Source organism: Paraburkholderia sp. RL17-373-BIF-A (assembly GCF_046030175.1).
Taxonomy (GTDB): domain Bacteria; phylum Pseudomonadota; class Gammaproteobacteria; order Burkholderiales; family Burkholderiaceae; genus Paraburkholderia.
In genome coordinates this window covers 1-57,671 of record NZ_JARESO010000036.1, presented here as the reverse complement: position 1 = coordinate 57,671, position 57,671 = coordinate 1, and the positions used below count along the sequence as shown (strand labels likewise).

The following is a 57,671-nucleotide window of genomic DNA, read 5'->3' as shown; positions in this document are numbered from 1 at the left end:
GCGCATCACGCTCGATCGTCTTCAATTCGGCGACGTTGCCGACATACAGAATGTCGCCGAGATCGCGGAATTGCTTGGTGACCCACAGGCCGACGTCGGTGCTGCCGGCCAGCAGCCGTGCGTGCGGATGTTCGGCGCGCAGCTTCGCGAAAGTATCGAGCGAAATCGGCGCATAAAAGGCGGGCGAGCCGAACGTGGCGCCGCGCGTGTCGGGCGCACGGTATTCGAAGGTGTCGCGCCGTTGCAGCTCGCGCAATTGATCCACCACGGCCCGACGGTCGAGCGTCACGCGCGGGTATTGCGGATAGTCGAACATCTTCTGCGAGGCGTCGACGATCGGCCGGTAGCCGGTGCAACGGCACAGATTGCCGGAGAGCGCGGCGTTGATTTCATCACGGGTGGGCAGACCGGCGGCGGCCGGCTGGTTTTCGTACAGCGCCCACATCGACATCACGAAGCCGGGCGTGCAGAAGCCGCATTGCGAACCGTGGCAGTCGACCATGGCCTGTTGCACGGGATGCAGCGCGCCGTCGGCGGCGCGCAGGTCTTCGACCGTGAAGAGCGCCTTGCCGTCCAGCGTCGGCAGGAACTGGATGCAGGCGTTGACCGCTTTCAGCGCGAGGTCGCCGTGCGCATCCAGTTCGCCGATGACGACCGTGCAGGCGCCGCAGTCGCCTTCCGCGCAGCCTTCCTTGGTGCCGGTGCAATGCAGATCCTCGCGCAGGTGCTGCAGCACGGTGCGCGACGCAGGGACGCCCGCGACCTCACGGACGGACCCCTGGTGATAAAAGCGGATGGTTTGCGTTGTCATGGCGAATCCGAAAGACAGTGCGGACCGGGCGCGCGTTACGCATGGGGTCGCGCCAAAGCCGGCCTCGCGCACGTAGATCGCCATCCAATTCCGAAGATAGCATTACCTTGTCCCAAAAATATTTCCCATGTCGCATGAAGCTTATTCGGAAGCGGTCATGAGATAAGTACGATTCGCGCTAAGGCGGGAAGTTGCGTGAGACGGGACGGAAGGCGGAAAGCCAGGCGGGGTGGGGTGTTGCGGGGGAAACGGGCGGTCATTGCACCGCTAAACACGGTTGTTGCGGGCAAAAAAACGCCGAATTTCGGGCCGCCTTGTTTGGCGGCACGCAATCCGGCGTTATCTCTTGCGGCAAGGCAGGGCAAAAAACCGCTAATCAGGCGATCCGGCGACGATTGCCGACCAGCGTCAGCGCCAACGGGATGAAAGCGATCACGAATGCGACCAGCGACCATTGCGGCAGCGTCAGACCCAGGATCGGCGGATAGGCCGTTTCGCACAGCCCGGCGACCTTGAACACGCCCGGCAGCCAATGCGCGGGCGGCAAGCTGTCGACCAGCGGCTGCAGCGCGTCGAAGCCGCAGCTAAAGCCCGGATTCGCCTGAACATACACATGGCGCGCGGCCGTCACGATACCGGCCAGCGCCGACAAGGCCGCCATCACTTCCAGCAGACGCACGCCGCGCCAGCTGTTAAAACGCGCGCCGAGGAACGCGAAGATCGCAATCAGCAGGAAGAAATACCGCTGGATGATGCACAACGGGCACGGGTCTTCGTGCAGAAAATACTGCAGATACAGCGCGCCGCCCACGAGGGCAACGCAGATCAGGCCAAGCAGAACCAGCAGGGAGCGCTCGCGGCGCAGCATTGCAGTGTCGTTATTCATGGATCGTGTGGCTGTCTCGAAACGGAAAGGGCGGGTGCCCGCGATTCTAGCGCGAACCCCCGCCCCCCAGCTTATCCTGCTTTTACGACGTATTTCCTGATCAGCGAATCGCCTTGAGCACCGCTTCGGCGCCGCGGCCGATGGCCAGCAGGGCGTCGTCGGCGTGCGGCGCGCCGGCCAGCATCAGGCCGACCGGTGCGTCGCCGCGCAGATGGCACGGCAGCGACAGCGCGCACGTATCGAGGAAGTTGAACACGCTCGGGTTGCGCAGAATCAACGCGTTGGTGCGGCCAAAGGCGTCATCGTCGTCGACCAGCTCGGCGACGCGCGGCGGCACCACCGGCACCGTCGGCGCCACGACCGCGTCGAAACGCTGCCACAGCGTGCGGGCGGCCTCGGCGAGCATCGCCTCGCGTTCGGCGAGCAGGTCCAGATAGTCGGCGGCGCTGGCCGGCTGGCCCTTCAGAATGCGCACCAGCACGCGCGGATCGTATAGGTCGCGATGCTTTTCCAGCAACGGACGATGCCACGCATACGCTTCGATCGGCGAAAACCCGAAGCGGTTGATCTCGGGCAAACGGTCGAGCGGCGCGAAACGAACTTCGCTGACGATCGCGCCGGCCGCTTCCAGATGCTTGAGCGCCGTGTCGATCGCCGCAGCGACCGCCGGCTCGACGCCGTCCGTGACGAAATTGGTCAGCACGCCGAGGCGCACGCCTTCGAGCGGACGGGCGGTCGGAATGCGCGGTTCGAGCCCGGCCAGCATGCGGTCGACCAGTGCGCAGCACGCCACGGAAACGCCGATCGGCCCGAACGAATCGAGGGTCGACGAAAGCGGCACGCCGCCCTGTTTGGGAATCCGGTCGGCGGTCGGCTTGAAGCCAGTCAGGCCGCACAGCGCCGCTGGAATGCGAATCGAGCCGCCGGTGTCGGTGCCGAGCGCGATGGCCGCCATGCCGTCCGCGACGGAAGCCGCCGCGCCCGACGACGAACCGCCCGAAATCCGCTCGTCGCCCTTCACGCCGCGCTGGTACGGCGACAGCGGGTTGCCGTAGTGCGGGTTCAGGCCAAGTCCGGAAAACGCGAACTCGCTCATATTGGTCCGGCCGACGATCACGGCGCCCGCGCGCTTCAAACGCGCGACCGCGACGGCGTCCGTCTTGGCGGCGGGGGCGTCGGCGAGCACCGCGGAACCGGCGCGGGTCGGCTGGCCTTCGATATCGAACAGGTCTTTGACCGACACCGGAATCCCGGCGAGCGGCGAAAGCACGGTGCCGGCGGCGCGCAGACGGTCGTGCGCGTCGGCGGCGGCGCGGGCGCTGTCGGCATCGACGTGCATGAAGACGGCGGCGCCCTGGCCGGCCGGATCGGCGATCCGTTCGAGCGCAGTCTCGACGAGCGCGCGGCTCGTGGTGCGTCCGGTGGCGAGGTCGGCGGCAAGTTGGGCTAGCGGCGGAAAGGGCGTGAATTCAGTGGCCATGATGTCGGTAGAAATCCGGTTGAACCGGGCAAAGCCGGTCATTGGGCTAAATGCGTGAGCTTGAATGCGGTGGCTTGAATGCGGTCGATCACATGCGATTGAAGAGTGTCGCGCGGAATGCTTCGATATGCTTTTGCACCGATTGCCGCGCGCCTTCGGCATCGCGTTCGCGCAGCAGGCCAAACAGTTCGAGATGTTCCTCGTGCACGTCTTCCAGATGATGCGGCTCGGACAGCGAAATGAACCAGAAGCGCAGCGAGCGCTCGTGTAGCCCGCGCAGGATGTCGGCCAGCACCGGGTTGCGCGAGGCGGCTGAGATCGCCAGATGAAACTCGCGGTCGATATCCATCATGCCTTCGATATCGTGCGCGGCGACGCACACGGCCGAGCGGTCCAGCAGCGCCTGCATCGCGTCGTAGTCGTGCTGTTGCGCGTGGCGCGCGGCCAGCTCGACGCAGTAGCTTTCGTTCACGAGGCGCACGTCGATGATCGCCAGCACGTCGTCGAGCGAGACCGGACGGACCATGATGCCCTTGCGCGGCATGATGGTCAGCATGCCTTCGTGCACCAGCCGATGCAGCGCTTGATGCACCGGCGTCCTGCCGATGCCGGTCAGCGCCATCAGTTCCGCTTCGTTGAGCACCTCGCTCGGCCGCAGGCGCATGGTGATGATCTCGCGCTTGACGAACGCATAGGCCTGCTCGGCGAGACTCGCGGCAGCGGTCGCGCGGGCGGGCGTGGAAGGGCGGGCAGTCTGCAAAAGCGTCATGTGAAGTGGAAGCGGGCGATGTCGTCCGCATTGTAGAGCAAGGTTTTGCGTGTACGACGCGGGTAGATCAGGCGCGGCTCGGCGAAACCGTCGCCGCATGCTGCACCTTCACACGCGGCATCATCAGCGTGACCAGCCCGCCGACGATCAGCGCCCCCGCGATCAGCACGAGCCCGAACGTCACGCTATGCGTCGCGTCCTTGACGATGCCGAGCACATACGGGCTCACATAGCCCGCAAGGTTCGCGATCGAATTGATCACGGCAATCCCGGCGACCGCGGCCGAGCCTTGCAGGAAGGTCGTCGACATCGACCAGAAGATGCCGAAGCCCGCCAGAATGCCGATATACGCGATCGACAAGCCCGTGACCGCGAGCGGAATCGAGTTGGTCACCGAGGCGCTGCCGAGCAGGCCCGCCGCGCCGATGAAGCAGCACACGGCGTAGTGCCAGCGCCGCTCGCCGGTGATGTCCGACGAGCGCCCGATCAGGATCATGCCGATGCCCGCCGCCAGATACGGAATTGCGGTGACGAAGCCATTGGTGACGAGGTTCGTCACGCCCAGATCCTTGACGATCTGCGGCAGCCAGAACGAAAAGCCCGCATTGCCCGTGACGAGACAGAAATAGATCAGCGTGAGCAGCCAGAAGCGGCCCGAACGCAACGCCACCGAGAGGCTATGCTCCGCGCCGGCCGCCGCGGCAGCGGTGTTTTCCCGCACGAGACGGCCGAGAATCACGCGCTTTTCGTCGTCGCTGAGCCAGGCGGCTTCGGCGGGCGTGTTACGCAGCACGGCGAGCGCCCAGAAGCCGGCAAGAATGGACGGAATGCCTTCGATCAGGAACATCCACTGCCAGCCGCGCAAACCGTGCGCTTCATGCAGCGCCGACATCAGAAAGCCCGACAACGGCGCGCCGATGATGCCCGCCACCGGAATCGCCGCCATGAATACGGCGACCATGCGCGCGCGTCGGTCCGACGGAAACCAGAAGGTCAGATAGAGCACCACGCCCGGCACCAGACCGGCTTCGGCGACGCCAAGGAAAAAGCGCAGCACGTAGAACATCGTTTCCGAGCGCACGAACATCATCAGACACGACAGCAGGCCCCACAGCATCGTGATGCGGGCGATCGTGGCGCGCGCGCCGAACTTCTTCAGCAGCAGATTGCTCGGCACTTCGAACACGAAGTAGCCGAAGAAAAAGATCCCCGCGCCGAGTCCGTACGCCGCGTTCGACAGGCCGAGGTCGCCGGTGAACTGCAGCTTCGCGTAACCGATGTTGACGCGGTCCAGATACGACAGCACGTAGACGAGAAACAGGAACGGCATGATGCGCCACGTGATCTTGCGCAGGGCGGCGGCTTCGAGCCACGCGTCGGAAGACGCGTCGGCGGCGGATAGCGAAGGGGAATTCATGGGTGCCTCATTCGACAATAGGTAGCGCGCGCACGCGATAGGCGTGGCGCAGCGTGCGGTTCAGGACGGGATCGTGCAATTCGAGTTCGAGCGCGTCGCCGTCGGCCATGCCGACGATGCCACCCTGTACCGCCAGCGTGCCGCAGAACATCGCCGCGCCTTGCGCGAGCGGCGCGCGCGTGAGCAGATCGGCGGCCGGCAGCAGCGATGCCACGCTGCCTTGCTGATAGACGCGCCGCTCGCCGTTTGTCACTGCGTAAGCGCGCAATTCCAGTTGGTCCCAGTGACCGGACACATCGTCGAAACGCCAGGCGTCGCGCGACACCGGCTTGGGGCAGATCTGTTTGGAGACGGTGACGCCATAGGCCTCGACTTCGCGGTCGGTGTGATCCGAACCGACGCTGACGAGCAGGCCCGCTTTCGAATGCACCAGCACGCATTCGGCTTCGCCGCTCGACTTCACGCCGACCACGTCGATCTGTTCGGCCTGCGTCAGTAATTCCGCGCCGAGGCGGTAGAAGCACGGCGTGGTGGACGGCCGCTTCACGCCGAGTTCAGCCAGTTCGGCGATGTGATGCTCGATCGCGGCCTGATCGCGGCCGGCCCAGCCGGCAATAGTCAGACGATTCACCTCGGCGATCTCGGCGCGACTGCCGCCGGAACGGTCTACAACATTGAAGGACACCTGCTGCATTGCTCGACTCCAAAGGAAATATTCTGCAAATATTATTGTGATATTTCACAGGAGTCCAGCGTGTCAAAAACATTCTTCTGCGTGGCGGATGGGATGTGCGGCTCGGCGGCAGTCCGATGCCGTACGGACGTTGGCGCGCGGCGGCTTGTCGTGCTGGTTTGTTAAACTGCGTTTTTCAACATTACTTTTTGTAAGGAACGCATCCATGCACCATGGCATCGGCTTCATTCAGGACCTGGCGGTCGTGATGGCGCTCGCCGGCGTCGTCACCGTGCTGTTCCATCGCCTGAAACAGCCGGTGGTGCTCGGCTACATCGCGGCCGGCGTGATCATCGGGCCGTACACGCCGCCGTTTCAGCTGATCCACGACGAGCAGACCATTCAGACGCTCGGCGAACTCGGCGTGGTGTTCCTGATGTTTTCGCTCGGCCTCGAATTCAGCCTGCGCAAACTCTTCAAGGTCGGCGCGACGGCGATCGTCGCAGCACTCTCCGAGATCGTGCTGATGCTGTGGATCGGTTACGAGATCGGCAGCGCGTTCGGCTGGAGTTCGATGGATTCGCTGTTCCTCGGCGCGATCCTCGCCATCTCGTCGACCACCATCATTGTCAAGGCGCTCTCCGAACTGGGCCTGAAACGCGAGAGCTTCGCGCAACTGGTGTTCGGTATTCTGATAGTCGAGGACATTCTTGCCATCGCGATGCTGGTGCTGCTGTCAGGCATCGCGCAGACGGGGCAGTTGAGCGCGGGCGTCGCCATGGTCACGCTCGGCAAGCTGCTGCTGTTCATGACGGTGTCGCTGGTGGTCGGCATTCTGGTCGTGCCGCGCGCCTTGAACTACGTCGCGCGCGCGAAGAGCGACGAGATGCTGCTTGTCTCGGTGCTCGGGTTCTGCTTCGGCTTTTGTCTGCTGGTCGTGAAGCTCGACTACAGCATCGCGCTCGGCGCGTTCCTGATCGGCGCGATCATGGCCGAATCACGCCATCTGCATCGCATCGAGCATCTGATCGCGCCGCTGCGCGACGCGTTTTCCGCGATCTTTTTCGTGACGATCGGCTTGATGCTGAATCCGGCCGTGCTGGTCGACTACGCGTGGCCGATCGCGGTGATCACGGTCGCGGTGATCGTCGGCAAGATTGTGTCGTGCGGGCTCGGCACTTTTCTCGCCGGCAAGGACGGACGCACGGCGATGCGCGTCGGCATGACCGTCTCGCAGATCGGCGAGTTCTCGTTCATCATCGCGTCGCTCGGTTTGACGCTGAAGGTGACAAGCGCGTTTCTGTATCCGATCGCGGTGGCGGTGTCCGCGTTGACCACGCTGTTCACGCCGTATCTGATCCGCGCGGCCGACCCGCTGACCCAGCGCCTCGGTCACGCCATGCCGCGCACGCTCGCTAACGTGTTCGGCATGTATGGACAATGGCTGCGTAGCTTGAGCACGGGAAGCGGTGAACCCACTTTGTTCAGCATGACGCGGCGGATCATTCTGCAGATCGCCGTCAATCTGGCGCTCGTCGCCGCGATTTTTCTGACCGTGTCGTATAGCGCGCCTTATACCAGCGCGTGGCTCGCGCACTGGTTGAGTTCCGAGCCGATGCAGCGCGTGGTGTTATGGAGCGTCGCGCTGGTCGTGTCGATGCCGTTTCTGGTGGCGGTGTATCGCAAGACCAAGTCACTCGCCTTGCTGCTCGCCGAAGTCAGCGTGCAACCGGCAACGGCGGGGCGCTTCACGAGCGCGATCCGCTACGCGATCTCCGATCTGGTGCCGGTGGTCTCGATGGTCGGCGTGTTTCTGCTGGTTGCGGCGCTTTCCGGCGGCATTCTGCCGCCGACCGGCCTGCTTGCCGCGGTGCTGGTCTGCGCCGCGTTGCTGCTGGCGCTGGTCTGGCGCTGGTGCGTGAAAATCCACGCGGCGATGCAGATCGCCTTGCGCGAGACATTTGAAGAGCAGCCGGATCCTTAAGTCAGACTTGCCGCGCGGTTCTCCAGGTTGGGTTCCTCATAGCCCCGCAACAATGTGAGCAATTGTGTGCAGGTTTGCGGCGCTTGCCTCGCTAGCGGATAATCAGGGCATATTCATTCGTTCGCGTGAAGGCGCCTGTCTGACTGTCATGAGCGAAAACAAACCTGAAAATGCCGGCAAGCCCGGCAATCCAACGCCGCCGTCGCCCGCGCCGTCCGGAACGCCCGGCGTGTCGACACCCGGCTCCGCGCCGGCCGATCCGGCAGCCTCGCTACCCCTCTCGCACGAAGATGCCATCCAGTCTCCAATCAAGGACAAGGTAACGCCGCCGGGTGCTCCAGCCGCTCCTACGCCCGCTGCGTCCACCGCGACGCCGGCCGCCGAGGCGGCTGCCGTGCGATCGTCGACGGACGATCCCGACAGCGCGTCGGCCGTCACGCCCACCGATCCGCAAACGGCGCGGCAACGCGATGCGGCCGAAGCACGCAGCGCGGCTGCGGCATCCACCGCGAAGCAGGAGGCGGCGGTTCATGAACATGAAGCGCGGCGTGCCGGTGTCCATGCGATGAGACCGCCGCCGACGGTCGGGAGCAGCGAACCTGTCGACGGCGAGCTGGTCAGCTCCGTTGAAGACGCTACCGTGGTCGAAGAGGTCTCGGCCTCGTCCGAACGTCGGGCTGGCTCGCCGCCGCCCGGTTTCGGCGCGGCGCCTGACTTCACCGCGTCCAACCCGCCGCCGCCCAATGCATTGCCGCCGTCGCCGCCACGCTATCTGAAGCACAATGATTCGGCGTGGACCGTGTTCGGCCGGATCGTCGCGGCGCGCGCGCGTCAGTTGTTCGATCGTGCCGGCCAGCGGATTACGCAGCGTACGCTGCGCATCGGCGTGTCGGCGCGCATCTTCCATCCGGAGCCGGGCGCGAAGGGTCTGCGGGGCAAGACGCTGCAGTATCTCGAGGAATCGATCGCGCACTGGGTGATGTCGCGCGACGTGCTGGTGTTCATGATCCCGACGGTCGGTCATCAGGGCATGCTGCATCCGAGCAATATCCGTTTGCGCGATTATGCGAAGCATCTCGACGGGCTGCTGCTGCAAGGCGGCGCCGACGTCTCGCCGCAGTCTTACGCGGAACAGGCAACCAGCCACGAGTGGCCCGGCGACCGCGTGCGCGACATGTACGAACTCGAACTGCTGCATGAGTTCGTCGAATCGGGCAAGCCGGTGCTCGGCGTGTGCCGTGGCTGTCAACTGATCAACGTGGCGTTCGGCGGGACCTTGTATCAGGACATCGCCACCGATGTGCCGACCGCGGGTACGCACGTCAATGAAAACTACGATCAGCATCGGCACGGGATTCACTTTCCGGACGGTTCGACGCTCGCCAACATGTTCCCGGGCCGGCGCGATGCGATCGTCAACTCGATCCACCATCAGGCGGTCAAAACGCTCGGCCGCGATCTCAATATCGAAGCGGTGTCGGCGTCAGATGGCATCATCGAAGCCGTGCGCTACCGGCGCGCGCCGTTCGTGATGGGCGTGCAATGGCATCCGGAGTTTCATCGCGCGGGCGGTCCGGAGTTGCTCGACTGCACGCCGTTGCTCGATACGTTCCTGCGCGTGGCGCGCGAGACGCGGTTTTGAGGTTGCCGGGCTGGTGAGTTGGAGTTGGATGGCCGAATGTTTGGTTTGTTAGAGGCGCGCCGCTGCGGTTTGCAGCGGTGCGCCTTTTGTGTTTTTCTCTTGCTGTTTTTGATGGCTGGCTACTCGCTCGCCGTTTGTATCAGTCTACTGATTCGCGCGGTATTTCTAATTTTCGGAGTCGCGGACATCTCGTCGATATCGAGATAGATAGTCAGGAATGCGAGGTTTTTCTTGACTCGAGTGCGCGTATCTCAGTATCAGTCACTCTATCTCCATATTGCGAATTCGCTTACGGCTGAATTCGTACAACCCTAGCGTAAATTCAGATTCGTCCGCACGAGACGGAACGTCGCATTTTCGTCTTATCCGAACTCGTTTATTTCGCGATTGATGGGCCGACTTGATCAAATCATTCGCTGGCGATTTATCTCGATTTAAAGTCCGTCTGTGTGGCATTTGAATGCTTCGCTTAAAGGCGAATCCGCGCGATAATCTGCGGCTGTTTTGAATTCGCATGGAGCGTGCACGTATGAAGTACCCCTTATTAGTACGGCGCGCCATGCTGCTCGCGACCTCGTGTGCGCTGTTGCAGCAGGGCGGTTTCGTGCTGGCCGCGCAAGGCGACGAGGCCGCGCCGATGGTCGGCACACGGCCGGCCATCAACACCCTCACGCCGCAGCCCGTGGCAGATGCGCTGCGCAACGCGGCATCAGCCACGTCGGCCGCGCCGGCCACGGCCGGCGATGCGCAAGGTAACGTCGCCGAACTGATGCAGATGATTCACGACGCGAAGCTGAGCGAACTACGCACCACGTATAACGGCAGCTACGGCGCCAGTCTGTTTTTCTATCCGCGGGAAATGACGTATTACGTAGCGTTATTTCAGAACAAGCATTTCTGGCGGGTGATCAAGTCCGAGGACGCGGCGCGCGCGGAAGCGATCTATGCGGGCTTTGCCCAGCAGACCGCGCAACTCGCGGATGTCGAGATTCGCCGCACGCAGCTGCAGGCGCAGAAGGCATACATCGAAGACGTCATTGCCATGTCCGAAGATCGCGCGAAACGCTTGCAAGCCGATCTCGACGTGGCGCGCACCCAGCAGGCCAAGGTCAACGACTATCAGCGTCAAACGCAAGGCGAAGCGGCCGCGCTGCACGCGGACAAGGAAAGGGCGCAGGCGCAGTTGCGCCAGGTGCAGGGCGAAGTGATGCAATTGCAGCGGCAAACCGAAATGGGATTGCCGATTCAGAAGTAAATGCATCAACGCAAAAAAGCCCGGCCATTCGTGAATTCGTGAATGTCCGGGTTTTTTTTGAATTACGCCACCTGTGCGATCGTGTCGTGCCTATTTTGTGAATTGATCCGGAACGTCGGTCACGCGTCGCTGTGAAAGATGGTTCATCCATTCGGTCCCGCTGGTGCCGGACGCATGGATTGACGAGCCGGTGCGCGGCATCGGCGCCGTATCGCGGACGTGTGTCGCAGCGGACATCGTTACCCCCGCGTATTCGTCGACACCGAGCCGAGCCGGAGCGAGAGGTGAATAGGCTCCGGCAGCCGACGGCTTCGGCGACACGTTTGCCGCGACTTTCGGGAGCGCGCCGCGTGCGATGTCATCAGCAATTGCCGCTGCGTGCGACGTTTGGTCTGCGGCGGCGAACCGCGCGGTGCGCGGGGGGATTGCGCCGTGTTGCCTGCCGCTCTTCTCGCGAACGAGCTTACGGCGATGTGAGACGGCTTTGTCAGCGAAGCCATGCGCCGGAGCCAAGCGCAATGCGGGCGCTGAACTCGACGTAGGTATCGGCACCGTCGCCGCCGCAGGATTGGACGCGGCCGCGAACCGAGGAGCCGCGCTCGGGAGTGCCGGCATTGATGCAGCGACTGCCGCAGACGTGCCTGCCGCAGCGCTATCGACCGCGCGAGCGGTAACTGCCGCCGGTGGCTGAAATTTCGCCGGCTGCGAGTCGCGTTTGTCCTGCACCTTGCCCGCGAAATCCACAAGAGTGGCCGTGTCACGATGCATCAGATGATCGAACCCGATCCATCCCAGCATCGCAGCGCCGCCGAGCACGCATGCGCCACCCGCCAACGCACTCCAATGATGGCCGGGTCCGCGCGCCGCCGTCGCATACGCATGCAGCGGAAACGGCGGGACGGCCGCAGCGCACGCAGCCATTTGCGCGGCGGCGTCGAATGGCTTTTCAAGCACCGGAGCCGGCGCCGCAGTTGCGCGCCGCTCGTCCGACGGCGACCATCGGCAAAGCGAGCGAATGGCCTGATCGCTCATGCAGAACGTGCGCAGCATGGCGGCGTAGAGTGCCTTGAGTTCCGCCCGCAAACTGTAGCCAGGCGGAAGCAGTGCCCAGTCCCGGCCGAAGGACGCCGGCACATGACCGAGCGGACGCGAGCGCGGCATGGCCAGGTAGCCTTGGATCGGGGTGAAAGGAATGGTGGACATCGGTCTTTTCCAGCGCCTCTTAAAGGGGCCGCCGATCGGCGGTCCCGGGATCTGCGGGACTCGGGCCTCGGTGCGATGCGCGTTGGAATACCAGACATGCACGCCGTACGTCGACGCCGAACCGCAGCATTGCGCTCTGGACGAGCACACGGACGCATGGGCGTGTCACTGTGAAGCCGTAGGGGTGCGAAGGATGATACTTCGATGCGGCAGACTTACTGACTGGAAATTTCCGAAGAAATCCGCCGATTCGTCCGCGTTTAAGTTAAACCCGGACGACGCTCAACCGGGCCACGCTTGTCCTATCGATCGAGCCTGTAAACGTAGCGCAACGCTGTAATATCCACGCCGCCCATATGATCCGGTTCGGCGCCGACGAACTGCCAGCCTTGCCGTTCATAGAAGCCGATCGCCGGCGTATTCCCTTCGAGCACATACAGATAGAGTTGCGTCTCGCCCTGCGCGCGAGCCCAGTCCTCGGCGGCATGCATCAGCAGCTTGCCGACGCCGATGCCCTGATAGTCCGGCAGCGTGTGCAGGTTATCGAGCAGCACGCCCCACGCAGATTCCGGTTGACGTTCGACACAAACAAAACCCGTCGGCTCGCCCGCGAGTTCGGCGATCAGGACCATGCGGCGTTCGCCGCCGGGCGCGCTCAGGCGCGCTTCCCAATAGGCTGCGCGCTCGCGCGTGACCTGGCCGTCGAGAAATGCGTCGGGCAACAGGCTGCGATAGGTGGCCTGCCAACTGGTGCTGTGGATCGAAGCAATGAGCGCGGCATCCGCGAGAGTTGCGGGGCGCAGCGAAAGAGCGGGGGTGGTTCGCATCGGGGTAGTGATCTGCGGAAATGCCTGACTGCAAATGTTAGCGCGACGACCGGCGACACGTGTAAGGAAACTGTATGTATTACGCGACAGCGGCTTCAACGGTAACATTACGTGGAGCGGGCGCCGCATGATTCACAACGTTTACCCTGATACCGTGAGAATGCGTTCAGCATGAAAATGCAGCGCCCCCGGGCGCGTTGTTCTATCCGCCCGAGGCATCCGCTTTGCCGAACCCAGTGGATCGTTTCAACTGCCTGCCCGCCACCGGTTCTTTCGTGGCGACAGGCCCATCAGAGAATGTCATGTCTACTGCTTCGCACGCCACTTCCTCATCCCAAGAATCCAAGGTCAAGACAGTATTCCGCGTTGTCAGCGGTAACTTTCTTGAGATGTACGACTTCATGGTCTACGGCTATTACGCTTCGGCGATCGCCAAGACCTACTTTCCGAGCGGCAACGAATTCGCCTCGTTGATGCTATCGCTGTCGGTGTTCGGCGCGGGCTTCCTGATGCGGCCGCTCGGCGCGATCGTGCTCGGCGCATACATCGATCATCATGGCCGGCGCAAAGGCCTGATCCTCACCCTTGGTTTGATGGCGCTCGGCACGCTCACGGTCGCGTCGATTCCAGGTTACGCGACGATCGGCTTGCTCGCGCCAGTGCTCGTTCTGGGCGGCCGGCTGTTGCAAGGTTTCTCCGCTGGGGTCGAACTGGGCGGCGTGTCGGTGTATCTGTCGGAGATCGCCACCAAGGGCAACAAGGGCTTCTACTGCGCGTGGCAGTCGGGCAGCCAGCAGGTTGCCGTGGTGTTCGCCGCGCTGATCGGTGTGTTCCTGAACAAGCTGTTGCCGGCTGACCAGATGACCGCGTGGGGCTGGCGCGTGCCGTTCCTGATCGGCTGCCTGATCGTGCCGTTCCTGTTCCTGATCCGCCGTTCGCTGCAGGAAACCGAGGAATTCAAGGCGCGCAAGCATCATCCGAAGATGGGCGAGATCATGAAGACGATGGCCGCCAACTGGGGCATCGTGCTGGGCGGCATGGGCATGGTGATCATGACCACCGTGTCGTTCTACATGATCACGGCGTACACGCCGACCTTCGGCAAGGAAGTGCTGAAGCTGTCGTCGATCGATACGCTCGTCGTCACGGTCTGTATCGGCCTGTCGAATCTGATCTGGCTGCCGCTCGCGGGCGCGCTGTCCGACCGTATCGGCCGGCGTCCGGTGCTGCTGGTGTTCACGATTCTGACCATCATCACCGCGTATCCGGCGCTGCAGTGGCTGGTGGCGGACCCGTCGTTCGCGCGTCTGCTGGAGGTCGAACTGTGGCTGTCGTTCCTGTACGGCAGCTATAACGGCGGGATGGTCGTGGCGCTGACTGAAGTCATGCCGGTCGAAGTGCGGACCGCCGGTTTCTCGCTCGCCTACAGCCTCGCCACGACGATAGGCGGTTTCACGCCGGCCATCTCGACGCTGTTGATTCACACTACCGGCAACAAGGCGGCGCCGGGTCTGTTCCTGGGCGTGGCGGCGATTTGCGGGTTGATCGCGATGTTGGTGCTGTATCGCACGCCGGAATCGCGCAATCAATATCGGACGGCCTGAGCTTCACCGTTCACGATTCGGCCGGGCAAGTAAAAAACCCCGCGTTCGTGAGAACGCGGGGTTTTTGTTTTTTGGCACGGCGGCGGGGTGACGGCTGATTTCGCCGGGCGGCGTTTGCGCTAACCGTTGCGCAATTCGTTCGCCACGGCCTCGACGACGTCGCCCCACGCGCCGGGTTGCGGTTGACGCACCAGCGACGCGCCCGGATACCACGGGCTGCGTGTCTCGCCGGCAAACCAGCGCCAGTCCGCGGCGAACGGCAGCATCAGCCAGAGCGGCTTGCGCAGCGCGCCGGCCAGGTGCGCGATGGACGTATCGATCGACACCACCGCATCGAGCCGTTCGATGATCGCCGCCGTGTCCGCGAAGTCGCCGATCCGCTTGTCGAAGCGATGAATCGACGCCGCGCGCGGATGCGCGTCGAGCGCCGCGCGTTCGTCGGCGCTCAAGGCGGGCTGCAGCACGATCCAGTCGATGCCTTCGAGTGCGAACAGCGGATCGAGCGCGGCGAGCGGCATCGAACGCGTTTCGTTTTGCTGGATGCGTCCCGACCACGCAATGCCGATCTTGCGCTTCGCCTGGCCGCCGAGCGAGCCGCGCCATTTGCGGCCATAGGCGCTCGGCACGCTGAGGTAGGGCGTGCGCTCCGGAATGGTGTCGAAGGTCGTGCCGAGCGCGAGCGGCAGGCTCAGCAGCGGGCATTGCAGATCGGCGGCGGGGTGCGGCGCGCCCTGGGCGATCAGCGTCACGCGCCAGGCTTGCGCGGCAGGGGTCAGCAAGGGCAGCAGCTGCGGCTGCACTTCGAGCACGACGCGCGCCGCGCGCTGCGCGACGAGCGGGACGAAGCGCACGAATTGCAGCGTGTCGCCGAAACCTTGTTCGGCATGGACCAGCAGCGTACGTTGCGCGATCGGCTCGCCGTGCCAGCGCGGCAGCGTCTGGATCACCGGCTGCGCCATGGTTTGCAGACGCCATTCGTATTCCGGCAGCCCGCGTGGGAAGTCGCGCAACGCGAGCCACGCGAGCGCGCGGTTCATGTGCGCGGAGGCGAGCTCGGGGCGCAGACGCAGCGCCTGATCGAAAGCGCGCACGGCCGGGCTATGCGCACCCAGCGCCTGGTGCGCGGTGCCCAGACTCAGCCACGCGAGCGCGAATTGCGGATCAAGACCGACGGCGCGTTCGAGATACGGCAGCGCCTCGGCGTGGCGTCCCATTGCCGCGAGCGCGTTACCCATGCCGAAGATGGCTGGCGGCAGGTTCGGCTGCAAGGTCAGCGCCGCCCTGAACGATGCGACCGCGTCGGCATGGCGGCCGGTGGCGTCGAACGTGTTGGCCAGATTGAAGTGCGCGGCGACGAAGCGCGGCTCCGCCGCCAACGCCGTCTCGAAACACGGCACCGCCTCTTCCGCGCGACCGAGCGCGTTCAGCGACATGCCCATGTTATTGAGCGCGCCGGCATGACCGGGACGCAATTCGAGCGTGCGCCGGAACGCGGCGATGGCTTCCGTGTGGCGTCCGAGCGCGTGCAGCGCGTTGCCGAGGTTGTTATGCGACGAAGCGTCGTTCGGTTGCAGGCGCAACGACTTTTCGAACGCGTCGGCGGCGTCTTCATGACGGCCCGCGGCGGCGTATGCATTGCCCAGGTTGTAGTGCGCCATCGGAAACGATGGCGCGAGCGTCAGCGCATTGCGGAACTGTTCGATGGCGCCGTCGATCTGGCCCAGCGCCTTCAGCGCGTTGCCCAGGTTCAGTTGCAGCGCGGCGTCTTCCGGGCGCAGGTTCACCGCGCGCCGCACGAGCTCGGCGGCTTCGGCGTGCTGGCCCTGCTGGTGGCGCAGGACGCCCAGCAGGTGCAACGCATCGACGTGCGCGGGATTGCCGTCGAGCGTCGCGCGGTAGCCGCGTTCGGCGTCGTCGAGGCGGCCGTCACGATGCGCCGCGAAAGCGCGGTCAAATACAGGTTGCATGACGGGGGATGGCATTCGGGTGAGGCAGAGGCCGCATTTTCCCACACTCGCCGGACCGCACTCCGATTTGACCGGTTGTCTCAATATCTATAACATATGAATACATGTTCATATGTGCTTCCGCAACGCCACCTGTCATGGCTTCTTCACTCGCGTCCGCCACTTCCACCACTTCGTTTGCCAGCTTTGACGATCGCTCGGTCGACACGATCGTGCCGCTGGCCGACCTGTTTCGCCTGCTCGGCGACCCGACGCGCCTACGCATCGTGCTGGCGTGCCTGGACGAGCGGCGCGCTGTCGGGGCGATTGCCCAGGCGCTGGGTTTGTCGCCGTCGCTGGTGAGCCATCACTTGCGGCTGCTTCGCGCGGCGCGGATCGTGCGCGCGGAGCGGCAGGGCAAGCAGGTCTTCTACGTCGCCGCCGACCGCCATATCAGCGCGATGCTGGCGGGCATGCTCGAACACGTGGCCGAACCGGCCGGCGATGAATCTCTGGACGCGTCATGAAGAAAAACGAGCACGACCACGAAGGGCATGGCCACGTCGGCCATGCACATGCCCACGGTCACACCCACAGTCATAGTCACGGCCACGCCGGCCACCACCACGCCCACGCCCCTGTCGCGGGCCACGGCCGCTCGTTCGCGCTCGCCGTCGTGTTGAACATCGCCATCGTGGTGGCCCAAGCCGTCTACGGCGTACTCGCCCATTCCACGGCGCTGCTCGCCGACGCCGGCCACAATCTCTCCGACGTCCTCGGCCTGCTGCTCGCCTGGGGCGCCGCCTGGCTCGCCACGCGTCGTCCGTCGGCGCGCTACACGTTCGGTTATGGCAGCTCGTCGATCCTCGCCTCGCTCGTCAATGCGGGGCTGTTGCTGTTCGCATGCGGCGTGATCGTCGCCGAAGCCATCGGGCGGCTGATGAATCCGGCGCCGGTGGCGGGGCTCGCGGTGTTCGTCGTCGCGACGGTCGGCGTGGTGGTCAACGGGATTTCCGCGTGGCTCTTCATGCGCGGGCAGAAGGACGACCTGAACATTCGCGGCGCCTTCCTGCATATGGCGGCGGATGCCGGCATCTCGGCAGCGGTCGCGGTGAGCGGCCTCGTGATTCTCTACACCAACTGGACGTGGCTCGACCCGGTGATGAGCCTGCTGGTGGTGGCGGTCGTGGTGGTCGGCACGTGGGGGCTGTTACGCGATTCGGTGCGCCTCGCGCTCGACGCCGTGCCGCCCGGCGTCGATCTGCAAAGCATCCGCGACTATCTGGCGGGGCAGCCCGGCGTCGTCGACGTGCATGATCTGCACGTGTGGGCCCTGTCGACCACCGGCAACGCGCTCAGCGCGCATCTGGTGATGCCGGCCGGCCACCCCGGCGACGAGTCGCTAGACGGCATCGTCGTCATGCTGCGCGAACGCTTTTCGATGCAGCACGCGACGCTGCAAGTCGACCTTGGCACCACGCAGCACCGGTGCGCAATGGATCATGCGCCGCACGCGCATTGAGGCAAACTGGCACGCGCAGCAAGTTCACAGCGAGCCCAGGCCAATCGCGTGATTGATGCAGCGCACCGTCAGCCCATTGCTGGCCGCGTTCCAAGGCGACTTCCTCCGGGCGTACACTAGAACGCATTGTTGTTTCCGGAGTTCCGCATGGACGCTGCCGCAAACGATGTGTCGCCGGTGCTGATCGTCGGGGCGGGGCCCACGGGGCTCGCCGCGGCGATGAGTCTGGCGCGTGCCCACATCCCCGTGCGTCTGATCGACAAAGCCATGCAACCGAACCCGTATTCGCGGGCCATCGGCATCCAGGCGCGCACGCTCGAGTTGCTCGAGCAGCATCGGCTGGTCGAACCGTTTCTCGAACTCGGCCATCGCGCGCGCATCGCCAATCTGTTTTCGAACGGCATGCGCCTCGCGCAACTCGATTTCGATCCGCTTCACACGCGCTATCCGTATCTGCTGTTTCTCGACCAGTCCGTGACGGAGCGGTTGCTGACGGAACATCTCGCGACGCTCGGCGTAACGGTCGAGCGCGGTGTCGAGCTGACGATGTTCGCGCAAGGCTCCGCCAGCATTCAGGCGACGTTGCGCCGCGCGGACGGCCACACGGAGACGATGCGTCCGTCGTACGTGATCGCCGCGGACGGTGCGCACAGCACGATCCGTCACCGGCTGGGTCTGAGCTTCGAAGGCAAGACCTTCGAGCAGACTTTCCTGCTCGCCGATCTGCACGCCGAAACCGATTGGCCCGAAGACGAGTTTCACATCTTCGCGTCAGGCGAAGGACTGGTGGCGCTGTTTCCGATGGGCCACGGCCGGCATCGTCTGATCGCGGATCATGCCGTCGAGCCTGCCGCCGTCGCGCCGTCCGCGACGCCCGCCGTGCTGGGCGAACCGCCGCTGAACAAGGTGCCGGCGCCGTCGCTCGAGGAGTGCAAGGCGCTGATCGCGAGGCGCGTGCGCGAGCGGGTCGACGTGTCGGATCTGGCGTGGTCCTCGTATTTCCATGTGAATAACCGCATGGTGGACCGGTTGCGTGTCGGCCGAATTTTTCTTGCGGGCGACGCCGCGCATGTGCACAGCCCGGCCGGCGCACAAGGTATGAACACCGGCATTCAGGAAGCGTTCAACCTCGGCTGGAAGCTGGCGCGGGTCTTGAAGAGCGCGGCGCCCGATCGCCTGCTCGATACCTATTACCTTGAACGTCATCCGATCGAACGTGACGTGCTGCGGCAGACCGGCTTCATCACGCATATGGCCGAGGCCGATCACGGACCGCTCAAGCTGCTGCGCGAACGCGTGATGCCGGTCCTCGCCGCGCTGGGTCCACTGCGCGACGCCGCACGCGCCACTATCAGCGAACTGTCGATCCAGTACCGGCGCAGTCCGCTGACGCTCGAACGTGTGCTCGACGGCGGACCGCGTGCCGGCGAACGTGCGCCCGACGCGCTGGTGCATGTGGTGGACGGACCGCTTGGCCGCGCGCCCGGCGTCGGCTGCATTTTCGATCTGCACGATCCGGCGTTCTTCTCGCTATTCCTGCTCGTGCCGCCGCTGCCCGTCGACGAAAAGCCGCTCGATCCCGCGGCGAAGCATGCGCCGCCGCCGGACGCGGAAATGGAACGCGTGGCGGCGGAAGTCGAGCGATTGCTGCCGGGTGCGGTGCGCATCTGGCGCATCACGGATACCACCGGCGATGGCGGGCCGGCGCTCTCCGAATCGTATGGCCGCACGCGGCCGTCGTTCTATCTGGTGCGGCCCGACGGCTATATCAGCGCGCGCGGACGCACCGGCTCCGATCTGCACGGCCTGTTGCGGCATTGCGAAGCCTGGTTCACGGTGAGTGGCGAGATACCGGAGCAGGCGGCCCTGTGACGCGGGCCGCCTGAGTATCGATTGCGCAAGCGCGTGAGCGCTGCCCCGCTCACACCGTCGTAGGCGCGGCCGGCGTCAGCTGCTCGCGATGTTTGATGAGCGCTTCCTCGACGATGCCCGACATCTCAATACCGCTCGCATCCGGCTCATCGAGCGCCGCCAGCAACGCGCGCCGCATGCGTGGCTCCCAGAAACGGCGGATATGGTCGGCAATGCCGGCGAGCGCTTCCTCGCGGTCGGGCATCGAATCGAAAAAATCGCCGATCCGATTGGCCATGTCGATCAGGTTCTGATTGTCCATGCCTGACCTCACTTGCCCGATGTCGCGTTGGCCAGCTCGCGCTGCTTCAGCAGATCGAGCTGTTCGGTGTTGAAACGCGAATAGTCTTTCTGCCATTGCGACGGCTGTTCGACCGGCATCACCTGCACCGCGGTCACCTTGTACTCCGGACAGTTGGTCGCCCAATCCGAGCTATCGGTGGTGATCACGTTCGCGCCCGATTCGGGGAAGTGGAACGTCGTATAGACGACGCCCGGCTGCATGCGCTCGGTCACCTTCGCGCGCAACACGGTTTGCCCCGCGCGCGATTCGATGCCGACCCAGTCGTCGGTCTTGATGCCGCGCTCTTCGGCATCGTGCGGATGAATTTCCAGCCGGTCTTCGTCGTGCCAGCGCGAATTCTCCGTGCGGCGCGTTTGCGCGCCCACGTTGTATTGCGACAGGATGCGGCCCGTGGTGAGCAGCATCGGGAATTTGCGCGTGACTTTCTCGGGCGTCGCGATGAACTTCGTAATCACGAACTTGCCCTTGCCGCGCACGAACGTGTCGATGTGCATGGTCGGCGTGCCGTCCGGCGCCTCTTCGTTGCACGGCCACTGGATGCTGCCCAGCTCGTCGAGCTTCTTGTACGAGACGCCGTGGAAGGTCGGCGTGAGACGCGCGATCTCGTCCATGATCTGCGACGGATGCGTGTAGTCCATTTCATAGCCGAGCGCGCGTGCGAGCAGCACCGTGACTTCCCAGTCGGCGTAACCCGGCACCGGCGGCATGACCTTGCGCACGCGCGAGATGCGGCGCTCCGCGTTGGTGAACGTGCCGTCCTTTTCGAGGAACGACGAACCGGGCAGCAGCACATGCGCATACTTGGCGGTCTCGTTCAGGAAAATGTCCTGCACGACGATGCATTCCATCGACGACAGCGCGGCCGACACGTGATGCGTATTCGGATCCGACTGCACGATGTCTTCGCCCTGGCAGTACAGACCCTTGAAGGTGCCATGCACGGCGGCGTCGAACATGTTCGGAATGCGCAGGCCCGGCTCCGGTTGCAGCGTGACGTTCCAGGCTTCTTCGAACAGCGTGCGCGTGACCGTGTCGCTGATGTGGCGATAGCCCGGCAGTTCGTGCGGGAACGAGCCCATGTCGCACGAACCCTGCACGTTGTTCTGGCCGCGCAGCGGATTCACGCCCACGCCTTCGCGGCCGATGTTGCCCGTCGCCATCGCGAGGTTGGCGATGCCCATCACCATCGTCGAGCCTTGCGCGTGTTCGGTCACGCCGAGACCGTAGTAGATTGCGGCGTTGCCGCCGGTCGCATAGATGCGGGCGGCTTCGCGCACGAACTGAGCCGGCACGCCTGTCACTGCTTCGGTCGCCTCCGGCGCGTTCTCGGGCAGCGCGACGAAATCGCGCCATTGCTCGAACGCGCGGGTTTCGCAGCGCTCGGCGACGAACGCTTCGTTGACGAGGCCTTCCGTGACGATCACATGCGCCAGCGCGTTCACGACGGCCACGTTGGTACCCGGCAGCAATTGCAGATGATGCGAGGCCTTCACGTGCGGCGTATCGACGATATCGATGCGGCGCGGATCCACGACGATCAGCTTCGCGCCTTCACGCACGCGGCGCTTCAGACGCGAGCCGAACACCGGGTGGCCGTCGGTCGGATTCGCGCCGATCACCATGATCACGTCGGCTTTATCGACGGAGGCGAACGTCTGCGTGCCCGCCGATTCGCCGAGCGTGGTCTTCAATCCATAGCCGGTCGGCGAGTGGCAAACACGCGCGCAGGTGTCGACGTTGTTGTTGCCGAACGCGGCGCGCACGAGCTTTTGCACCAGATACGTTTCTTCATTCGTGCAACGCGACGACGTGATGCCGCCGATCGAATCGCGGCCGTGTTTCGCCTGAATGCGGCGGAATTCCGACGCCGCATACGTGAGCGCTTCTTCCCAGCTGACTTCGCGCCACGGATCGGTGATCTTCGCGCGGATCATCGGCTTGGTGATGCGGTCCTTGTGCGTCGCGTAGCCCCAGGCGAAGCGGCCCTTCACGCAGGCGTGGCCTTCATTGGCTTGGCCATTCTTGTGCGGCACCATGCGCACGACCTCGTTGCCCTTCATCTCAGCCTTGAACGAGCAGCCGACGCCGCAATACGCGCACGTTGTGACGACCGAATGCTCGGCCTGGCCGAGCATGATGACGGTCTTTTCCTGCAAGGTCGCGGTCGGGCACGCGGCCACACACGCGCCGCACGACACGCATTCCGATTCCATGAACGGCACGTTTTCGCTGGCCGCCACGCGCGATTCGAAACCGCGCCCGGTGATGGTCAGCGCGAACGTGCCTTGCGTTTCTTCGCACGCGCGCACGCAGCGATTGCAGACGATGCACTTCGACGCGTCGTAGGTGAAGTACGGGTTAGACTCGTCTTTCTTGTCCTTCAGGTGATTCGCGCCGTCAAAGCCGTAGCGCACTTCGCGCAAGCCCGTGACGCCCGCCATGTCCTGCAGTTCGCAGTCGCCATTGGCGGGGCAGGTGAGACAGTCGAGCGGGTGATCGGAGATGTACAACTCCATCACATTGCGGCGCAGCGACTGCAGACGATCCGTTTGCGTGCGGACCTTCATGCCGGCTTCGACCGGCGTCGTGCACGAGGCGGGATAGCCGCGCTTGCCTTCGATTTCCACGAGACACAAACGGCACGAGCCGAACGGTTCCAGCGAATCGGTCGCGCAAAGCTTCGGCACGTTGACGCCCGCTTCGACGGCGGCGCGCATCACCGAGGTGCCGGCCGGAACAGTGACGGATTGGCCGTCGATTTCCAGCGTGACGTCGACATCGGCATGCCGCGCGGGCGTGCCGAAATCGGTGTCGTCGAAAAACGATCGGGTGGCGCGCTGCTGCGCCTGCGACTTGCATGCGCAGTTGCCTGAGCCGCAGCCGCCGGCAGGGGAGTTGAGCAGGTCGGACATGGTTTGGCTCCTGGGTCAGGCCGCTTTCGGCGCGTGATGAGACACGTTGGCGAGACCGAAGTCTTCGGGGAAATGATCGAGCGCGGACAGCACCGGGAACGGCGTCATGCCGCCCATCGCGCAGAGCGAACCGGACACCATCGTGTCGCACAGATCGCGCAGCAACTGCACCTGGCGTGTGGACGTATCGCCGTTGCGAATCCGGCCGATCACTTCGACGCCGCGCGTCGAGCCGATCCGGCACGGCGTGCATTTGCCGCACGATTCGAGCGCGCAAAAGTGCATGGCGTACTGCGCGAGTTCGGCGAGATTCGAGGTGTCGTCATGCACGACGAGGCCGCCGTGACCTACCACCGCGCCGACTGCCGCATACGCCTCGTAGTCCATCGGAATGTCCCACTGGCTTTCCGGCAGATACGTGCCGAGCGGGCCGCCCACTTGCACCGCGCGCGCCGGCCGGCCGCTCGCCGTGCCGCCGCCATAGTCGTAGAGCAATTCGCGCAGCGTGACGCCGAACGCGAGTTCGACCAGGCCGCCTTGCTTCACATTGCCCGCGAGCTGGAACGGCAGCGTGCCGCGCGAGCGGCCCATGCCGAAGTCTTTGTAGAACGCCGCGCCGCGCGCGAAGATGATCGGCACCGTGGCGAGCGTGATGACGTTATTGATCACGGTCGGCTGGCCGTACAGGCCGACGAGCGCCGGCACTGGCGGCTTGGCGCGCACGATGCCGCGCTTGCCTTCGAGCGATTCGAGCAGCGCCGTTTCCTCGCCGCACACATAGGCGCCGGCGCCTTTGGCGACGAACAGTTCGAAGCGATGCGTTGTCGAGAGCACGCTGTCGCCGAGCCAGCCGGCGGCGCGTGCCTTCGCGATCGCCGCTTCGAGCGTTGCGATCGAATGCGGATACTCGCTGCGCACATAGATATGGCCGACCGTCGCGCCCGTCACGACACCCGCGATGATCATCCCTTCGATCAGCACGTACGGATCGCTTTCCATCACGAGGCGATCGGAGAAAGTGCCGGAATCGCCTTCGTCCGCGTTGCAGACGATGTATTTCTGCGCCGCCTTGGCGCAGCGCACCGTGCGCCATTTGATGCCGGCCGGAAAGGCCGCGCCGCCACGTCCGCGCAGGCCGGATTCGATCAAGGCTTCACAGGCGGCGTCGCCGTCGGTTTGCAAAGCCTTGCGCAAGCCTTCGAGGCCGCCGTGGGCGACGTAATCGTCGATGGAAAGCGGATCCGTGATGCCGATGCGCGCGAAGGTCAGGCGCTGCTGCTTCTTCAGATACGGAATGTCGTCGACCACACCGACGCGCCGTGCATGCGCGCCGCCTTCGACGAAGCCGGCGTCGAACAACGCGGCGACGTCGCCGGCTTCGATGTTCGCGTAGCCGATGCGGCCTTCAGGCGTTTGCACTTCGACGAGCGGTTCGAGCCACAGCAGGCCGCGCGAACCGTTGCGAACCAGTTCGACTTCGAGGCCGCGGCGTGCGGCTTCGGCTTCGATCGCCTGAGCGAGCGCGTCAGCGCCGAGCGCCAAAGCCGACGAATCACGGGGAACGTAGATGCGCGTCATGCCGTCACCTCCACGCACTTGCTGGCGGCCGCGAAGATCGCGTCGAACTTTTGCGGCGTGACTCGGGCGTGCAAGGTGCCGTTGAGCATCAGCGCCGGCGACAGCGCACATTGGCCGAGGCAATACACCGATTCTAGTTCGACTGTCGCGCCGTGCTGGTGTTCGCCGTCGAAGCGGCAGCCGGTGTGCGCCTCGATATGCTGCGCGAGTGCTTCGGTGCCCATGCTGCGGCAGGCTTCCGCGCGGCACAGTTGCACCGTGACGGGCGCGGCCGGTTGCGTGCGGAAGTGGTGGTAATAGGTGATGACGCCGTGCACTTCCGCGCGCGACAGGTTCATGGCACGCGCTAGCGGTGCGACCGCGGCGGGCGGCACGTAACCGACTTCGTCCTGAATCGCGTGCAAGACCGCTAGCAACGACACGCCCGGCCGCGCGTGACGCTGTACGAGTTGATCCGGCGCGATGGCGATGGAATCGTCCAAGTGGGGGCTCCTCCAAAGTCATATATGCACTTGTTATTCATAATGCGTGCACTTATGCTTCGTTTATTCAGTATGGGATAGCCGAACAATAGGCGGGCGATTCAGCCGATGCAATAGGAAAGAGTTCAACATATATGATCAGAATCGAGTGTCAGGCACAGCTGGTGGTGAAGGGTCCGGACGGCCGCGAGGCAAGCCTGTCGGACGTGGTGCCGCTGCTCGCGCTGGTGGATGAATCCGGCAGCATCGCGCAGGCGGCGACGCTTAAGGGTTTGTCCTACCGTCACGCGTGGGGTTTACTGCGCAGCATCGAAGAGCGTTTGGGCGGTCCGCTGATCGCGAAGGAGCGTGGCCGCGGCTCGGTGCTCTCCGAACTCGGGCAAGCGGTATTGCGTGCGCAGCGTCTGTGCGGCGAGCGGCTCGACGGCAACATGCAGGCACTCGCCAGCGAAGTGGCGAGCGATCTGAACCGCTGGCTGGCACCGCCCGCCGACGACGTGCGCATCTTCGCGTCGCACGGCTATGCGGTGGCCGCGCTCGTGACGGCGTTGGTCGCCAACGATCTGCCGGTCGACATCAAGTATCGCGACAGCGCGGACGCCGTCAGCGCGCTCGCGCGCGGCGAATGCGATCTGGCCGGCTTCCATTTGCCGCTCGGCGAGTTTCGCGCGGCGTGCGCGGATGCGTATCGGCGCTGGCTCGATCCGCAGCGTCACGTGCTCGTGCATCTCACGCGACGCAAGCAAGGACTCTTTCTCGGCAAGGGCAATCCGAAGGGAATCGCCGGCCTCGGCGATCTCGCACGCGACGATATCCGCTTCGTGAATCGACAGCCGGGCTCCGGCACGCGCATGTTGCTCGATCTCGCGCTACGGAAAGTCGGAGTCGATCCAGATCGGGTCAATGGATATGCGTCGGCCGAACTCACGCATTCGGCGATTGCGGCGTTCGTCGCGAGCGGTATGGCGGATGTGGGTTTCGGCGTGGAGCCCGCGGCGCATCACTTCGGTCTGGACTTCGTTCCGGTCGTCGACGAAGACTATTACTTTGCCTGTGACCGCGCGCGCCTCGAACGTGCGCCGCTCGCGACGGTGCTCGAATTGCTACGCGGCGACGCGTTTCGCCATAACGTCGATCAGCTCGAAGGCTATGACCCGCAGGACTGCGGCAAGGTGGTCGATCTGGAGGAGGGCTTGGGCGAAGCGGTGGCGTAAGCCGCGGTAAACATCAGGCTGTGTTTGGCGCTGCGTATGGCGTCCGTTTGGGATACTCTCTAAGCTTCCGCTTCCGTCTTAACCGCGCGTTACGTCGCGCCGATCGATATGAAAGTCATTCTTCACGCATGTGCTGCCGTTGCGACCGCTGGTGTGCTCCTCGCCACCGCGTCAATTGCTCTCGCACAGAATTCGCCGGGTGTTCCGGGCGGCATTCTGCAAGATCAGTTCCGTCTTGCCGAGCATCCGCAAATGCCGTTTGCGGCGTCGGCGCCCACGGACAAATACCAGACCGGCAAAAAATCGGCCATGCGCAAGCGAGGCGATATGGGCGATCCGAATGGCTGCAATCTGCAGTGCCCTAAAGACGAATAAGCGGACGCACGGGTCCGTTGTGGGTGCGACGCCGGCGTTCTGCCGGCGTCTTCCTTTTGGCTCTCAGGTTCAGCTTGGCGTTGTTGCCTTGCGCGTGGCGCTTAAGGCTTGGCCGTATGCCACATGTCCTTGAAGCCTTCTCCCTTCATGTCTCCCGCCTGCTTGTCCGCTGCGTAGCGATACAGCGGGTGGCCCTTGTACGCCCATTGCTGCTTGCCGTCCGCGCCATTGATCAAGGTCCAGTCGCCGGACGGTTTGTCCGACGCACTAGCCGTGGCCGCGGGCCAATAGTTCATGCAGCCGCCGGTGCAGGCGCTCACGCCGGGTGTGGTGTCCTTGTCGAAGGTATAGAGCGTCATGCCGTCTGCAGTGACGAAGCGCCCGTCGACGATTTTCGGTGCTTCGGCGAAAGCGCTTTGTTGCAGTGCGAGGAGGGCGAGGCAGAAGAGAGTCTTGCGCATGATGTCGGCTCCTAGTTTTAGTGTTGGTCTCACGCGAGGCACAACGTGCGTGCGCGTGAGGATCAAACGACTGAGCGGATGCCTTTATTCCAATCACTGCTTCGCGAGAGGATCGGGTTAGGGTCCGTCAGGGAACAGCCAGGGGATGAGATAAGAAAAGGATAGTGCGGGAAAGAGCGCAGCGGGAAGGACGCGGGGAATAAGAAAAAACCCGCAAGCAGCAGGCCGCTTACGGGTTTCCGGGGAGACTTGATGGTGCAGCGTAAAACGTGTTCTGGTGGAGGCGGCGGGAATCGAACCCGCGTCCAGAAGCACTCTACGACCAGTTCTACATGTTTAGTTCTGTCATTTGATTTAACCGTAGCGACGCGGACGAACACGCTGCACTACGGCGATTCACTAGGTTTTCGACCCGGACGTCGTGACACCGCCAAGGCTTAACTGACGTATATGACCTCTGTCGGTATTGCTACCGGTCTTGCGACACTAGCCCGTCAGTGAACTAGGCAGAGGACGGCGGCCCTTAGGCTGCCAGTGCGAACGTATCGTCGTTTGCAGTTACGTTTTTCCCATTGATTAACGAGGTGACGGGTCCTCGACATGCCCTAGCCGCTTCGCAACCCCTGTCGAAACCAGGTCGCCCCCGCGGTTCGTTGCTCAAGTTTCTGAGCCAAGCGTTGATTTTACAATAGATTGACGGCCACGTCCTGACTGATCGGCGCTGCCGGCTTTGCTTTTGCCCGCCGCCTGCGTTTCAGCCGAGGTCGCGCAGCAGCCTGTGCAATTCAGCCGGCGATTGGACGACGTGTTGCGCGTGCCATTGGGTCGGCGGAATATCGTTGCCGCAGTAGCCGTACGCCGCCGCGACCGTCTTCATGCCGGCGGCGAAACCCGCCTGCACGTCGCGCAGATCGTCGCCAACGTAGACGATGCGCTCCGGCACCACGTCCAGCTCGCGCGCGGCGTGCAGCAACGGCGCCGGATGCGGTTTCGAATGCGGCGTCGTGTCGCCGCTCACGACACAACCGGCGCGCTCCTCGAGGCCGAGTTGCGCGACCAGCGGCTCGGTGAGCCGCGCGACCTTGTTCGTGACGATGCCCCAGCGCACGCCGCGTGCGTCGAGTTCGTCGAGTATTTCCTGAATGCCGGGAAACAGCGTGGTCTCGATGCACAGGTCCGCTTCATAGTTGGCGAGGAACTCCTCGCGCATCGACGCGAACTCGTGACTATCGGGGCCGATCCCGAACGCACCGCCGATCAGCCCGCGCGCGCCCGCGGACGCAAGCGGGCGCAGATCTTCGAGCGGCACCATCTCCAGCCCGCGATCGTGGCGCATCTTGTTGACGGCGGCCGCGAGGTCGGGCGCCGTGTCGGCTAGCGTGCCGTCGAGGTCGAACAGGACGGCTTGGCAAAGACCGAGTGCGTCTTCGTTGTCTTCGCGTTGGGGCAGGGGCGTGGGATCGCTCATTGATTCGATAGGTCCGGCAGGTCGGGGCGGATCAGACGTCGCGTCGGCAGGCGAGCATGTAGTTCACGCTCGTGTCGGCGGACAGCGTGAAATGCTTGCTGAGCGGGTTATAGACGATGCCTTTGATACCGGCCGTGCGCAATTCGGCGGCGCGCACGAAGCTCGCCAATTCCGACGGGCGAATGAAGCGCGCGTAGTCGTGCGTGCCCTTGGGCAGCATTCGCGCAATGTATTCGGCGCCGATCACGGCGAACAGGTACGACTTCACGTTGCGGTTCAGCGTGGAAAAGAACACCCAGCCGCCGGGTTTCACCAGCGTCTTGCACGCCTCGACTATGGCGGCAGGCCGCGGCACGTGCTCCAGCATTTCCATGCAGGTCACGACGTCGTACGTACCCGGTTCGCGGGCAGCGAGCGCCTCCGCGGCGATTTCTTCGTAATCGACTGTTACACCACTTTCAAGGCTGTGAAGATCGGCCACGCCCAAAGCCTGGGTCGACAAGTCAATGCCCTTCACGTGCGCACCCAGGCTAGCCATCGACTCGGACAGAATGCCGCCACCGCAGCCGATATCCAGCACGGTCTTGCCCGCGAGATGCGCGTGCGTGTCGATCCAGTTCAGGCGAATCGGATTGAGCTCGTGTAACGGCTTGAATTCGGCGTTCGGGTCCCACCAACGATGCGCAAGGTCGCTAAATTTCTGCAGTTCGTGGGGATCGGCGTTGGTCATGGCGGAAGCTGCCTCGAAGAGAGCGGTGAGCGGGCGCTCGAGGATAAACCCTGAGTATATAGGTCGAGGGACGGAGCGGCAAAATGCCCCCGCTCGAGGTCCGGCTGGTGGAGCCGCGCGGCATCGCACCGTGGTCGGACATAAAAAAAGCCCCGCCGAAGCGGGGCTTTGATACTGCGGTAATTTGTTGCTTACTGCTTCGAAGTACCGACAACTTCGACTTCCACGCGACGATCCGGTGCGAGGCAGGCGATGAGTTGCTTGTGGTTCTTCTGGTTGCAACCGGTCGTGACCGGGTTGCGCTTGCCCTTGCCTTCCGTATAGATACGGTTGGATTCGATGCCCTTGCTGACGAGGTATGCCTTCACAGCTTGAGCACGGCGCAACGACAGACGGTCGTTGTACTTGTCCGAACCGATACGGTCCGTGTAACCCGTTGCAACGACGACTTCCAGGTTCAGCGCGCCGATCTTCGATGCCAGATCGTCCAGCTTTTCCTTGCCAGCCGGCTTCAGGATTGCCTTGTCAAAGTCGAACAGTGCGTCAGCTTGATACGTAATCTTCTGGCTCGTAATAGCCGGTGCAGGTGCGACCGGAGCCGGCGGAGTCGGAGCTTGAGCAACCAGAGCGCCATCGCACTTTGCGTTGGCCGTTGCCGGCGTCCAGAATGCATCGCGCCAGCACAGCTCGTTCGTGCCGTTCATCCACACGTATTCGCCGGTACCATTCACCCAGTTGTCGTTCGTAGCTTGTCGCGACGCCGGCACCGACTGTGCCATGGCGGATGCAGCCATAACCGCGGTAGCTGCAATGAACGCGAGCTTTGAAAGTTTATTCATATTTCTCCTCTCGAAATTGAGATTACCGCAGGTTTACTGCGAGCCTGTTGACGAAGACAAGTCATACATTGCTCGAAGTATAACATCGGTGTAGAACAAAAAACGTGCTGTGTAGACTTCGAGCAGTGTCTAACTCTTTATGCGTTGGCATTTTGCCATATCGTTCCCTTCCAACGATAAAAAAATCTGCCCCCGATCGAATCGCCCTCCAATTGTGGTGCATGCGCAACAAAAGCAATTCCCTGGAGGCTCCGCCAGTCATGGCTGAGCGGCGAATTGCCCCACGCACGAATCGAGCCTGACCCGGCTCAAAAATGGGCGCCCAGGAACGCTTCGCGTGCGTTCCACTAATAGGTATACGTAGGTTCGTCGGGAGCGGATTCGCGGCATGTTAGAATCGCGTGATGCGTTGCGCCTGCAATGCTTACGCGAAGGCGCGGCGAAGTGAAGTTAAGCCGTCGTCTTGGCACGTAAAAGATACGGATAATGGATCAATTCGCCAAAGAGACTCTGCCAATCTCCCTAGAGGAGGAAATGCGCCGTTCGTATCTCGATTACGCGATGAGCGTGATCGTAGGGCGTGCGCTTCCCGATGTTCGCGATGGCCTGAAGCCGGTGCACCGGCGCGTGCTGTACGCGATGCACGAACTGAACAACGACTGGAACCGGGCGTACAAGAAGTCGGCGCGTATTGTCGGCGACGTCATCGGTAAGTACCACCCGCACGGCGACACGGCTGTTTACGACACCATCGTCCGGATGGCGCAAGACTTTTCGCTGCGCTACATGCTGGTGGACGGTCAGGGCAACTTCGGTTCGGTCGACGGCGACAATGCCGCGGCAATGCGGTACACCGAAATCCGCATGGCGAAGATCGGCCACGAACTGCTGGCCGACATCGACAAGGAAACGGTCGACTTCACGCCGAACTACGACGGCAGTGAAAACGAACCGGCCATCCTGCCGGCGCGCATTCCCAATCTGCTGATCAATGGCTCGTCCGGCATCGCGGTCGGCATGGCGACCAACATTCCGCCGCACAACCTCAACGAGGTTGTCGACGCCTGCCAGCATCTGCTCAAGAACCCGGAAGCTACGATCGACGAACTGATCGAGATCATTCCGGCGCCCGACTTCCCGACCGCCGGCATCATCTACGGCGTGGCCGGCGTGCGCGACGGCTACCGCACCGGCCGTGGCCGCGTGGTGATGCGCGCGCTCACGCACTTCGAGGAAATCGACCGCGGCCAGCGCATGGCGATCATCGTCGACGAATTGCCGTACCAGGTGAACAAGCGCTCACTTCTGGAGCGCATCGCCGAACTGGTCAACGAGAAGAAGCTCGAAGGCATTTCCGATATCCGCGATGAGTCCGACAAGAGCGGCATGCGCGTCGTGATCGAGCTCAAGCGCGGCGAAGTGCCGGAAGTCGTTCTCAACAATCTGTATAAGGCGACCCAGCTTCAGGACACCTTCGGCATGAACATGGTCGCGCTGGTCGACGGCCAGCCGAAGCTGCTGAACCTGAAAGAAATGCTGTCGTGCTTCCTGTCGCATCGCCGGGAAGTGCTGACGCGGCGCACTGTATACGAACTGCGCAAGGCGCGCGAACGCGGCCACGTGCTCGAGGGTCTGGCGGTCGCGCTCGCCAACATCGACGAGTTCATTGCGATCATCAAAGCCGCGCCGACTCCGCCGATCGCCAAGCAGGAATTGATGGCGCGTCCGTGGGATTCGTCGCTGGTGCGCGAAATGTTGTCGCGCGCCGAGACGGAAAATGCCTCGGCGGGTGGCCGCGAAGCCTACCGTCCTGACGGGCTGAATCCATCGTTCGGTATGCAGACTGACGGCCTCTACCGTCTGTCCGACACCCAGGCTCAGGAAATTCTGCAGATGCGTCTGCAGCGACTGACTGGCCTGGAGCAGGACAAGATCATCGGCGAGTACCGCGAAGTCATGGCGCAAATCGCCGACCTGCTGGACATTCTGGCTCGGCCGGAACGCATTACGGCGATCATCGTCGGCGAACTGACCTCGATCAAAGCCGAATTCGGCGACGCGCGCCGCTCGAAGATCGAGCTGAACGCCACTGAACTGAACACCGAAGATCTGATCACGCCGCAAGAGATGGTCGTGACCATGTCGCACGCCGGCTACGTGAAATCGCAGCCGCTGTCCGAATATAGTGCGCAGAAGCGGGGTGGCCGCGGCAAGCAGGCCACGGCAATGAAGGAAGACGACTGGATCGACACGCTGTTCATCGCGAACACGCACGATCACATTCTGTGCTTCTCGAATCGCGGTCGCGTCTACAGCGTGAAGGTTTACGAAGTGCCGCAAGGTTCGCGGAACTCGCGCGGCCGTCCGATCGTGAATATCTTCCCGCTTCAGGACGGCGAGAAGATTACGGTTGTCTTGCCGGTGAAGGAATTTTCGGCTGACAAATTCGTCTTTATGGGCACCGCGTTAGGAACCGTAAAAAAGACGCCGCTGGAAGCCTTTGGCCGCGTGTTGCGCAAGGGTATTATTGCGGTCGGTCTGGATGAGGGCGACTACCTGATCGGCGCCGCCATTACCGATGGCCAGCACGACGTCATGCTGTTCTCGGATTCGGGCAAGGCGGTTCGCTTCGACGAGAACGACGTGCGTCCGATGGGCCGTGAAGCGCGCGGTGTGCGCGGCATGCAGCTCGAAGACGGGCAAAACGTGATCGCGCTCCTAGTGGCCGGCGACGAGCAGGAGTCGGTGCTCACCGCAACCGAGAACGGTTTTGGCAAGCGCACGCCGATCACCGAGTACACCCGTCACGGTCGCGGTACGAAGGGCATGATCGCGATCCAGACGTCGGAACGTAACGGCAAGGTCGTCGCCGCCACGCTGGTGGATCAGGAAGCGCAGATCATGCTGATCACCAATACTGGCGTGCTGATCCGTACGCGGGTGTCGGAAATCCGTGAAATGGGACGCGCAACCCAAGGTGTTACACTCATCAGCCTTGACGAAGGGACCAAGCTTTCAGGTCTGCAACAGGTTGCTGAGGCGGAAGCAGAAGCTGATGCTGAAGGCGACGCCGAAGGTCCCGCAGAAGGTGACAACGGTGGCGAAGAGGGCGGTGCGGCCTGATTTGCGTCAGCGTCTTACAGTCTCAGTGATTAGTTGAAAGCTGCGCCGGGAATAATGGCGTGTCGGGCCGATACGTGTCCCGCGCGGCTTGCTGCTCAAGTTCATTTCTATTAGGGAGTAATGATGCAAAAACGATTCAAACAACTGATGTTGCTGGCTGCCCTCGTGCCGACCTTTGCCATGGCTCAAGCGCTTCAAAGCCAGGCTCCGGCGGCTCCGGCTGCTGCCGCGGCACCGGTTGATCCGGCCAAGCAGGCTGCAATCAAGGACCTGTTGGACGCAATCGACGCGCAGAAGCTCGTCGGCGCGATCGGCAACAGCGCCCAGATGCAAGCCAAGCAGCTGGTTCCGGCAATCCTGTCGGACGCGCTGAGCGAAAACAAGACGATGACGGACAAGCAGAAGCAGGCTTCCGTCCCGACGCTGCAAAAGAACGCAGTGCCGAAGCTGGTTGACGGCGCAGGCCAGGTGTTCGCAACGGACAGTTTCCGTCAGGACGCCATGCAAGCTCAGTACGACGCTTACGCGAAGTACTACAGCACGTCGGAAATCAAGGATCTGACGACGTTCTACAAGAGCCCGACCGGCCGCAAGTTCATCCAGGTGCAAGACCAGGTTGGCCGCGACGTCGTGAACGGCTTGATGCAAAAGTACATGCCGCAATCGATCAAGGCAACGCGTGACCAGGCTGACAAGGAAGTCGCCTCGGTCAAGCCGGCTAAGTAAAAGCCAAGGTCGACAGGCTGCGCTGACATCGCGCCAGCTGCTGCCCAGCAGGCCCGCCTCGTAGGCTGATGGCGCGCCGGGTTTGGCGGCTTGGCGGTGACAATGCGATAATGGCCGTTTGCGCACACGCGCAAACGGCCATTTTCTTTTTCGGCGCGAAATGGCCCGAAACCCGCGTCAGAACATCGCGTCGGCAAAATCGGGTTGTCAGCGTCACGGTGGTTGTTCGCCCGGCTGCCAACTTCGCCGATCTTTGCGCGATTTTCCTTTTTTGCGCCTGCTTCCAGGATCTCACGATGCGCGTCTTTAATTTCTCCGCCGGCCCCGCGGCTATGCCCGAAGAAGTGCTGCGTCAAGCCGCCGACGAAATGCTCGACTGGCAGGGCAGTGGCATGAGCGTGATGGAAATGAGCCATCGCGGGAAAGAGTTCATGTCGATCCACGAGGAAGCGCTCGTCGATCTGCGCGACTTGCTCGAGGTGCCCGCCAGCCATCGCATCCTGTTCCTGCAGGGCGGTGGCCTCGGCGAGAACGCGATCGTGCCGATGAATCTGATGGGCGCGAAGCCTCGCGCGGATTTCGTGGTGACGGGTTCCTGGTCGCAAAAGTCGTTCAAGGAAGCGCAGAAGTACGGCACCGTGCATCTGGCGGCGAGCGGCCAGACGGCCGACGGGTTCACCCGCGCGCCGGCGCGCTCCGAATGGCAACTGTCTGACGACCCGGCTTACGTGCATCTGTGCACGAACGAGACGATCCACGGCGTCGAGACGTTCGAGATTCCCGATCTCGGCGATATTCCGCTGGTGGCCGACGCCTCGTCGCACATCCTGTCGCGTCCCATGGACATCGCCAAATACGGCGTGCTGTTTGGTGGCGCGCAGAAGAATATCGGCATGGCCGGCGTGACGGTGGTGGTCGTGCGCGAAGACATGCTGGATCGCGCGCAGTCGATTTGCCCGTCGGCGTTCGAATGGAAGACCGTCGCCGAGAACAATTCGATGTACAACACGCCGCCCACTTATGCGATCTACATCGCCGGGTTGGTGTTCAAGTGGTTGAAGAAGCAGGGCGGCCTTGCCGCGATGGAAGCGCGTAATCTCGAGAAGTCGAAGTTGCTGTACGACGCGATCGACTCGAGCAGCTTCTATCTGAACAAGGTCGAACGTGGCTCGCGCTCGCGGATGAACGTACCGTTCTTCCTCGCCGACGAGTCGCGCAACGAAGATTTCCTGGCCGGCGCGAAAGCGCGGGGAATGGTGCAGCTAAAGGGCCACAAGTCCGTCGGCGGCATGCGGGCGTCGATTTATAACGCCGTCCCGCTCGAGGGCGTCAAAGCGCTTGTCGAATACATGAAGGAATTCGAACAGCGCGGTGCCTGAGCCACATTGGCTTGCGGGCGCGCGCATCCTTTCCAGCACGCATTTTTGCAGCAGCTACCGGCAGGGCCGTTTTCACGTATGGACGACGAACTCAATACCCGACTCAAACCCCTTCGCGAACGCATCGACGCACTCGACGCGCAGTTGATCGCGCTTCTCAACCAGCGCGCCGCGGTGGCGCTCGAAGTGGGCGAGGTCAAGAAGCATTTCAACGCGCCGGTGTTCCGGCCCGAGCGCGAGCAGCAGGTGATCGCGCGTCTGCAGGACATGAGCGAAGGGCCGCTCGCGAGCGAGCATATCAGCGCGATCTGGCGCGAGATCATGGCCGCGAGCCGCGCGCTCGAGAAGACCATCAAGGCCGCGTATCTCGGCCCGGTCGGCACCTACAGCGAACAGGCGATGCATGAGTACTTCGGTCAGTCGATCGAAGGCCTGCCGTGTCCGTCGATCGACGAAGTGTTCCGTTCGGTTGAGGCCGGCGCCGCCGAATTCGGCGTCGTGCCGGTCGAGAATTCGACCGAAGGCGCGGTGTCGCGCACGCTCGATCTGCTGCTGCAAACGCAACTCACGATTGGCGGGGAACTGGCTTTGCCGATCCACCACAATCTGTTGACGCTGAACGGTGGCCTCACGGGCGTGACGCGCGTGTGCGCGCACGCGCAGGCGCTCGCCCAGTGCCAGCGCTGGCTGTCGACCAACGCGCCGCATCTCGAGCGCCAGGCGGTGTCGAGCAATGCCGAAGCGGCGCGCATGGCCGCTGAAGATCCGACCGTGGCGGCGATCGCTGGCGATCGCGCGGCGACCCATTACGGCTTGCAAGTGGCGTACGCGCTGATCCAGGACGATCCGCACAACCGCACGCGCTTCGTGATGATCGGCAAGCAGCCGGCCGGCCCGAGCGGTTATGACCAGACGTCGCTGATCGTGTCGGTGGTGAACGAACCGGGCGCGATGGTCAAGCTGCTGGAGCCGCTGGCGCGGCACAGCGTGTCCATGACCCGCTTCGAATCGCGTCCGGCGCGCGTCGGCACGTGGGAGTACTACTTCTACATCGACGTCGAAGGCCATCGCGACGATCCGGCGGTCGCCGCCGCGCTCACCGAACTCGGCGAGAAGGCAGCATTTCTGAAGATTCTGGGCTCGTATCCGCGCGCCCGTTGATGACATTCAAGCGGCGACTCGCGGCATCGCGCTGCGGCCGCCGCGCATTCAATTATTAATAGTCGTTCGGAGATTCTCATGACAGCGTCTTTCGGTCCTTCCTACGTGCGCGCCATTGCGCCTTACATCGCAGGCAAACCGATTTCGGAAGTGGCCCGCGAATTCGGTCTGGACGAAGCGACCATCGTGAAACTCGCATCGAACGAGAATCCCCTCGGCATGCCGGAGTCGGCGCAGCGCGCCATGGCGCAGGCCGCGAGCGAACTGGGCCGCTACCCGGACGCGAATGCGTTCGAGTTGAAGGCGGCGCTGAGCGAGCGCTACGGCGTGCCGGCCGACTGGGTCACGCTCGGCAACGGCAGCAACGACATCCTCGAAATCGCCGCGCATGCGTTTGTGGAAAAGGGCCAGTCGATCGTCTATGCACAGTACTCGTTCGCGGTTTACGCGTTGGCCACGCAGGGCCTAGGCGCGCGCGCGATCGTCGTGCCGGCTGTCAAATACGGTCACGACCTCGACGCGATGCTCGCGGCCATCACCGACGATACGCGCCTGATTTTCGTCGCCAATCCGAATAACCCGACCGGCACGTTCATCGAAGGCCCGAAGCTCGAGGCGTTTCTCGACAAGGTGCCGCGCAACGTGGCCGTCGTGCTCGACGAGGCGTATACGGAATATCTGCCGGAAGAGAAGCGCTACGACTCGATCGCGTGGGTGCGCCGCTACCCGAACCTGCTGGTGTCGCGCACGTTCTCGAAGGCCTTCGGCCTCGCCGGATTGCGCGTGGGTTTCGCGATCGCGCAACCTGAGCTGACCGATTTGCTGAATCGCTTGCGTCAGCCGTTCAATGTGAACACGCTCGCGCAAGCCGCGGCGATCGCTGCGCTGAACGACAAGGCGTTTCTGGAAAAGAGCGCGGCGTTGAACGCGCAAGGCTATCGCCGTTTGACTGAAGCGTTCGACAAGCTCGGTCTGGAGTATGTGCCGTCGGATGGCAATTTCGTGCTGGTGCGTGTCGGCAACGACGACGCGGCCGGCAACCGCGTCAACCTCGAATTGCTGAAGCAGGGCGTGATCGTGCGTCCCGTCGGCAACTACGGTTTGCCGCAGTGGCTGCGCATCACGATCGGCCTGCCCGAAGAAAACGAAGCATTCATCGCGGCGCTCGAAAAGACGCTCGCCACCGCGTAAGCGGTAATCCTTGACCCGCGCGCCTCGTCGGCATGAAAGGCGCGCTTTTTCTGTGACCGACGTGGCCGCGTTTTCATTTAACAAGCTGGTAATTTTCGGTGTCGGCCTGATCGGCGGATCGCTCGCGCGCGCGTTGCGCGAGCGGGGCGAGACCGAGGGCGCGCGCAAACTGATCGGTGTGGGGCGTTCGTCCGCGTCGACTGAACGCGCTCTGGAACTGGGTGTGATCGACGGCTCGGCGGCGCTGAACGACGACGCCTCGCTACGTGAAGCGCTATCCGGCGCCGACTTCGTGCTGCTGGCCGCGCCCGTCGCGCAGACGCAGCCGCTGCTCGAGCGCATCGCGCCGTTTCTCGAAGACGCCACGATCGTCACCGACGCCGGCAGCACCAAGTCAGACGTGGTCGCCGCCGCCCGCGCGGCGCTTGGCGCGCGCATCGGCCAGTTCGTGCCTGGCCATCCGATTGCCGGTCGCGAGGCGAGCGGCGTGGAAGCAGCCTTGCCCGACCTGTATGTCGGCCGCAATGTCGTGCTGTGTCCGCTGCCTGAAAATGCGCCGGCTAATGTGGAGCGTGTCGCGGCGATGTGGCGCGCCACCGGCGCGCTCGTGCGCAACATGGCGCCCGAGCAGCACGACCGCGTGTTCGCCTCGGTCAGCCATTTGCCGCACGTGCTCTCGTTCGCGCTGGTCGAGCAGATTCTCAATTCGCCCGACGCCGCGCTGAAATTCTCCTTCGCGGCGGGCGGTTTCCGCGACTTCACGCGGATCGCCGCGTCGAGCCCGGAAATGTGGCGCGACGTGTGCGTCGCCAATCGCGTCGCGCTGCTCGACGAACTCGACGCCTACACGGCAGTGCTCGCGCGCTTGCGCGCGGCCATCGAAGCCGCTGACGGCGCCGCCCTCGAAGCCGTATTCGCGCGCTCGCGCGTGGCGCGCACGGAATGGCAGGAACAGCGCGCGGCCGGCGTCGCCAATAGTGACGCGTCGAAATAACCGGAAACTGGACTCAATCATGGAATTCCTCGATCTCGGACCGTTTTCCCGCGCGTCCGGCACGGTTCGTCTGCCTGGCTCGAAGAGCATTTCGAACCGGGTGTTGCTGCTCGCGGCGCTCGCCGAAGGCGAAACGACGATCACGAACCTGCTCGACTCCGACGACACCCGCGTGATGCTCGACGCGCTCGAAAAGCTCGGTGTGCGTCTGAAGCGCGACGGCGACACCTGCGTCGTGACCGGCACGCGCGGCGCGTTCACGGCGCGCACGGCCGATCTGTTTCTCGGCAACGCCGGCACGGCGGTGCGTCCGCTGACGGCGGCGCTGGCGGTCAATGGCGGCGACTACCGCATTCACGGCGTGCCGCGCATGCACGAGCGGCCGATCGGCGACCTGGTCGACGGGCTGCGCCAGCTCGGCGCCAAGGTCGACTATGAAGAGAACGAAGGCTATCCGCCGCTGCGGATTCGTCCGGGGCAGATCAACGCCGACGCGCCGATTACCGTGCGCGGCGATGTGTCGAGCCAGTTCCTCACGTCGCTGCTCATGACGCTGCCACTGTTGCGCACCGAGAGCGGTGTGAGCACCGTGCAGGTGGACGGCGAATTGATCTCGAAGCCGTACATCGAGATCACCATCAAGTTGATGGAGCGTTTCGGCATCAAGGTTGAACGCAACGGCTGGCATCAGTTCGTCGTGCCGGCTGGGCAGCGCTATCAGTCGCCGGGCGCGATCATGGTGGAGGGCGACGCGTCGTCCGCTTCGTATTTCCTCGCGGCCGGCGCGCTCGGCGGCGGGCCGCTGAAGGTGGAGGGTGTCGGCCGGGCCAGCATCCAGGGCGACGTCGGCTTTGCCGATGCGCTCATCAAGATGGGCGCGAACCTGCAGATGGGCGACGACTGGATCGAAGTGCGCGGCGTCGGCCACGACAGCGGCAAGCTCGAGCCGATCGACATGGACTGCAACCTGATTCCCGATGCCGCGATGACGATCGCCGTCGCGGCGTTGTTCGCGGACGGCGCGACCACGCTGCGCAATATCGCCAGCTGGCGCGTGAAGGAAACCGACCGGCTCGCCGCGATGGCGACGGAGCTGCGCAAGGTCGGCGCCAAGGTGCAGGAAGGCGAGGATTTCCTCGTCATCGAACCGCCTGAAAAGTTGATTCCGAACGCCGCCATCGACACCTACGACGATCACCGCATGGCCATGTGCTTTTCGTTGGTGAGTCTCGGCGGCGTGCCGGTGCGCATCAACGACCCGAAGTGCGTCGGCAAGACGTTTCCCGATTATTTCGAGCGTTTCACCGCGCTCGCCCAACCCTGATTCGACCCCGAATCGACTGACGTGCGACTTTTTCGATGAAACCGACCCGTCCCTTTCACCAGACGCCCGTCATTACGATCGACGGCCCGAGTGCCTCCGGCAAAGGCACCGTGGCCGCGCTGGTTGCCGCGAGCCTCGGCTTCCACTTGCTGGATAGCGGCGCGCTGTACCGTCTCGCCGCGCTTGCCAGCCTGCGCTACAACATCGAGGCGGCCGACGCCGACGCCCTTGCAAAACTGATCGACGATCTGCACATCACGTTTCGCGAGGGGCTGGCGCAGCTCGACGGCGTCGACGTCTCGGCCGAGATCCGCGCGGAGGAAGTCGGCGGCCGTGCCTCGGCGATCGCCGTGCATGCGCCGGTGCGCACCGCGCTGGTGGCGCGTCAGCGGGCTTTTCGTAAGGAACCGGGACTGGTTGCGGACGGCCGCGATATGGGCACCGTAATCTTCCAGGACGCCGTGCTGAAGGTGTTCATGACCGCCAGCGTCGAGGCCCGCGCGGCGCGCCGGCATAAGCAATTGATCCAAAAAGGATTTTCTGCTAATATAGATGACTTGCTCCGGGATTTGCGTGAGCGCGATGAGCGTGACAGTCAGCGCGCAGCCGCGCCACTCAAGCCCGCAGCGGATGCAAAGCTGCTTGATACCTCCGCCTTGTCGGTCGACCAGGCGGTCGCGCAAGTGGTGCAGTGGTATGAAGCTTTAGTCCCGCATGCCTGATGAAAGTACGAGTTGTGCTTCAGGTGTGGGCGCAGTAGAAGTCCGTTGTCAGTAGGTGCTTCGCGATTGTCGCGCAGCGTTGTGTTAACCCTTTAACCCCGTGTGGCATTCGCATTCTTGGCCGTTGTTGCTGACCGTCCGGCCAGCCGGGCACCGCGAGAACCATGCAAATTTTGATTTTTATGTCCGACCTGCAAACCTCTACCCCGAATACCGAATCTTTTGCGGCTCTGTTCGAAGAGTCGCTGACCAAGCAAGACATGCGCGCCGGCGAAGTGATCTCCGCCGAAGTCGTGCGTGTTGACCACAACTTCGTGGTCGTCAACGCTGGTCTCAAGTCCGAAGCCTACATCCCGCTCGAAGAGTTCCTGAACGACGCGGGCGAGGTAGAAGTGCAGGCGGGCGACTTCGTTTCCGTCGCGATCGACGCGTTGGAAAACGGCTATGGCGACACGATCCTGTCGCGCGACAAGGCGAAGCGCCTGGCTTCGTGGCTGTCGCTGGAAAAGGCTCTCGACAACAACGAACTCGTGACCGGCACGATCACGGGCAAGGTCAAGGGCGGCATGACCGTTATGGTCAACGGCATCCGCGCATTCCTGCCGGGTTCGCTGGTCGACACGCGTCCGGTCAAGGACACGACCCCGTACGAAGGCAAGACGCTGGAATTCCGCGTCATCAAGCTCGACCGCAAGCGTAACAACGTCGTGCTGTCGCGTCGTGCCGTGATCGAAGCGACCCAAGGCGAAGAGCGCGCAAAGCTGCTCGAAACGCTGAAGGAAGGCGCGATCGTGGAAGGCGTGGTGAAGAACATCACGGATTACGGCGCGTTCGTGGACCTCGGCGGTATCGACGGCCTGCTGCACATCACCGACATCGCATGGCGTCGTGTGCGTCACCCGAGCGAAGTGCTGTCGGTTGGCCAAGAAGTCACCGCGAAGATCCTCAAGTTCGATCAAGAGAAGAACCGCGTTTCGCTGGGCATCAAGCAACTGGGCGACGATCCGTGGGAAGGCATTTCGCGCCGTTACCCGTCGGGTACGCGCCTGTTCGGTAAGGTCACCAACATCACCGACTACGGCGCATTCGTCGAAGTCGAATCGGGTATCGAAGGCCTGGTTCACGTGTCGGAAATGGACTGGACGAACAAGAACGTTGCACCGTCGAAGGTTGTGCAACTGGGTGACGAAGTCGAAGTCATGGTTCTCGAAATCGACGAAGACCGCCGCCGTATCAGCCTCGGCATGAAGCAATGCAAGCCGAACCCGTGGGACGACTTCAGCCGCAACTTCAAGAAGGGCGACAAGCTGCAAGGCGCAATCAAGTCGATCACCGACTTCGGCGTCTTCATCGGTCTGCCGGGCGGCATCGACGGTCTGGTTCACCTGTCGGACCTGTCGTGGAGCGAAACGGGCGAAGAAGCAGTTCGCAAGTACAAGAAGGGCGACGAAGTGGAAGCGATCGTTCTCGGCATCGACGTCGAGAAGGAACGCATTTCGCTGGGCATCAAGCAGCTCGAAGGCGACCCGTTCAGCAACTTCGTTGCCATGAACGACAAGGGTTCGATCGTCGACGGCGTGGTCAAGTCGGTGGACGCGAAGGGTGCTGTGGTTCAGCTGTCGGCAGAAGTCGAAGGCTACCTGCGCGCTTCGGAAATCGCACAAGACCGCGTGGAAGATGCTCGCAACGTGCTGAAGGACGGCGACAAGGTCAACGCGATGATCATCAACATCGATCGCAAGTCGCGTGGTATCAACCTGTCGATCAAGGCCAAGGATTCGGCTGAGCAACAGGAAGCGATTCGCGGCCTGGCTTCGTCGGACTCGAGCTCGGCTGCCACCGGCACGACGAACCTCGGCGCGCTGTTGAAGGCCAAGCTCGACGGCCAGAACCAGTAAGCCTGAGAGGTCTGCTGCAGTATGACCAAATCGGAATTGGTCGCCCAGCTGGCTGCGCGATTTCCGCAACTTGTCCTTAAAGATGCGGATTTCGCGGTGAAGACGATGCTTGATGCGATGTCGGAGGCACTTGCCAACGGTCATCGCATCGAAATTCGCGGCTTCGGCAGCTTCGGCCTTAACCGCCGTCCCTCCCGCGTCGGGCGTAATCCCAAGTCGGGCGAGAAGGTGCTGGTACCTGAGAAGTACGTACCGCACTTCAAGCCGGGCAAGGAATTGCGCGAGCGGGTAGATCGTCGCGCGGGTGAGCCGTTGAAGGCCGAAGAGCCGGATGACGACCTGTAAATGCTTCGCTGCGCTATTTGCAGCGTGGCATTGGTAGCGTCAGCGGCCAAAACCAGTCGGCAAAAGACCAGAAAAAGCGCCTTCGGGCGCTTTTTTTTCGTCTGTACGTCTGGCGTTTTTGCGCCGCGACGTTCGTCTGGCCTGACGCGTGGCCCACAAGCACGGCCCGCAGGCGCGATCGCCGAATCCAGACAAACTGACCCACGCACCCGCCTACCCGCCTGCGGCAAGATAAAACCGCCTAAGCCCGCAATCCGCCAGTTCCTGCCCAGCCGCGAGGGCTTCAATTACAATACGGGTCACTTCGGCGCGGGCAACACCGTGGCGCGACGCGTCATCAAGCCGGCGTCACCCCGCAACTGCCGTCAAGAGACCTATTCATGAAATTTATCGTCTGGCTGATCCGTGTGCTGGTGTTCGTGCTGCTGCTGGTGCTGGCGCTCTCCAATACACAACCTGCTACGCTGAATTTCCTCGCCGGCTACGCATGGTCGGCGCCGTTGATCCTGATCGGCCTCGCGTTCTTCGTGGTGGGGCTGCTGGCCGGGTTGGTTTCGTCGATGCCGGCCATGCTGCGCTTGCGCATGGAAAATGGCCGGCTCAAGCGCGAGTTGCGGGTGGCGCGCGAAACCCCGGTCGTGGTCGAACAACCGCCCATGCCGCCGTTGATCTGAATTTCTTCGGCCGCGCATCGTGAGCGCGGCTTTCCGTCTTCGCTTTCCCGCACATTTGCATTAATCGCATGGATCTAGACTTCTGGTGGCTGCTTGTCATACCCGTCGCTTTCGCGTTCGGCTGGATGGCTGCGCGCTACGACCTCAAGACGCTGCTGTCCGAAAGCGCCAACTTGCCGCGCTCGTATTTTCGCGGCCTCAACTTCCTGCTCAACGAGCAGCCGGACCAGGCGATCGATGCCTTCATCGAAGTGGTCAAGCTCGATCCGGAAACGGTCGAGTTGCACTTCGCGCTGGGCAATCTGTTCCGTCGCCGCGGTGAAACGGATCGCGCGATTCGCGTGCATCAGAATCTGTTGAGCCGCGCCGACCTGCCGGTCAGCGAGCGCGATCACGCGCTTTACGAGTTGGGGCAAGACTTCCTGAAGGCGGGTCTGCTCGATCGCGCGGAAGAAACGTTTCGCTCGCTCGAAACCGGCGACTACGCATTGGGCGCGCAACGCGCGCTCCTCACCATCTACGAAATCGAGAAGGACTGGGTCAAGTCCATCGATACCGCGCGTCATCTGGAAACGATGGGCGCGGAGTCGCTCGACAAGGAAATTGCGCAGTTCCACTGCGAACTCGCGCAGGAAGCGCTACAACAGAAGAAGCCGGACGAAGCCCGCCGCCAGCTCGGCTTCGCGCTGAAGGCGAACCCGACCAACGTGCGCGCCACGATCCTGTTCGGCGACGTCGACGCGGCCGGCGGCGCGCAGGAAGCGGCCATCGCCCAATGGCGGCGCGTGGAGGAGCAGAATCCGGCCTATCTGCCGCTGGTCGCGGAAAAGCTGATGAAGGCCTACGAGGCGCTCGGCCGCCCGCAGGACGGCGCCGATCTGCTCACCACGTGGGTGGACCGCTATCCGACCAACGATCTGCTCGATGTTGCCTATCAGCACGTCGCATCGCTGCGCGGACCTGACGCCGCCCATGCGCTGGCGCGCTCGCAAATGCAGAAGTCGCCGAATCTGGCGGGCATGACACGGTTGCTCGAGGCGCAGGAAGCCGCCGCGGAAGAACCGCGGCGCAGCGAACTCGAACTGATGCGCACGCTGATCCGTCAGCGCACCAAAAATCTGCCACGGTATACGTGCCAGAATTGCGGTTTCAGGGCGCGGCTTTTCTACTGGCAGTGCCCGGGTTGCAGCGGTTGGGAAACCTATGCGCCGCGTCGCGTCGAGCCGATCACCGCGTCGAACTGACGCTTTGATGGCCGCGGCGGCTTCGGCTGCGCGGTCGCGCCGCCGCCCGGCGTGTGGCAACCGCCCCAGCGCGGGCGGATTTCGCAACATGTTTCTGACCGGCTTCATCGCCGGGAATCATCACCGGAACCCTCTACCGGAAAGCGTATGAAAATCACCATTATCGGCACGGGCTATGTGGGTCTTGTCACCGGCGCGTGTCTCGCCGAGATCGGTCACGACGTTTTCTGTCTCGACGTCGATCCGCGCAAGATCGAAATCCTCAACAACGGCGGCGTGCCCATTCACGAGCCCGGTTTGCAGGAGATGATCGCCCGCACGCGCGCGGCGCGCCGCATCACGTTTTCCACGGATGTCGAAGCCAGCGTCGCGCACGGCGACGTGCAGTTCATCGCCGTCGGCACGCCGCCTGACGAAGACGGCTCGGCGGATCTGCAATACGTGCTCGAAGCGGCGCGCAACATCGGCCGCACGATGAACGGCTTCAAGGTGATCGTCGACAAGTCGACAGTGCCGGTCGGCACCGCGCAGCGCGTACGCATGGTGGTCGAAGAAGAACTGGCTAAACGCGGGCTTGCCGCCAGCGCGCAGCATCGCTTCTCGGTGGTGTCCAATCCCGAGTTCCTGAAGGAAGGCGCGGCGGTCGACGACTTCATGCGTCCCGACCGCATCGTGATCGGCATCGACGAAGACGAACCCGGCATGCGCGCGCGCGAATTGATGAAGCGTCTGTACGCGCCGTTCAACCGCAATCACGAACGCACCTTGTACATGGACGTGCGCTCGGCCGAATTCACGAAATACGCGGCCAATGCCATGCTCGCCACGCGCATCTCGTTCATGAACGAGATGTCGAATCTGGCGGACCGCGTCGGCGCGGATATCGAAGCCGTGCGCCGCGGCATCGGCTCGGATCCGCGGATCGGCTATCACTTCCTGTACGCAGGCTGCGGCTACGGCGGCTCGTGCTTCCCGAAGGACGTGCAGGCGCTGATCCGCACGGCCAGCGAGAGCGGCCACAATCTGCGCATCCTCGAAGCGGTCGAGGAAGTGAACCACAAGCAGAAAGACGTGCTGGTGCACAAGATCACGGACAAACTCGGCGACGATCTGAGCGGCCGCACGTTCGCCGTGTGGGGCCTCGCATTCAAGCCCAACACCGACGATATGCGCGAGGCGCCGAGCCGTCGCCTGATCGCGGAACTGCTGGCGCGCGGCGCCCAGGTGCGCGCGTACGATCCGGTCGCGGTGACCGAAGCGCGCCGCGTGTTCGCCATCGACCTGCATGACGCACCGGACCAGTTCGCGCGTCTGAGCTTCACGAGCACGCAGGACGAAACGCTCACCGGCGCCGACGCCCTCGTGATCGTGACCGAATGGAAAGAATTCAAGAGTCCGGATTTCGTTCATCTGAAATCGGTGCTGAAGTCGCCGTTGATTTTCGACGGCCGCAACCTGTATGAACCGGACGCGATGACCGAACTCGGCATCGACTACCACTCGATTGGACGCCCCTATGCCCAACCCTCTGAACTTCCGGCCGTTGCCTGAGACCGTGCCCGGCGCCGCGCCGTCCACGCCCGCAGCGCCGCTCACGGTCGTGCCGCGCGAACAGCTCGGCGCGGCGCGCGTGCTGGTGGTGGGCGACGTCATGCTCGATCGCTACTGGTTCGGCGACGTGAACCGCATTTCGCCGGAAGCGCCGGTGCCGGTGGTGCACGTGCAGCGTCAGGAAGACCGTCTCGGCGGCGCGGCGAACGTCGCGCGCAACGCGGTCGCGCTCGGCGCGCAAGCCGGCTTGCTGTGCGTGGTCGGCCATGACGAACCGGGCGAGCGCATCGTGCAGCTGCTCGGCGAAAGCGGCGTGAAGCCGCATCTCGAGCGCGATCCGGCGCTGCTCACCACGATCAAGCTGCGCGTGCTGTCGCGCCAGCAACAGTTGCTGCGCGTCGACTTCGAAAACTCGCCGGCGCACGAAGTGCTGCTCGCGGGTCTCGCCCGATTCGACGAACTGCTGCCGTCGCACGACGTGATTCTGATGTCCGACTACGCGAAGGGCGGCCTGACCCACGTCACGCAAATGATCTCGAAGGCGAATGCCGCGGGCAAGCCGGTGCTGGTCGATCCGAAGGGCGACGACTGGGAACGCTATCAGGGCGCCACGCTGATCACGCCGAACCGCGCCGAGTTGCGCGAGGTGGTCGGTCAGTGGAAATCGGAAGAAGATCTGCTCGCGCGCGTGACGAAACTGCGCACCGATCTGCAGTTCAAGGCGCTGCTGCTGACGCGTTCGGAAGAGGGCATGACGCTCTTCACGGACGACGGCGTCCTGCACGCTTCGGCTGTCGCGCGCGAAGTGTATGATGTCTCGGGCGCGGGCGACACCGTGATCGCCACGCTCGCCGCCATGCTCGGCGCGGGTCTCACGCTGATCGAGGCGGTCGGGCTCGCGAATCGCGCGGCCGGCATCGTGGTCGGCAAACTCGGCACCGCCACTGTCGACTACGACGAACTTTTTCATTGATGCGGCCCGCCGGGTCCCTCGCAGTGCGGCCATGAGTGGCGCGTAAAAGGGATTCGCGGGGCGTCAACTGGACCTGTCGATTGGAGCTAGTGCAGAGCACTCGCTCCGATCCCATGCAAAGCTCTTTACCGCAGGCTCATCATGACCCTCATCGTCACCGGCGCGGCCGGTTTTATCGGCAGCAATCTCGTGAAGGCGCTCAACGAGCGCGGTGAACAACGCATCATTGCCGTGGACAACCTCACGCGTGCCGACAAGTTCAAGAATCTCGTCGACTGCGAGATCGACGACTACCTCGACAAGACCGAGTTCGTCGAACGCTTCAAGCGCGGTGACTTCGGCAAGGTGCGCGCGATTTTCCACGAAGGCGCCTGTTCGGACACGATGGAAACCGACGGCCGCTACATGATGGACAACAATTTCCGCTACAGCCGCGATGTGCTCGATGTGTGCCTCGCGCAGAACATCCAGTTCCTGTACGCGTCGTCGGCGGCAACGTATGGCGGCTCGAGCCGTTTCGTCGAAGAGCGCGAGGTCGAGCAGCCGCTCAACGTGTACGGCTACTCGAAGTTCCTGTTCGATCAGGTGATTCGCCGCGTGCTGCCGACTGCGAAGAGCCAGATTGCCGGCTTCCGTTATTTCAATGTCTACGGGCCGCGCGAAACGCATAAGGCGCGCATGGCGTCGGTGGCGTTTCACAACTTCAACCAGTTCCGCGCCGAGGGCAAGGTCAAGCTGTTCGGCGAATACAACGGCTACGCCGCGGGCGAGCAGACGCGCGACTTCGTCTCCGTGGAAGACGTGGTGAAGGTCAACCTGTTCTTCTTCGACAATCCGGACAAGTCGGGCATCTTCAATCTGGGCAGCGGCCGCGCGCAACCGTTCAACGACATCGCCAGCACGGTGGTCAACACGCTGCGCTCGCTGAACAACGAACCGGCGCTGTCGCTCGCGGATCAGGTGCAGCGCGGGTTGATCGAATACATTCCGTTTCCCGATGCGTTGCGCGGCAAGTACCAGTGCTTCACGCAAGCGGATCAGTCGAAGCTGCGCGCGGCCGGCTACGACGCGCCGTTCCTGAGCGTTCAGGAAGGTGTCGATCGTTACGTGCGTTGGCTATTCGGCCAGGTGTAAATCTTTCGGATCCCTCTTTAAACTGGAATCTCCCGGTTGGTGATGGTCGCCAACCGGTTGTACGAGGGAGATTCCATATGTTTCGAAAAATTCTGGTTACCGCGGCCATGCTGGCCGCTTTCGGCCACGCTTATGCGGCGGTCGACGTCAACACGGCCAATGAGGATGCGCTGCGCGGCATCAAGGGCATCGGTCCTGCCAAAGCGAAAGCCATTCTCGACGAGCGTGCAGCGCATGGTCCGTTCAAGGACCCGGCCGACCTCGGCAAGCGCGTCAAAGGCATGGGCGGGCATACCGTCGAGCGCCTGCAGGCGGAGGGTCTCGCTGTCGGTCCGGCTGGCGCGGCTGCTAACCCGCAGGCTGCGGCGTCTGCACAGACCAAAGGCGCGGCCGTTCCGGCCGCCACGCCGAAGAACAGCGCCACGGTGGCAGTGAAGAAATAGCCTTAGGCGGACTTTGCGTGCGGGCCTCGTGACCCGCGCGCGGAGTCCATCCCCGTCGTTCCCCTTCATGGTCGGAGTTGGCAGTAACACTCCTTCAGCTGTCATGCAGATGACTGGCTCCCGCGGTTCTCAGCCGCGGGCTTTTTGCGTTGCGGGCGCTCGCTGACGGGGCGCCTGCATCCATGCGGGCAGAAGGGCCGCACGGCAGCCGCGGGCACGGTGGTTTAGAATCGATGGATTGAAGACTCCGCGCATCGACAGCACCAGAACCGATATGGCTTACAAAACGATTGAAGACACGATCGGCAATACGCCGCTCGTACAACTCGTCCGGCTCCCCGACGACGAGATCCGCAGCCGCAATAACGTGATCCTTGCGAAGCTCGAGGGCAATAATCCGGCGGGCTCGGTGAAGGATCGCCCGGCGTTGTCGATGATCAAGAAAGCGGAAGCGCGTGGCCGCATCAAACCCGGCGACACGCTGATCGAATCGACCAGCGGCAACACGGGTATTGCGCTCGCCATGGCGGCAGCGGTCCGTGGCTACAAAATGGTCCTGATCATGCCGGAAGATCTGTCGGTGGAACGCCGTCAGAGCATGGCCGCGTATGGCGCGCAGATCGTGCTCACGCCGGTCACGGGCGGCATGGAGTACGCACGCGATCTCGCCGAGCAGATGCAGCGCGAAGGCAAGGGCATCATCCTCGATCAGTTTGCCAATCCCGACAATCCGGCCTCGCACGTCGAGGGCACGGGCCCGGAAATCTGGCGCGACACCGAAGGGCGCATTACCCACTTCGTGTCGTCGATGGGCACGACCGGCACGATCATGGGCGTGTCCACTTATCTGAAAGAACAGAATCAGGCTATCGAGATCATCGGCGCGCAACCTGAAGAAGGGTCGCGTATTCCGGGCATCCGCAAATGGCCGGAAGCCTATCTGCCGAAGATTTTCGATCGCAGTCGCGTCGACCGTGTCGAGAACGTGAGCCAGGCCGCCGCGGAAGCGATGGCGCGCCGCATGGCGTCGGTGGAAGGGATTTTTGCCGGCATCTCGTCGGGCGGCGCCTGCGAAGTGGCGCTGCGCGTCGCGCGGCAGGTCGAGAATGCGACGATCGTGTTCATCGTCTGCGATCGCGGCGACCGCTATCTGTCGACCGGTGTGTTTCCCGCATAAACGCGTCGTCGCTCAGAGTGTCGCTCGCCAACGAAAAAGCGCCGGTTCAAACCGGCGTTTTTTCATTTTGTCGGCTCGTGAGGCGCACCCGGCGCCCGCATTGCCGACTATTGCGAAGCCGCAACCGGCGGCGCCGCGTTGTTGACGGCGTTGTTCGTGGCGTCGCCGGCTTCCATCTGCGCCTTGACTCGCTGGCCCAACTGATACACCGCGAGCGCGTAGAAGAAACTGCGGTTATAGCGCGTCAGCACGTAGAAGTTCTTCAGGCCCAGCATGAACTCGGTGCCACGTCCCGGTGAGGGCAGGTCCACCACCGTCACCGGCGTGCCGGCCTCCGACGCGATATCGACGTCCGGTTCGTTCAGCAGCAACCCGGCGCGCAGCAACTGACTGAGCGGCCAGTGCGGCTCCGGCTGGCCGTCGGCGGCTGCTTGCGCGACGCCCAAGCTGCCGGCGTCCGAGCCGATCTTCCACACCACCGGCCGGCCGTTTTCCCAACCGTTCTGACGCAGGTAATTCGCCACGCTGCCGATCGCGTCCGCCTGGCTCGTGCGCAGGTCGATCTGCTTGTTGCCGTCGTAGCTCACCGCGTATTGGACGATGCTGCTCGGCAGAAACTGCGGAATGCCGATCGCGCCGGTGTACGAGCCGAGCACCGTGGTCGGATCGATCTGCGAGTCGCGCGTCCACACCAAATAGTCTTCGAGATTCTTGCGGAAAGTCGCCTGGCGATCCGCGCGATTGGCCGTGTTCGGATAGTCGAAGCTGAGCGTGGTCAGCGCGTCGAGCACGCGGAAGTTGCCCATGAAGCGGCCATAAATCGTCTCCACGCCGATGATGCCGACAATCACTTCCGGCGGCACGCCGAACTCTTCATAGGCGCGTTGCAGCGTGGCCTGGTTCGCGCGCCAGAAGCGCACGCCGGCATTGATGCGGACCTGGTCGAGGAAACGCGACTGATACACGCGCCAGTTCTTGACCGACGGCGAAGGCGACGGCGTCACGAGCTTGACCGCGGTCGCCGAATAGCTCACGCCGGCAAAGAGTGAGTGCAGCGCGGATTCGTCGAAGTCGTAGCGCGCGACCATGTCGTTGATGAACGCATTGACATCGGCATTGTTCGCGTAGCGCTGCGGGATGATCTCTTCTTCAAACGTTTGCCCTTGCGGCACCGCGGGTTGCGGTTGGCCTTGCGCGAGCAGCACCGGCGGTTTCTTGCCGGCGCTTTGCGCGATCGCCGGACTGGTTGCCATGAACATGCACGATGCGACGGATAGTGCGGCGGCCATGGTTCTGGTACGTAGCCGGTTTCGTGCAGACAGAGCAAGCTTGACGGTCATAGTGAGCTAAAGGCGCGTGGCGCAGGAGACAAGGGAAAGACGGGGAAAAACCGATCGGGGCAGTATACCCGACGCCTCTGCGCAAAACTGTGCCTGACGCGTGACAGCCGCATCGTGTGGTAACTTGATGCATGTTGGCGCGCCGAGGGCGCGCGTCCCTGGATGGAGACATGCCGCGCGCGCTTCGAAGGCGTGACGCCGCAGAAAGAGAATCATGGCAACAGGCTTCTATTCCCACGCCGACTGTCTGCTGCACGATATGGGGCAATGGCATCCCGAATGCCCCGCGCGTCTGCAGGCAATCGAAGATCAGTTGATCGCGAGCCGCATCGACTCGCTGATCGAGCGCGAGTCGCCGCCACTCGCCGACGATGCCGCGCTGCTGCGCGTGCATACGCAAGCTCACGTCGATTACATCCGCAGCCGCTCGCCGGCTGAAGGCATGGCCGAAATCGATCCCGACACGACGATGAACCCGCACACCTTGCAGGCCGCATTGCGCGCGGCGGGCGCCGCGGTCGCCGCGACCGATGCAGTGATCGAAGGCCGCTACGACAACGCCTTCTGCAGCGTGCGCCCGCCTGGCCACCATGCGGAGCCGGCGCGCGCCATGGGTTTCTGCTTCTTCAACAACGTCGCGATCGCCGCGCGTCATGCGCTCGAAGTGCACGGCTTGCAGCGCGTCGCGATCATCGACTTCGACGTGCATCACGGCAACGGCACCGAAGCGGCTTTCTCGGGCGACTCGCGCGTGCTGATGTGCAGCATCTTCCAGCATCCGTTCTATCCGTTCACCGGCGCCGACAACCAGGCGCCCAACATGTGCAACGTGCCGATGCCGGCGCGCTCGAAAGGCATGGCGGTGCGCGAGGCGGTAGACCTGCTGTGGCTGCCGCGCCTGCATGATTTCAAGCCGGAGATGCTGTTCATCTCGGCCGGTTTCGACGCGCATCGCGAAGACGACCTCGGCAACATGGGCCTCGTCGAAGACGATTACGCCTGGATCACCGATCAGATGCGCGATATCGCGAAGCGTTATGCGCATGGACGGATAGTCAGTTGCCTCGAAGGCGGCTACAACCTGTCCGCGTTGGGGCGCAGCGTGGTCGCCCACGTGCGTTCGCTGGCCGGGATCTGAGCCGCTAAACCGCTGCGCCGGTGCCGCGCGCGGCGCCATCCACTCAAAACGCATTAGGAGCGAGCCATGAACGCCGATGCGCGCAACAACGCTTCACTGGTCGAAATCGAGCACGGCGCGTACGGGGTGCCGGGCGTCGTGCGTTTGACGATGAATCGGCCCGACGCCTTCAACGCGCTCTCCGAAGCCTTGCTCGACGACCTGCAGACCGCATTGAGCGAAATCGGGCGGTCGGACGCGCGCGTGGTGGTGATCGCCGGCGCGGGCAGGGCGTTCTGCGCGGGACACGATCTGAAGGAAATGCGCGCGGCACCTTCGTTGGCGTATTACCAGGCGCTGTTCGCCCGCTGCACGAAACTCATGATGACGATCCAGCGCTTGCCGCAACCCGTGATCGCGCGCGTGCAGGGCATCGCGACGGCGGCCGGCTGTCAACTCGTCGCGATGTGCGATCTGGCTGTCGCCGCCGACACGGCGCGGTTTGCCGTCTCGGGTGTGAACCTTGGGCTCTTCTGCGCGACGCCCTCTGTGCCGCTGTCGCGCAACCTGTCGCGCAAAGCGGCGCTTGAAATGCTGCTGACGGGCGATTTCATCGATGCCGCCGAGGCGAAGCAGCAAGGTCTAGTGAACCGTGTGGTCCCAGCAGATGCGCTCGACCCGGAAATCGCGCGGCTCGCCACCAGCATCTGCGCGAAGCCCGTCGAAGCCGTGAGCGCCGGCAAAGGCCTCTTCTATCGTCAGTTGGAGATGGGTATCGAAGCGGCCTACCAACTCGCCGGCCAGACCATGGCCTGCAATATGATGGACGAATCAGCGCTCGAAGGCGTGCAGGCGTTCATCGACAAACGGGCGCCCGACTGGAAGCATGACGCGAGCTAGTCGCGCGTCGCTCAGGCTTTAAGCACCACCCGTTTTTCAATCCACTCGATCAACGCGCCGATCACCCGATCGCGGTCGATGTCGTTCATCGTCTCGTGATAGCTGCCTTCGTGCAGCGTAAGCGTCTTATCCGGCGAGCCTGCGTGCTCACCGAATTCGCGGCTGCCTTCGGGTTCGGTGAGCTTATCGGCGGTGCCGTGATAAACCAGTAGCGGTACCCGCAAGTCCGCACGGCCGCGTTCGATGCGCGCCATCGCCAGCAACAGTTCCGCGCCGGTGCGCGCGGGAATCGCGCCGTGATGCACGAGCGGATCGTTGCGATTGGCGTTCACCACGGGCTGAAGGCGCGAGAGCAAAGCGGCGTCGATTTTCATCGCCGGGAAGCTCGGGTAGAGATGGCTGATCACCTGGCTCAGCTTCAGCATCCAGCGCGGCACGTCGCGGCCGGGCGCAAGCGCCGGGCTCGACAGGATCAGACCGTTCAGGCGCCGGCCGCTCGCGTCGAGGCGCTCGACCGCGTACAACGCGGCCACGGCGCCGCCCATGCTGTGGCCCATCAGGAAGAGCGGGGCGCAACTTTGCGCCGCGGCGTCGAGCAAGGCTTGTGCGTCCAGCAGATAGTCGTCGAAGCGCTTCACGTACGACCGCTTGCCGGGCGCCTGGCCGTGGCCGCGCAGATCGATCGCCACCAGTTCGATGCCGGCCGCGTTCAGCCGCGCGGCCAGCGCCGCATAGCGGCCGGCGTGCTCAGCGAGCCCGTGGAGCAACGCGACCGTGGCGCGCAGCGGTGCGGCGGCCGGCCAGCGGTACAGCGGCAGGTCCACGCCATCGCTGGTCGTGACCGACGAGCGCCGCGGCTCGCCAGCGTTGCGGTTGCCCGCGACTGGCCGCGGATTGCTGCGTTGAGATGTCTCCATGGCTGCGCGCTTATCCTGATTTTGTTCCGCCCGATCATAGTCGCAGCGATAGTGCGCGCGCGAGCATCTCGCGCGGAGCGAGCCTCTAATGCCCACAGGTTATGAAAAGATCGTAATTGATTATTAAAGGGAATGACGACGCTGCGGTAGAATTGCGGGCTCAAATCCCAATAAAAGTAACGGCGGCCGCTTGTCGGGAGCACACAACGCTCGCTGACAGACTCCGCCGTTTCGTTTTTCCATGATCGAAATACGCAATATCTCCCAGCGGTTCGCCGGGCCCCGGGGCTGGGTTGAGGCGCTGCACAACGTCAATCTGTCGATTCCGGCGGGCGAGGTGTTCGGCATCATCGGCCGCAGCGGTGCGGGCAAGAGTACGCTCGTGCGCACCCTGAACCTGCTGACGCGCCCGAGCGAAGGCAATATCGTCGTCAACGGCCGCGATCTGACGACGCTGCCCGCCGCGCAATTGCGCGAGGCGCGCCGCGAGATCGGCATGATTTTCCAGCACTTCAATTTGCTGTCGTCGCGCACGGTCTACGAGAACGTCGCGCTGCCGCTCGAACTTGCCGGCATGAAGCGCGATGAGATCGAAGCGAACGTGCTGCCGCTGCTCGAACTGGTCGGCCTGTCGGCGCAGAAGGACCGGTATCCGGCGCAGATCAGCGGCGGCCAGAAGCAGCGCGTCGGCATTGCGCGCGCGTTGGCGAGCAAGCCCAAAGTGCTGCTCTCCGACGAAGCGACCTCCGCGCTCGATCCCGAAACCACGCGCGCGATTCTCGACCTGCTCAAGCGCATCAATCGCGAACTGAACCTGACCATCGTACTGATCACGCACCAGATGGACGTGATCAAGCAGGTCTGCGACCGCGTCGCCGTGCTGGACGCGGGCCGTGTGGTCGAAGAAGGCAAGGTGATCGACGTGTTCCTGCAACCGCATCACGAAGTCACGCGCGCCTTGATCGGCGACGTGATCGCGCAGGAACTCCCGCCCGCCATGAAGGCGCGCGTCGCGGAGCGCCTGAAGACCGGCAGCGGTCACTTGCTGCGCCTCGCGTTCACCGGCTCGGGCGTCGATCAGCCGATCCTGTCGGAAACGATTCGCCGCTACGAACTCGACTTCAACATCCTGCACGGCCAGATCGATGAGATCCAGGGGCAGGCGTTCGGCTCGCTCGCGGTGCTCGCGGGCGGCGAACCGACGAAGGTGGCGCAGGCGCTGACGTATCTGCGTGAACAGGGCGTGGTGGTGGAGGAGTTGTCGTATGTTGAGTGAAATGTTCGATATGTTCGTCCAGTCATTCTGGGAAACGCTCGTGATGGTGGGCATTTCCGGACTGGTCGGCGCCTTGGTGGGTTTACCGCTCGGCGTGCTGCTGTATCTGACGGATCGCCAGGGCGTATTGCAGAACGTCGCCGTGAATCGCGTGATGGGCGTCATTGTGAATGCGGTGCGTTCCACGCCGTTCATCATCCTGCTGGTCGCCGTGATTCCGTTCACGCGTCTCGTGGTGGGTTCGTCGATCGGAACCGCCGCCGCTGTCGTGCCGCTGACGATCGCTGCCGCGCCGTTCATCGCCCGCCTGGTCGAGACCGCGTTGCGCGAAGTGGATCGCGGCCTGATCGAAGCGGCGCAGGCGATGGGTGCGACCACCAGCCAGATCGTCTTCAAGGTGTTGTTGCCGGAATCGCTGCCGGGCGTGGTCGCCGGCCTGACGATCACGTTCGTCTCGCTGGTGGGCTATTCGGCGATGGCCGGCGCGATCGGTGGCGGCGGGCTTGGCGATCTCGGGATTCGCTATGGATATCAGCGGTTCCTGCCGGAAGTGATGTTGACGGTCGTGGTGATCCTGATCGTCTTCGTGCAGTTGGTGCAGTCGTTCGGGGATTGGCTCGTGCGTCGTTTGAGCCATAAGTAAAACAACAAAGTCGATAGATTCGGAAAGGTCCATCATGCAACGTCGTTTCATTCTCAAGCTGGCGGCCGTGCTCGGCGCCGCATCGCTGTTCGCCGCCAACGCGGCTCACGCCGAAGACACGATTAAGGTCGGCGTTACCGGCGGTCCGCACGCGCAGATCATGGAAGTCGTGAAAACAGTCGCGGCGAAGAACGGTCTGAACATTAAGATCGTCGAGTTCTCCGACTACGTGCAGCCGAACGCCGCGCTCGCCGGCGGCGATCTGGACGCGAACAGCTACCAGCACGACCCGTATCTACAGGCGCAGGTGAAGGACCGCGGCTACAAGCTGATCCGTATCGCGGACACGGTCACGTACCCGATGGGTATCTATTCGAAGAAAGTGAAGACGCTGGCCGAGCTGCAGCCGGGCGCGAAGATCGCGGTGCCGAATGATCCGACCAACGGTGGCCGCGCGCTGCTGTTGCTGCAAAAGCAGGGTTTGCTGAAACTGCGCGCCGACGCGGGCCTGAAGGCGACGCCGCTCGACATCGTCGACAATCCGAAGAAGCTGAAGATCGTCGAACTCGACGCCGCGCAGATTCCGCGCTCGCTGAACGACGTGGACGCCGCTGCAATCAACACGAACTTCGCTATGGAAGCGGGTCTGAAGCCCAAGCAGGACGCCATTGCGATGGAAGACCCGAAAGGCCCCTACGTGAACATCATCGCAATCCGCGAGGCGGACAAGAATAAGCCGTGGGTCGCCAAGCTGGTCGCGGCGTATCATTCGCCGGAAGTGAAGCAGTTCATTGAAAGTAAATTCGGCGGGTCGGTCATCACCGCGTGGTGAGCCGGCGGCCTCCAGAACAAGCAAGACACGACGGCGATGCAAAATTTGAGTCGTAGGTCTTAACCCGGGGTTGCCACCCGGGTTTTTTCGAGATTAAAATAGAACGACCGTTCGATATTGCCGTCACGCCACTGAGGAGCGATATCCTCCTGCTAGAGCGCCCGCGACAGGGCTGCCACGAGGGCAGTCGTTATAATGTTCGTTGGGTTGACGTATTCGTAACTTTGGAGCGTGTGCATGAAAATCCTGGTGCCAGTCAAAAGAGTGGTCGATTACAACGTGAAAGTCCGGGTG

Annotated in this window: 50 protein-coding genes and 1 other RNA gene (1 of these 51 running past the window's edge); 31 read left to right on the top strand and 20 right to left on the bottom strand. The window is 63.3% G+C overall.

The genetic code is table 11. The features are described 5' to 3' along the window. From xdhA to P0D80_RS33110, 6 genes are all read right to left on the bottom strand, one after another. Positions 1-811 carry the 5' portion of a xanthine dehydrogenase small subunit gene (gene xdhA / locus P0D80_RS33135; RefSeq protein ID WP_408290215.1) on the bottom strand. The gene continues 737 nt to the left of window position 1, outside the view, so only the first 811 of its 1,548 coding nucleotides appear in the window; it begins with the start codon at positions 809-811; the stop codon falls past the left edge of the window. 376 nt (positions 812-1,187) lie between these two features. Beyond that, positions 1,188-1,697, bottom strand: a complete 510-nt coding sequence (locus P0D80_RS33130) for a disulfide bond formation protein B (protein ID WP_408290213.1) — start codon at positions 1,695-1,697, stop codon at positions 1,188-1,190. A 100-nt stretch (positions 1,698-1,797) separates the two neighbouring features. After that, positions 1,798-3,177 (bottom strand): amidase, encoded by a 1,380-nt coding sequence (locus tag P0D80_RS33125; protein ID WP_408290237.1) that lies wholly within the window; start codon positions 3,175-3,177, stop codon positions 1,798-1,800. Between the two features lie 88 nt (positions 3,178-3,265). Next, positions 3,266-3,946: a GntR family transcriptional regulator gene (locus tag P0D80_RS33120; protein WP_132373483.1), complete on the bottom strand. Its 681-nt coding sequence runs from the start codon at positions 3,944-3,946 to the stop codon at positions 3,266-3,268. Between the two features lie 67 nt (positions 3,947-4,013). Continuing rightward, positions 4,014-5,363: an MFS transporter gene (locus P0D80_RS33115; protein WP_408290210.1), complete on the bottom strand. Its 1,350-nt coding sequence runs from the start codon at positions 5,361-5,363 to the stop codon at positions 4,014-4,016. A 7-nt stretch (positions 5,364-5,370) separates the two neighbouring features. Beyond that, a complete protein-coding gene (locus P0D80_RS33110) occupies positions 5,371-6,057 on the bottom strand; it encodes a DUF2848 domain-containing protein (protein WP_408290208.1) in 687 nt (228 codons plus the stop codon). Positions 6,058-6,262: 205 nt separating this feature from the next. On the opposite strand from P0D80_RS33110, the gene P0D80_RS33105 reads away from it, so the two are divergent. The 3 genes from P0D80_RS33105 (at position 6,263) to P0D80_RS33095 (ending at position 10,917) form a co-directional block, all read left to right on the top strand. After that, positions 6,263-8,020, top strand: coding sequence for a cation:proton antiporter (locus P0D80_RS33105; protein ID WP_132373486.1), 1,758 nt, complete (start codon positions 6,263-6,265; stop codon positions 8,018-8,020). A 148-nt stretch (positions 8,021-8,168) separates the two neighbouring features. Further along, positions 8,169-9,662 (top strand): gamma-glutamyl-gamma-aminobutyrate hydrolase family protein, encoded by a 1,494-nt coding sequence (locus P0D80_RS33100; RefSeq protein ID WP_408290205.1) that lies wholly within the window; start codon positions 8,169-8,171, stop codon positions 9,660-9,662. Between the two features lie 529 nt (positions 9,663-10,191). Continuing rightward, positions 10,192-10,917: a DUF2968 domain-containing protein gene (locus P0D80_RS33095; RefSeq protein ID WP_132373488.1), complete on the top strand. Its 726-nt coding sequence runs from the start codon at positions 10,192-10,194 to the stop codon at positions 10,915-10,917. A 90-nt stretch (positions 10,918-11,007) separates the two neighbouring features. Here P0D80_RS33095 and P0D80_RS33090 read toward each other — a convergent pair whose 3' ends face one another. After that, a complete protein-coding gene (locus tag P0D80_RS33090) occupies positions 11,008-12,120 on the bottom strand; it encodes a hypothetical protein (protein WP_408290203.1) in 1,113 nt (370 codons plus the stop codon). Between the two features lie 302 nt (positions 12,121-12,422). Continuing rightward, positions 12,423-12,947 (bottom strand): GNAT family N-acetyltransferase, encoded by a 525-nt coding sequence (locus tag P0D80_RS33085; protein WP_408290201.1) that lies wholly within the window; start codon positions 12,945-12,947, stop codon positions 12,423-12,425. A gap of 302 nt (positions 12,948-13,249) precedes the next feature. Here P0D80_RS33085 and P0D80_RS33080 point away from each other — a divergent pair, with 302 nt between their 5' ends. Beyond that, positions 13,250-14,551, top strand: coding sequence for an MFS transporter (locus P0D80_RS33080; RefSeq protein WP_408290199.1), 1,302 nt, complete (start codon positions 13,250-13,252; stop codon positions 14,549-14,551). 119 nt (positions 14,552-14,670) lie between these two features. Here P0D80_RS33080 and P0D80_RS33075 read toward each other — a convergent pair whose 3' ends face one another. Further along, the gene (locus tag P0D80_RS33075; protein WP_408290197.1) at positions 14,671-16,518 is read right to left on the bottom strand and encodes a tetratricopeptide repeat protein; all 1,848 of its coding nucleotides are present in this window, start codon (positions 16,516-16,518) and stop codon (positions 14,671-14,673) included. 137 nt (positions 16,519-16,655) lie between these two features. Here P0D80_RS33075 and P0D80_RS33070 point away from each other — a divergent pair, with 137 nt between their 5' ends. The 3 genes from P0D80_RS33070 (at position 16,656) to P0D80_RS33060 (ending at position 19,891) form a co-directional block, all read left to right on the top strand. Continuing rightward, a complete protein-coding gene (locus tag P0D80_RS33070; protein ID WP_408180585.1) occupies positions 16,656-17,024 on the top strand; it encodes an ArsR/SmtB family transcription factor in 369 nt (122 codons plus the stop codon). Beyond that, positions 17,021-18,019, top strand: a complete 999-nt coding sequence (locus tag P0D80_RS33065) for a cation diffusion facilitator family transporter (protein WP_408290194.1) — start codon at positions 17,021-17,023, stop codon at positions 18,017-18,019. The genes P0D80_RS33070 and P0D80_RS33065 overlap by 4 nt, the downstream gene beginning before the upstream one ends. 147 nt (positions 18,020-18,166) lie before the next feature. Beyond that, a complete protein-coding gene (locus P0D80_RS33060; RefSeq protein WP_408290192.1) occupies positions 18,167-19,891 on the top strand; it encodes an FAD-dependent monooxygenase in 1,725 nt (574 codons plus the stop codon). Between the two features lie 49 nt (positions 19,892-19,940). Here the strand turns inward: P0D80_RS33060 and P0D80_RS33055 are convergent, their stop codons facing one another. Genes P0D80_RS33055 through P0D80_RS33040 form a run of 4 tightly spaced genes read right to left on the bottom strand, consistent with a single transcriptional unit; the run spans position 19,941 to position 25,206 of the window. Further along, on the bottom strand, positions 19,941-20,192 hold the full coding sequence (locus P0D80_RS33055; protein WP_408180588.1) for a formate dehydrogenase subunit delta: 252 nt from the start codon (positions 20,190-20,192) through the stop codon (positions 19,941-19,943). Positions 20,193-20,200: 8 nt separating this feature from the next. Then, positions 20,201-23,146 carry a formate dehydrogenase subunit alpha gene (gene fdhF / locus P0D80_RS33050; protein WP_408290190.1) on the bottom strand — a complete coding sequence of 982 codons (2,946 nt, stop codon included), beginning with the start codon at positions 23,144-23,146 and terminating at the stop codon, positions 20,201-20,203. A 15-nt stretch (positions 23,147-23,161) separates the two neighbouring features. After that, positions 23,162-24,724, bottom strand: a complete 1,563-nt coding sequence (locus P0D80_RS33045; RefSeq protein WP_408290188.1) for a formate dehydrogenase beta subunit — start codon at positions 24,722-24,724, stop codon at positions 23,162-23,164. Continuing rightward, entirely contained in the window at positions 24,721-25,206 is a 486-nt protein-coding gene (locus P0D80_RS33040) for an NAD(P)H-dependent oxidoreductase subunit E (RefSeq protein ID WP_408290186.1), read from the bottom strand. The genes P0D80_RS33045 and P0D80_RS33040 overlap by 4 nt, the downstream gene beginning before the upstream one ends. A gap of 134 nt (positions 25,207-25,340) precedes the next feature. Here P0D80_RS33040 and P0D80_RS33035 point away from each other — a divergent pair, with 134 nt between their 5' ends. Continuing rightward, on the top strand, positions 25,341-26,420 hold the full coding sequence (locus tag P0D80_RS33035; RefSeq protein WP_408290184.1) for a substrate-binding domain-containing protein: 1,080 nt from the start codon (positions 25,341-25,343) through the stop codon (positions 26,418-26,420). Positions 26,421-26,528: 108 nt separating this feature from the next. Then, positions 26,529-26,795 (top strand): hypothetical protein, encoded by a 267-nt coding sequence (locus tag P0D80_RS33030; RefSeq protein WP_408290182.1) that lies wholly within the window; start codon positions 26,529-26,531, stop codon positions 26,793-26,795. Between the two features lie 101 nt (positions 26,796-26,896). Here P0D80_RS33030 and P0D80_RS33025 read toward each other — a convergent pair whose 3' ends face one another. From P0D80_RS33025 to ompA, 5 genes are all read right to left on the bottom strand, one after another. After that, complete coding sequence (locus P0D80_RS33025; protein ID WP_132373500.1) at positions 26,897-27,256, bottom strand: COG4315 family predicted lipoprotein; 360 nt, start codon at positions 27,254-27,256, stop codon at positions 26,897-26,899. A 275-nt stretch (positions 27,257-27,531) separates the two neighbouring features. Further along, positions 27,532-27,901: a transfer-messenger RNA gene (ssrA, locus tag P0D80_RS33020) on the bottom strand. A 109-nt stretch (positions 27,902-28,010) separates the two neighbouring features. After that, positions 28,011-28,724, bottom strand: a complete 714-nt coding sequence (gph, locus tag P0D80_RS33015) for a phosphoglycolate phosphatase (protein WP_132373501.1) — start codon at positions 28,722-28,724, stop codon at positions 28,011-28,013. Positions 28,725-28,755: 31 nt separating this feature from the next. Beyond that, on the bottom strand, positions 28,756-29,454 hold the full coding sequence (gene ubiG / locus P0D80_RS33010) for a bifunctional 2-polyprenyl-6-hydroxyphenol methylase/3-demethylubiquinol 3-O-methyltransferase UbiG (protein ID WP_408290179.1): 699 nt from the start codon (positions 29,452-29,454) through the stop codon (positions 28,756-28,758). Between the two features lie 191 nt (positions 29,455-29,645). Next, a complete protein-coding gene (gene ompA, locus P0D80_RS33005) occupies positions 29,646-30,293 on the bottom strand; it encodes an outer membrane protein OmpA (protein ID WP_028200089.1) in 648 nt (215 codons plus the stop codon). Between the two features lie 486 nt (positions 30,294-30,779). On the opposite strand from ompA, the gene gyrA reads away from it, so the two are divergent. The 17 genes from gyrA to cysM all read left to right on the top strand — a co-directional run bounded on the left by gyrA (position 30,780) and on the right by cysM (position 50,352). Then, a complete protein-coding gene (gyrA, locus tag P0D80_RS33000; RefSeq protein ID WP_408180594.1) occupies positions 30,780-33,416 on the top strand; it encodes a DNA gyrase subunit A in 2,637 nt (878 codons plus the stop codon). Positions 33,417-33,539: 123 nt separating this feature from the next. Next, the gene (locus P0D80_RS32995; RefSeq protein WP_011489486.1) at positions 33,540-34,142 is read left to right on the top strand and encodes a DUF2059 domain-containing protein; all 603 of its coding nucleotides are present in this window, start codon (positions 33,540-33,542) and stop codon (positions 34,140-34,142) included. A gap of 296 nt (positions 34,143-34,438) precedes the next feature. After that, positions 34,439-35,521, top strand: coding sequence for a 3-phosphoserine/phosphohydroxythreonine transaminase (gene serC / locus P0D80_RS32990; protein ID WP_132373504.1), 1,083 nt, complete (start codon positions 34,439-34,441; stop codon positions 35,519-35,521). Positions 35,522-35,599: 78 nt separating this feature from the next. Further along, complete coding sequence (gene pheA / locus P0D80_RS32985) at positions 35,600-36,682, top strand: prephenate dehydratase (RefSeq protein ID WP_012433979.1); 1,083 nt, start codon at positions 35,600-35,602, stop codon at positions 36,680-36,682. Positions 36,683-36,760: 78 nt separating this feature from the next. Beyond that, positions 36,761-37,873 (top strand): histidinol-phosphate transaminase, encoded by a 1,113-nt coding sequence (gene hisC / locus P0D80_RS32980; RefSeq protein WP_408180595.1) that lies wholly within the window; start codon positions 36,761-36,763, stop codon positions 37,871-37,873. A gap of 52 nt (positions 37,874-37,925) precedes the next feature. Next, positions 37,926-38,867 carry a prephenate dehydrogenase gene (locus P0D80_RS32975; RefSeq protein ID WP_408290175.1) on the top strand — a complete coding sequence of 314 codons (942 nt, stop codon included), beginning with the start codon at positions 37,926-37,928 and terminating at the stop codon, positions 38,865-38,867. Between the two features lie 19 nt (positions 38,868-38,886). Continuing rightward, positions 38,887-40,191, top strand: coding sequence for a 3-phosphoshikimate 1-carboxyvinyltransferase (aroA, locus tag P0D80_RS32970; protein WP_408180597.1), 1,305 nt, complete (start codon positions 38,887-38,889; stop codon positions 40,189-40,191). Between the two features lie 35 nt (positions 40,192-40,226). Continuing rightward, positions 40,227-40,913 (top strand): (d)CMP kinase, encoded by a 687-nt coding sequence (gene cmk / locus P0D80_RS32965; protein WP_408290173.1) that lies wholly within the window; start codon positions 40,227-40,229, stop codon positions 40,911-40,913. A gap of 164 nt (positions 40,914-41,077) precedes the next feature. Continuing rightward, on the top strand, positions 41,078-42,811 hold the full coding sequence (gene rpsA, locus P0D80_RS32960; RefSeq protein WP_091800091.1) for a 30S ribosomal protein S1: 1,734 nt from the start codon (positions 41,078-41,080) through the stop codon (positions 42,809-42,811). A 21-nt stretch (positions 42,812-42,832) separates the two neighbouring features. Further along, positions 42,833-43,156: an integration host factor subunit beta gene (locus P0D80_RS32955; RefSeq protein ID WP_012433973.1), complete on the top strand. Its 324-nt coding sequence runs from the start codon at positions 42,833-42,835 to the stop codon at positions 43,154-43,156. Between the two features lie 380 nt (positions 43,157-43,536). Further along, positions 43,537-43,830 (top strand): LapA family protein, encoded by a 294-nt coding sequence (locus tag P0D80_RS32950; RefSeq protein ID WP_095418546.1) that lies wholly within the window; start codon positions 43,537-43,539, stop codon positions 43,828-43,830. A gap of 68 nt (positions 43,831-43,898) precedes the next feature. After that, positions 43,899-45,074, top strand: a complete 1,176-nt coding sequence (gene lapB / locus P0D80_RS32945) for a lipopolysaccharide assembly protein LapB (RefSeq protein WP_408290171.1) — start codon at positions 43,899-43,901, stop codon at positions 45,072-45,074. A 147-nt stretch (positions 45,075-45,221) separates the two neighbouring features. Then, complete coding sequence (locus P0D80_RS32940; RefSeq protein WP_408290168.1) at positions 45,222-46,625, top strand: UDP-glucose dehydrogenase family protein; 1,404 nt, start codon at positions 45,222-45,224, stop codon at positions 46,623-46,625. Continuing rightward, positions 46,591-47,598, top strand: coding sequence for a D-glycero-beta-D-manno-heptose-7-phosphate kinase (gene rfaE1, locus P0D80_RS32935; protein ID WP_408290166.1), 1,008 nt, complete (start codon positions 46,591-46,593; stop codon positions 47,596-47,598). The genes P0D80_RS32940 and rfaE1 overlap by 35 nt, the downstream gene beginning before the upstream one ends. Before the next feature lie 141 nt (positions 47,599-47,739). After that, positions 47,740-48,732: an ADP-glyceromanno-heptose 6-epimerase gene (gene rfaD / locus P0D80_RS32930; RefSeq protein WP_106283259.1), complete on the top strand. Its 993-nt coding sequence runs from the start codon at positions 47,740-47,742 to the stop codon at positions 48,730-48,732. Between the two features lie 77 nt (positions 48,733-48,809). Continuing rightward, on the top strand, positions 48,810-49,175 hold the full coding sequence (locus P0D80_RS32925) for a ComEA family DNA-binding protein (protein WP_408290164.1): 366 nt from the start codon (positions 48,810-48,812) through the stop codon (positions 49,173-49,175). Between the two features lie 274 nt (positions 49,176-49,449). Beyond that, positions 49,450-50,352: a cysteine synthase CysM gene (cysM, locus tag P0D80_RS32920; protein ID WP_106283257.1), complete on the top strand. Its 903-nt coding sequence runs from the start codon at positions 49,450-49,452 to the stop codon at positions 50,350-50,352. Between the two features lie 107 nt (positions 50,353-50,459). Here the strand turns inward: cysM and mltB are convergent, their stop codons facing one another. Beyond that, on the bottom strand, positions 50,460-51,611 hold the full coding sequence (mltB, locus tag P0D80_RS32915) for a lytic murein transglycosylase B (RefSeq protein ID WP_408180602.1): 1,152 nt from the start codon (positions 51,609-51,611) through the stop codon (positions 50,460-50,462). 295 nt (positions 51,612-51,906) lie between these two features. Between mltB and P0D80_RS32910 the strand changes: the two genes are divergently transcribed. Together P0D80_RS32910 and P0D80_RS32905 are read left to right on the top strand one after the other, a co-directional pair. Beyond that, a complete protein-coding gene (locus P0D80_RS32910; protein WP_408290162.1) occupies positions 51,907-52,830 on the top strand; it encodes a histone deacetylase family protein in 924 nt (307 codons plus the stop codon). Positions 52,831-52,896: 66 nt separating this feature from the next. Beyond that, positions 52,897-53,709, top strand: a complete 813-nt coding sequence (locus tag P0D80_RS32905; protein WP_408180603.1) for an enoyl-CoA hydratase — start codon at positions 52,897-52,899, stop codon at positions 53,707-53,709. Between the two features lie 11 nt (positions 53,710-53,720). On the opposite strand, the gene P0D80_RS32900 is transcribed toward P0D80_RS32905, so the two are convergent. Further along, positions 53,721-54,626, bottom strand: a complete 906-nt coding sequence (locus P0D80_RS32900) for an alpha/beta hydrolase (RefSeq protein ID WP_408290159.1) — start codon at positions 54,624-54,626, stop codon at positions 53,721-53,723. A 241-nt stretch (positions 54,627-54,867) separates the two neighbouring features. Between P0D80_RS32900 and P0D80_RS32895 the strand changes: the two genes are divergently transcribed. From P0D80_RS32895 to P0D80_RS32885, 3 genes are read left to right on the top strand one after another with little or no spacing between them, the layout of a single operon-like run. Then, positions 54,868-55,902: a methionine ABC transporter ATP-binding protein gene (locus P0D80_RS32895; RefSeq protein ID WP_132373516.1), complete on the top strand. Its 1,035-nt coding sequence runs from the start codon at positions 54,868-54,870 to the stop codon at positions 55,900-55,902. Beyond that, positions 55,892-56,545: a methionine ABC transporter permease gene (locus tag P0D80_RS32890; RefSeq protein ID WP_310814260.1), complete on the top strand. Its 654-nt coding sequence runs from the start codon at positions 55,892-55,894 to the stop codon at positions 56,543-56,545. The genes P0D80_RS32895 and P0D80_RS32890 overlap by 11 nt, the downstream gene beginning before the upstream one ends. Before the next feature lie 34 nt (positions 56,546-56,579). Next, positions 56,580-57,377, top strand: coding sequence for a MetQ/NlpA family ABC transporter substrate-binding protein (locus tag P0D80_RS32885; protein WP_132373518.1), 798 nt, complete (start codon positions 56,580-56,582; stop codon positions 57,375-57,377). Positions 57,378-57,671 lie beyond the last annotated feature (294 nt).

Bases quoted from the DNA above. Each gene is read 5' to 3' on its own strand.
- P0D80_RS33130 (WP_408290213.1), bottom strand. From the start codon at position 1,697: ATGAATAACGACACTGCAATGCTGCGCCGCGAGCGCTCCCTGCTGGTT.
- P0D80_RS33125 (WP_408290237.1), bottom strand. From the start codon at position 3,177: ATGGCCACTGAATTCACGCCCTTTCCGCCGCTAGCCCAACTTGCCGCC.
- P0D80_RS33120 (WP_132373483.1), bottom strand. From the start codon at position 3,946: ATGACGCTTTTGCAGACTGCCCGCCCTTCCACGCCCGCCCGCGCGACC.
- P0D80_RS33115 (WP_408290210.1), bottom strand. From the start codon at position 5,363: ATGAATTCCCCTTCGCTATCCGCCGCCGACGCGTCTTCCGACGCGTGG.
- P0D80_RS33110 (WP_408290208.1), bottom strand. From the start codon at position 6,057: ATGCAGCAGGTGTCCTTCAATGTTGTAGACCGTTCCGGCGGCAGTCGC.
- P0D80_RS33105 (WP_132373486.1), top strand. From the start codon at position 6,263: ATGCACCATGGCATCGGCTTCATTCAGGACCTGGCGGTCGTGATGGCG.
- P0D80_RS33100 (WP_408290205.1), top strand. From the start codon at position 8,169: ATGAGCGAAAACAAACCTGAAAATGCCGGCAAGCCCGGCAATCCAACG.
- P0D80_RS33095 (WP_132373488.1), top strand. From the start codon at position 10,192: ATGAAGTACCCCTTATTAGTACGGCGCGCCATGCTGCTCGCGACCTCG.
- P0D80_RS33090 (WP_408290203.1), bottom strand. From the start codon at position 12,120: ATGTCCACCATTCCTTTCACCCCGATCCAAGGCTACCTGGCCATGCCG.
- P0D80_RS33085 (WP_408290201.1), bottom strand. From the start codon at position 12,947: ATGCGAACCACCCCCGCTCTTTCGCTGCGCCCCGCAACTCTCGCGGAT.
- P0D80_RS33080 (WP_408290199.1), top strand. From the start codon at position 13,250: ATGTCTACTGCTTCGCACGCCACTTCCTCATCCCAAGAATCCAAGGTC.
- P0D80_RS33075 (WP_408290197.1), bottom strand. From the start codon at position 16,518: ATGCAACCTGTATTTGACCGCGCTTTCGCGGCGCATCGTGACGGCCGC.
- P0D80_RS33070 (WP_408180585.1), top strand. From the start codon at position 16,656: ATGGCTTCTTCACTCGCGTCCGCCACTTCCACCACTTCGTTTGCCAGC.
- P0D80_RS33065 (WP_408290194.1), top strand. From the start codon at position 17,021: ATGAAGAAAAACGAGCACGACCACGAAGGGCATGGCCACGTCGGCCAT.
- P0D80_RS33060 (WP_408290192.1), top strand. From the start codon at position 18,167: ATGGACGCTGCCGCAAACGATGTGTCGCCGGTGCTGATCGTCGGGGCG.
- P0D80_RS33055 (WP_408180588.1), bottom strand. From the start codon at position 20,192: ATGGACAATCAGAACCTGATCGACATGGCCAATCGGATCGGCGATTTT.
- fdhF (WP_408290190.1), bottom strand. From the start codon at position 23,146: ATGTCCGACCTGCTCAACTCCCCTGCCGGCGGCTGCGGCTCAGGCAAC.
- P0D80_RS33045 (WP_408290188.1), bottom strand. From the start codon at position 24,724: ATGACGCGCATCTACGTTCCCCGTGATTCGTCGGCTTTGGCGCTCGGC.
- P0D80_RS33035 (WP_408290184.1), top strand. From the start codon at position 25,341: ATGATCAGAATCGAGTGTCAGGCACAGCTGGTGGTGAAGGGTCCGGAC.
- P0D80_RS33030 (WP_408290182.1), top strand. From the start codon at position 26,529: ATGAAAGTCATTCTTCACGCATGTGCTGCCGTTGCGACCGCTGGTGTG.
- P0D80_RS33025 (WP_132373500.1), bottom strand. From the start codon at position 27,256: ATGCGCAAGACTCTCTTCTGCCTCGCCCTCCTCGCACTGCAACAAAGC.
- gph (WP_132373501.1), bottom strand. From the start codon at position 28,724: ATGAGCGATCCCACGCCCCTGCCCCAACGCGAAGACAACGAAGACGCA.
- ubiG (WP_408290179.1), bottom strand. From the start codon at position 29,454: ATGACCAACGCCGATCCCCACGAACTGCAGAAATTTAGCGACCTTGCG.
- ompA (WP_028200089.1), bottom strand. From the start codon at position 30,293: ATGAATAAACTTTCAAAGCTCGCGTTCATTGCAGCTACCGCGGTTATG.
- gyrA (WP_408180594.1), top strand. From the start codon at position 30,780: ATGGATCAATTCGCCAAAGAGACTCTGCCAATCTCCCTAGAGGAGGAA.
- P0D80_RS32995 (WP_011489486.1), top strand. From the start codon at position 33,540: ATGCAAAAACGATTCAAACAACTGATGTTGCTGGCTGCCCTCGTGCCG.
- serC (WP_132373504.1), top strand. From the start codon at position 34,439: ATGCGCGTCTTTAATTTCTCCGCCGGCCCCGCGGCTATGCCCGAAGAA.
- pheA (WP_012433979.1), top strand. From the start codon at position 35,600: ATGGACGACGAACTCAATACCCGACTCAAACCCCTTCGCGAACGCATC.
- hisC (WP_408180595.1), top strand. From the start codon at position 36,761: ATGACAGCGTCTTTCGGTCCTTCCTACGTGCGCGCCATTGCGCCTTAC.
- aroA (WP_408180597.1), top strand. From the start codon at position 38,887: ATGGAATTCCTCGATCTCGGACCGTTTTCCCGCGCGTCCGGCACGGTT.
- cmk (WP_408290173.1), top strand. From the start codon at position 40,227: ATGAAACCGACCCGTCCCTTTCACCAGACGCCCGTCATTACGATCGAC.
- rpsA (WP_091800091.1), top strand. From the start codon at position 41,078: ATGCAAATTTTGATTTTTATGTCCGACCTGCAAACCTCTACCCCGAAT.
- P0D80_RS32955 (WP_012433973.1), top strand. From the start codon at position 42,833: ATGACCAAATCGGAATTGGTCGCCCAGCTGGCTGCGCGATTTCCGCAA.
- P0D80_RS32950 (WP_095418546.1), top strand. From the start codon at position 43,537: ATGAAATTTATCGTCTGGCTGATCCGTGTGCTGGTGTTCGTGCTGCTG.
- lapB (WP_408290171.1), top strand. From the start codon at position 43,899: ATGGATCTAGACTTCTGGTGGCTGCTTGTCATACCCGTCGCTTTCGCG.
- P0D80_RS32940 (WP_408290168.1), top strand. From the start codon at position 45,222: ATGAAAATCACCATTATCGGCACGGGCTATGTGGGTCTTGTCACCGGC.
- rfaE1 (WP_408290166.1), top strand. From the start codon at position 46,591: ATGCCCAACCCTCTGAACTTCCGGCCGTTGCCTGAGACCGTGCCCGGC.
- rfaD (WP_106283259.1), top strand. From the start codon at position 47,740: ATGACCCTCATCGTCACCGGCGCGGCCGGTTTTATCGGCAGCAATCTC.
- P0D80_RS32925 (WP_408290164.1), top strand. From the start codon at position 48,810: ATGTTTCGAAAAATTCTGGTTACCGCGGCCATGCTGGCCGCTTTCGGC.
- cysM (WP_106283257.1), top strand. From the start codon at position 49,450: ATGGCTTACAAAACGATTGAAGACACGATCGGCAATACGCCGCTCGTA.
- mltB (WP_408180602.1), bottom strand. From the start codon at position 51,611: ATGTTCATGGCAACCAGTCCGGCGATCGCGCAAAGCGCCGGCAAGAAA.
- P0D80_RS32910 (WP_408290162.1), top strand. From the start codon at position 51,907: ATGGCAACAGGCTTCTATTCCCACGCCGACTGTCTGCTGCACGATATG.
- P0D80_RS32905 (WP_408180603.1), top strand. From the start codon at position 52,897: ATGAACGCCGATGCGCGCAACAACGCTTCACTGGTCGAAATCGAGCAC.
- P0D80_RS32900 (WP_408290159.1), bottom strand. From the start codon at position 54,626: ATGGAGACATCTCAACGCAGCAATCCGCGGCCAGTCGCGGGCAACCGC.
- P0D80_RS32895 (WP_132373516.1), top strand. From the start codon at position 54,868: ATGATCGAAATACGCAATATCTCCCAGCGGTTCGCCGGGCCCCGGGGC.
- P0D80_RS32890 (WP_310814260.1), top strand. From the start codon at position 55,892: ATGTTGAGTGAAATGTTCGATATGTTCGTCCAGTCATTCTGGGAAACG.
- P0D80_RS32885 (WP_132373518.1), top strand. From the start codon at position 56,580: ATGCAACGTCGTTTCATTCTCAAGCTGGCGGCCGTGCTCGGCGCCGCA.